Raw genomic sequence first — 57,671 nt, forward strand, 5'->3', positions numbered from 1 at the left:
GCGCATCGGGATCATCATCAAAATACCCAGCAAGCCGCCCAGGATACCGACCAGCATGACGCGCGAAATTTCCAGGTCAAAGCCGAGGATCAGGATGGCGGGCATGGTCACGCCCAGACCGAAGGCCAGCGACTCGCCAGCCGAACCGGCCGTCTGCGTGATGCTGTTTTCAAGGATCGACGAATCCTTGCCGCCCACTTTCTTGGCCAGTCCAAACAGGGTGATGGCAATCACGGCAACCGGGATCGATGCGCTGACGGTCAGGCCTACCTTCAGTACCAGGTAAAGCGAAGAAGCGCCGAAGACCATTCCCAGGATGACACCCATGACCAAGGCGCGGAAAGTCATTTCCGGCAGCTGCGCCTCAGCCGGGATATATGGCTTCACCACACTCGGTGTTGCATCTTTTGCCATGGATATTCCTTATGTATTAATAAATCAAAACAGCCCGGATTGGTGTCCGGGCTATTTTCTTGAAGCCGAGACTATCGCACAGGAGCGTTTCGATGAAAAGGTTTTTTGCGCCGCAGCCGCCCCTGGCAGCCCATAGGAAGCCAGTTAACAGCCCTGATCCATAGCGCTGACAAGCTAGCAACTAGCTGGGAACGCTCACGGCATTGGTCTATAATCGCTGCCATCGTGCGCTGCACGCCACCGTGAGAAATGTCTTGACTGCTTCCCGATCCGGATTCCCCTGGCCTTCGCGCCGCGCCCTTGTGCGCAGCGCCATCCTGGCCATTTGCGCCGCGCTGGCCGCCGGCGCCCTGCTGGCCGGCTATCTGTTCCTGTATGTGAAACCGCGCCTGCCTGCGCTCGACGTGATCACCGATTACCAGCCGAAGATACCGCTGCGCGTGTACACGGCCGACCATGTACTGATCGGCGAATTCGGCGAGGAACACCGCGACTTCGTGCCGATTGCGCAAGTGCCCGAGATGATGAAAAAAGCGCTGCTGGCCATCGAGGACAGCCGCTTCTATGAACACAATGGCATCGACTTCGTGCGCGCGGCCGGCGCCGTCATGTCCAACCTGCGCCACGGTTTTGGCCATGGCGGCGGTTCGACCATCACCATGCAGGTGGCGCGCAATTTCTTCCTGACGCGCGACAAGGTCGCCTCGCGCAAGCTCAATGAAATCATGCTGGCCCTGAAGATCGAGGCTGCGCTGTCGAAAGACCAGATCCTTGAGCTGTACATGAACCAGATGTACCTGGGACAGCGCTCGTTCGGCTTCGCCAGCGCGGCGCAGACGTATTTTGGCAAGCCCTTGAACAGCCTGTCGATCGCGGAAATGGCCATGCTGGCCGGCCTGCCGCAAAACCCGGCGCGCCATAATCCGATCAGCAATCCCAAAAAAGCACATGCGCGCCAGCGGCTGGTGTTGAAACGCATGCGCGAACTCGATTACATCACCGAAGGCCAGTATCAGCAGGCGCTGGCGCAGCCACTGCGCATCAACAGCCGTGGCAGCCAGGGTTTCGACACGCATGCCGAATACGTGGCCGAACTGGCGCGTCAGTCCGTGTACGCAAAATACAAGGAAGACAGCTACACCAAGGGCATCAGCGTCTACACGACGATTTTGAAGGCTGACCAGGATGCCGCCTATGAATCGACGCGCCGCAACGTGATCGCCTACGACCAGCGCCACGGCTACCGTGGACCGGAAACCTTCATCGATCTGCCGGCCGACCAGGAAACCCGCGACGACGCCATCGACGCGGCGCTGCAGCGGCGTCCCGACAGCGACGGCCTGATCGCCGCTGTCGTCACCGACGTCGCCAGCGGCAAGGTGGTGGCCGACACCGGCGATGGCGATCCCAAGACCATCACCGGCGACGGCTTGCGCTTCGCTGCAGCCGCCCTCTCCTCCAAGGCAGGCAGCGGCATCAAGCTGCGTCCGGGCGCGGTGATCCGCCTGTCGAAAGACAGCAAGGACAACTGGGCCATCACGCAAGTGCCGCTGGTGGCCGCCGCCTTCGTCTCGCTCGACGCCGAAACAGGCGCCTACCATGCGATGGTCGGCGGCTTCGATTACAACCTGCAAAAGTTCAACCACGTGACGCAAGCCTGGCGCCAGCCCGGTTCGGCCATGAAGCCCTTCGTGTATTCGGCAGCGCTGGAAAAAGGCTTTTCGCCAGCCACCCTGATCAACGACGTGCCCTTGACCATGCAAGCCGGCGGCAAGGTCTGGGCGCCGCAGAATGACGACTTCAAGTTCGACGGCCCGATCACCATGCGCTACGCGCTGGCGCAGTCGAAGAACGTGGCCTCGGTGCGTATTTTGCGCGCGCTGGGCGTGCCCTATGTGCACGAGTTCATCGAAAAATTCGGCTTCGACCCGGCCCGCCAGCCGAACAACCTGACCATGGCGCTCGGTACCGGCTCCGTCACGCCAGTGCAGATGGCGGGCGCCTACGCGCTGTTTGCCAACGGCGGCCACCAGGTCGAACCATATCTGATCGACCGCATCGTCGACGCCAAGGGCGCCGTCCTGCTGCAGACCAAGCCGCCAGCGCCGAACGACGATAAAACCCTGGCCCTGGATCCACGCAATGCCTACGTGATGGACAGCATGCTGCGCGAAGTAACGCGCACGGGTACAGGTTCCATCGTCACCAAGAAACTGGGGCGCAACGATATCGCCGGCAAGACCGGTACCACCAGCGACGCCGTCGATGGCTGGTTCGCCGGCTACAGCGGCGGCATCGTGGCGGTGGCGTGGATGGGCTACGATGATCCGAAATCGCTCGGTGGACGCGAATTCGGCGCCACCCTGGCCCTGCCCATCTGGCTCGACTACATGCATACGGCCCTGGCCACGCGCCCCGAGCAGACGCGCGCCGTGCCGGCTGGCCTCAGCCTGGTCGATGGCGAATGGCTGTACGACGAGTTCATCGACATGGGCGCCGTCAAGACACTGGACATGGATACCGAAACGCCAACCGACCCGGCCGCCGTGCCGGACACGGCGCCGCCGCCTGAAACCCCGCAGACGAATTAAGCGGGATAGATAAAAAAACACCGGCGCTTTGCCGGTGTTTGTTTTTGGTTTTTCGGTTTATCAGGCTGTCACGCCGAGATACCCTCTCACCGTCCGCACCACGCTGTCGGCGAAATCATCCACATTCACCTTGGCCGCGCGGTACTTCCAGCGCTTCACGTACCAGTCCTGGAACAGGGCCAGGCAATGCGATGACAGCAGGGTCGGATCGCCCAGCGGACGCGGCTCAATCTCGGCGATGGTGGCCGCGATCAGGGTTTGTACATACAGTTCCGAATTCTTCGCCATGCTGCGCTGCTCCACCTGCAGCACGCGCGAATCCATGTAGACGAAATAAAACCAGGGCTGCAAGACTTCGGACAGGTAGATCGACGAACGTATCATCGCTTCAAGCCGGTCCAGCGGCGACTTCACGTCGACAAACATCTGCGGCAAGGCTTGCGTAGCGTGGCGCACCACGTCCTCGATCATTTCTGCCAGCTGGTCCTTGCTGGCAATGTAGCCATACAAGCCGCCCATCGACAGCCCCGTTTCGCGGCACAGGTCGCGCAAGCTCATGGCGCGGAAACCCACGTCATTGGCCAGGCGGAAGGTGGCGCCAAAGATGCGCTCCAGGTTTTCCAGCGCCGGCTTGCGGCGCTTGACGCCGATGCGGCCCGCGTGGCGGTCGAGGATGTATTCCCAGATGTTTTCGCCATTTAAAGGCGACATCTGCTGAAACTGTTCAAAGTTGAAATGGGTCGACAAGGGCAATCCTGGAAACGGGGTGATGGCGGCAGCGTAATACCGATTCGGCATAAACAATTCAGTATAAATACTGGCCACGCGCAAGCGGAGTGCCGCCTGATTTCGCGGCTGATTATAGCTCAGGAAAACAACATTTTGACTTTTTAACCACGCAATTTCATGCAAGTAATGCTACATTTAAAAAACCGAGCGCTCGCTATTTTAAATATTTGATATCACCAAACGCATCATCCGAATGCGGCGTGACTGTCAACGGCCCCGGTATTTGCTGCAGCTTCGACATTTCCACTATTTCACAATAACGGAGACAAAATGAAGAACCGCTTCTGGCTAGCCCTTTCCTCCCTGTTCCTCTCTTTCACCATCGGCCTGCTGCCGTCCACGGCCTCGGCCGCTGGCTACACGCAGACCAAATATCCCATCGTGCTGGTGCACGGCCTGTTCGGTTTCGACAAGCTAGGCCCGGTCGAATACTTTTACGGCATCCCCGACGCCCTGCGCAGCGGCGGTGCGCAAGTCTATGTGACCACCATTTCGGCCGCCAACAGCACCGAGGTGCGCGGCGAACAATTGCTGACGCAAGTGCGCCAGATCCTGGCCGCCACGGGCGCCGCCAAGGTCAACCTGATCGGCCATAGCCACGGCGGCCCCACGGCGCGCTACGTGGCTTCCGTGCGGCCCGACCTGGTCGCGTCCGTCACCACCGTGGCCGGCGTCAACAAGGGTTCGAAAGTGGCCGACATCCTTACCGGCGCACCGAATACCAGCGCCGCGATCGGCGACGCGCTGGCTAGCCTGATCGGCATCCTGTCCGGTAACAAGGGCTTGCCGCAAAACGCGGGCGCTTCGCTGACATCGCTGTCGACAGCCGGCTCGCTGGCCTTCAACAGCCGCCATCCACAAGGCGTGCCCACCACGGCCTGCGGCGAAGGCGCTTACCAGGAACGGGGCGTGTATTACTTTTCCTGGAGCGGCGCGCAGCCCTACACCAATGTGCTCGACATCGCCGACCCTGCCCTTGCCACCATCAGCCTGGCTTTCGGCGGCGCCAAGAATGATGGCCTGGTCAGCAGCTGCTCCAGCCACCTGGGCAAGGTGATACGCGACGACTATGCCATGAACCACCTCGATGAAGTCAACCAGCTGGTCGGCATCGTCAACCTGTTCGAAACCAACCCCGTCACCGTGTTCCGCCAACACGCCAACCGCCTGCAAGGCATCGGCTTGTAAGGAGACGGCCATGCGCACACAACGCGTCGGGATAGGCGCGCTGGTCCTGGTACTCGCAGGCCTGGCTTATTTTCAGCTGCAGCAGGAAGCACCACCCTCGCCGCCGGTGGAAAAGGCGGAACCCGATCTGTTCGCGTTTGTGCGCTCGATGGAAGGCACGCGGCCCGATGGTAATCTCACGGTGGCCGCCGGCGAGCAGCTGGTGGTCGACGCGGAGCTGGGCCATCTGTTTGATTACTACCTGGCCGGCCTCGGTGAAAAGCCGCTGGCCGCCATCCGCGCCCAGATAGAACTGGAACTCGATAAGCGCCTGGCGCCCGCTCCGGCGCGCGAGGCGAAACGCCTGCTGGGCGCCTACCTGGCCTACAAGCAGGCGCTGGTCGGTGTCGAGCAGACGTTGCCGAAATCGCATGACATGGCGCAGGCAGCCAGTGCGCGTTTGCTCGCCATGCGCCAGCTGCGCGCCACTTACTTTACGCCGCAGGAAAGCGCCGGCCTGTTCGGCGCCAGCGACGCCTATGACGATGACGCCGTGGCACGCATGGCTATTTTGGGCGACACGCGTTTGAGCGAAGCCCGGCAGCGCGAACAGCTGGCCGCGCTCGACGCCCGCATGCCGGCGGGCGTGAAGGCGGAACGCGATGCGCCGTTAAAGGTCGCCAGGCTGGAAGAATCGGTGCAGGCGCTGCGCGCCCAGGGCGCTGGCGACAATGAAGTCTACCGCCTGCGCGCCAGTACTTTCACGCCGGAAGCGGCGGCCCGCCTGGCGGACCTGGACCGCGAAGAATCGCAATGGCAGCAGCGCATCGTGCTGTACCAGGCGGAAAAAACCCGGCTGGGCCAGGATGCTGACGCGCTGCAAAGACTGCGCGAGACCAGCTTTACCCAAGATGAGCAGCGCAGGCTGGGAGCGTATGAATAATTACACTGGCAACGCCGGCTCCGGTGCTGCCCGGTTCGCGCCGAACACCATCCAGCTGGCCAGCGCCATGGCCCAGGCGCTCAAGCCGCCATACAGCATGACCCAGCCAAAACCATGCACCAGCGCGGCCCTGGCCATCTCGGCCGATACCCCTGACCCTGCACTGGCCTGCCCTGCCGACAAGCTCTCGGCCAAGTGGCGCAACACCGTGTTATCTGCCAGCGCAGGATGCTGCGCGCGCAGCGAAGACAGGATGCCCTGCAACAGAATAAAACCCATCAATGCGATATTGAGCGACAGGCTGATCATGCGGGCACTGATATCGATGCTCGATGCCATGCCGGCGCGCTCGGATGGCACCGCGCCCGTGGTGGTGTTGGTAACGGGCGTGTTGGTCAGGCCCAGCCCAATGCCGGCCAGCAGGCAGCCCGGCAGCATCGTCAGCCAGCTGGCCTGTTCGGCGCCGCTGCCCCAGTACATCAGCAAAAAGCCCAGGCCTATCGTGAACAGGCCGGCCGGGATCACCGTGCCGGGACGGTAGCGCAAGGCCAGGCGTTCGCCCAGCGGTGGCACCAGCAGCGTCGGCAGGGTGTAAGCCAGCAGCGCTGTACCGGTGTCCACGCTGGCGTAGCCAAGTCCATTGCTGAAGTAGAGCGGCAGATAAATCATGAACGGCCAGAAGCTGAAATTCATGCCCGCGGAACCGAGCAAGGCGCCAGAAAAGCGGCGGATGCGGAACACCGCAACATCCATCATCGGTTCGGTGCTGTGCCGCTGCACCAGCACGAAGACCATGAAACTGAGCATTGCCACGACCAGGCTTGCGATCACCATGAAGTCGCCAAAACCCGTGGCTGCACTCTGGGTAATGCCCCAGGCCAGGCCAAACACAGCCAGCGACAGGGAGGCAATGCCCGCCACATCGAGCTTGCGCTGCTGCGGATCGCGCGATTCGGCCACACCGGCCGTCACCAGCGCCAGCGACAGCACGGCCAGTGGCGCGTGAACCAGGAAGACCCACTGCCAGCTGGACAGGGCCACGATAGCCGCACCGATGATGGGGCCAAACCCCAGGCCGATGCCGAACACGATGCCCCAGGCACTGAAGGCCTTGCCGCGCGCAGCGCCCGACGGAAAATGCTGCGACAGCACCGCCACCTGACAGATCAGCATGGCGCCGCCAGCCATGCCTTGCAAGAACCGGCCGACGATCAGCAGGCTGGCATTGACCGCCAGTCCGCAAACCACCGAAGTGATGCCGAACAGTGCCAGGCTGAAGAGAAAAACGCGCTTGCGTCCGTAACTGTCGGCTAGCGTGCCGGCGGCCATCAGCACGCTGGTGCAGGCGATGGTGTAGGCATTCATGATCCATTGCAGATCCTTGAAGCTGGCATGCAGGATGGCTTCAAGCGTGGGCAGGATAACGGGCACGCTTGAAATTTCCAGACCAAACATGAGCGAGGCCAGGCAGACGGCGGCCAGGGTAAAAAAGTTCTTCCGTGAAGTGGAGCGGGGAATATGCGGCATCAAGACTGACCTGTGAGTGTTAGTAGCCGGCCATTGTGCGAGCAGCCTGGCAATAACAAAAATGATTTAATTTTGTATAATTCATTCATTTTCATCATGAATGGCGCCATGGACTTCGATCCTGTCTTGTTACGTGCCTTTGTTGCCGTCAAAGAAACGGGCGGATTTACGCGCGCTGCAGAAAGGCTGCACCTGAGCCAGTCCGCTGTCAGCCACCAGATACGCCGCCTGGAAGAACTGGCCGGCACGGCGCTGCTGGTGCGCACCACGCGCAGCTTGCGGCTGACCGAGGATGGCGAGCAATTCCTGCGCCATGCCGAACAGGTTTTGCAGGCGCACGAAGCGCTGGCCCGGCGCTTCCAGCGCGCGAACATCGCCGGCGCCGTGCGCTTCGGCGTGCCTGAGAATTTCATGGATGAACGCTTGCCTCCCCTGCTGACCCGCTTTGCGCAGCTGTTTCCCGCGGTGCGGCTTGATGTCACGGTTGGCACCTATCTTGAGCTGCGCACGCAGGTCGATGCCGGCGCGCTCGATATGGCGGTGCTCATGTCCCTGCCGACAGGCCCGGAGCGGGACCAATATGAAGGCACGGTACTGCGTCGCACGCGCTTTGTCTGGGCCGCCGCGCCCACGTTTCAATTTGCCGGCCACGGCCCGCTGCCGATGGCCTTCGCACCGTCACCCTGTTTGCACCGGCAAGTCGGGGTTGCGGCCCTGGAGGAAGCCGGCGTGGCATGGCGCATGGCCTTTACCTCACCGAGCCAGCAAGGCTTGCGGGCCGCGGTGCTGGCGGGCTTCGCCATGACGGCGCTGCCGCAAGGCGACCTGGAAGCAAACATGGTCGTCATCGATGGCCAGCACGGCTTGCCGCCTCTGCCCGCAGCCGCCTTTAGTCTGATCTGCAGCAGCAAGGGCCAGGCGCCAGCGACCATGGCGCTTGCGCAGTTGCTGGCCGAGATGCCGACCGTACTTTAAAAACTTTACGATTGACTTATCATTCAAGGAAGACTGCATGTCCGATTCATTTTCCAGCGCCATTAACCCAGCCACCATACACCTGCGTGGCATCGACCGCGACGCCATCCGCGCAATACAAGCGCGCTATAGAAACGATGTTGACGATGCACTAAAAGCAGGTCGGGATGTCGACAAGCTGACGCAGAAGCAGCACGAACAGATTCTGACCCACATCGCCACGCTCGGCGAGGCTGATGCCACCGCCTTTAAAAGCATCTATATTGAAGAGGCACTGGCCTTCAAGCCCGGCCCGACGCCGACGCAAATAGCAGCACAACAGGCCGCCGAAGCGCTGCGCAAAAAGACCGACGCGCGTGTCAAGCGGGGCATCGTAGTCGTGCTTGTATGGATCGCCATCGCCGCCTATTGGCTATCGCGCTGACAACGGCGCACATCACTGCCCGCGCAACTGCTCCAGCAGCGCCTGCGCTTCGAGCATATCCGCGCTGGCCTGCCCTTGCGTGAAAGCGCCGTGGATACCAGCCAGCAGCGCCTGCGCCTGGCAAGCTTCACCCTGGCTGTCCATCAGGCGCGCCAGGCTGGTGGCGCAGCGCAGTTGCCAGCCCAGCGCGCCCTGCTCGCGCGCCAGCTGCAAAGCCTCTTCCAGTTGCGCCCGCACGCGGGCCAAGCCGCCGCTATCGCCGTGCTGCAGCGCCAGCCAGTCCCGGTGCGCGGCGCGGCGCAGCACTTCGGGCGCGCTCCATGGCGCCTGGCCATTGCGCGCGCGCCGCAATGCAGATGCATCGACGGGCGCGTCGTGCAAGGTCACCATGACGTCGACCTGCAGCGGCCAGCCCATGGGCGCCGGCCAGGCAAAGGTGACAGGCTCGCGCACGCTGTCGAGCAAGCGCTGATAATTCTCGCCCCAGTTGCTCCAGTACAGCAAGCCATACCGGGCGCCGTGCTCGCGCAGCAGATAGACCCAGGCCCGCGCCAGCACATGCTGTCCACACCACAGGGCAACCGGAATGGCGCCGAAGGCCAGCGCAAGGCAGAGCGACACGCCGTTGTGGTCGAGGCCCACCATCACCGCTTCGCGCGCGACCGTCAATGCCTCGTCGGTCTGGCCCATCAGCCACAGCGAGCGGCACAGATTACCACGCATGCACACCTGGTAATCGGCCAGCAGCGCACTGTTGAAACCCGTATGGCCAGCGCCGTGCGGATGCGCGAGCACGGCGCGCGCCAGGTCCGCCGATGCCGCGTGGCGGCCCAGCATATGCTCGCTGGCCGAAGCCATGCGCGCGTGGATCAGCAGCATGGCCGGATCGCCTTTGGCATCGCACAGGGCGCCAAACTGGTCGGCAAAGGCGGCGGCGCCAAAGAAATCGGCCAGCGCCATGCTGACGATCCACATGCCGCACACCGCCTCGGCGCGCCGCTGCGCGCTGGTGATGCGCATGGCCAGCACATAGGCACGCTGGAAGGCGATCACCACTTCCTCGGTCACGCCTGTCGTATGCATCAGCAAATGGGCCAGGGTGGTACGCAGCTGCACTTCGCTGCCCACATCGTCGATGCCGTTCCATTCCATGTATTGCAAGGCCAGCTGCACCCGGCTGCGGTATTCATCCATCAGCGACAGCTGGTAAAACAGCGTTTGTGCGGCAATTGTCAGGCGTATGCCCAGCAGCACGTCGCCATCGTCGCCAAACGCCCAGTCGATGGCCGAACGCAAATCGTCGACATGGCAGCAATAGCGCGTGCTCCAGGTATCGGCCGCCATGGTTTCCCAGTCGTCGGCGATGGTGTCGGCCAGGCCTGCGCAATGGCGCGCATAGCGCAGCGACACCTCTCCCCATGCGCTGCTGTCGGCCAGGCGCTGCGCCGCATAGGCGCGCGTGGTATCGAGCAAACGGTAATGCGCCTGCCGGCAGCAAAATTCGATGCTCAGCAGTGACTTGGCGGCCAGGTCCGCCACCGTATCAAACACGTCGCGCCCCACCACGGCGGCCGCCGATTCGAGCCGGAAGCGGCTCTTGAAGACGCTCAGCGCCAGTAGCACGCTGCGCTCTTCCTCGTCCAGCAAGCCATAGCTCCAGTCCAGCGTGGCGCGCAAGGTCTGGTGGCGCAGCGGCGAATTGCGCGGACCGCGCGTGAGCAGGCGCAGGCGGTCGTGCAACTGGCGCTGCAATTCATGCAGGCCGAAGTGGCCCACCCGCCCGGCCGCCAGTTCCAGCGCCAGCGGGATGCCATCGAGGCGGCGGCAGATGTCGGTGACCACGGCCACGTCGGCATCGGCCAGTATGAAGCCGTCCACCGCGGCGGCGCAGCGTTCGCAGAACAGCTGCACGGCGGCGAAGTGACGGGCCGCCAGCGCGTCGGGCAAGACGCCGGCCGGCGGCAGTTCCAGCGCGGGCAAGCGCTGCAAATGCTCGCTGGAGATGCGCAGCGGCTCGCGGCTGGTGGCCAGCAGGTGCAGCAGCGGCGCGCCTTTCAGGAGCGCATCGGCCAGCGCGGCGGCGGCGGCAATCACATGTTCGCAGTTATCGAGCACGATCAGCATGTGGCGGTGCTGCAGGTAGGCCAGCAACGCAGGCATCGGCTCGTGGGCCGGCACGGCCACGCCTAGCGCCGTAGCCAGCGCCAGCGGCACCAGCTGGCTCTCGGCCAGCGGCGCCAGATCGACAAAGCAGACGCCATCGGTGTAGCGGCGCAGCACCCGCGCGGCCAGGGCGATGGCCACCGTGGTCTTGCCGATACCGCCCGGACCGACGATGCACATCAGGCGCAATTGCAGCAGGTTGGCAGCCATCGCCTGCACGGTCTCGCCGCGTCCCACCATGCGGGTCAGGACGACAGGCAGGTTGTGCTGCGGTTCAACTTGCACGCCAGGTGCGGCTTCCACCGGCCCGGCCAGCGACAGCGGCGCCAGGAAACCGTAGCCGCGGCCGGGAATGGTGGTGATGTAGCGCTGCCCGTCGCGGCCATCGCCGAGTACCTTGCGCAAGGCCGCCAGGTGCACCCGCAAGGTGGCGTCGTCGACCACGGCGTTGGGCCATACGGTGGCCAGCAACTCCTGTTTATCGACAATCTCGCCCGCCCGCTCCAGCAAGGCCAGCAGCAAATCCATGGCCCGGCTGCCCAGGCGCAGCGCACGTTCGCCGTCGAACAGCATGCGCTCGAGCGGCAATAGGCGAAACGGGCCGAAGACATAAGCCGGGACGGTGCTGTTCATAGTTCTTGCACGGAAAAAAGGTGATTAAAGCAAGGGTGAGTAAAGCGAGCGGGATGCAGGCGAAATACAAGCGAGCGGGACTATATAGTACCGACATTCTACCGAGCATCCGCCCTGGCCTACATGGCGCCATGTAAGAAGTCCTGTTACATGCGCTGTCGTATGGCCCTTACATCGCATACGCCAGCGCAGGCCGCCCCTCGGCCAGCAAGGCGGCGACGGCGGCGGGCGGCGCTGGCCGGTGCAGGTAAAACCCCTGCACCTGCTGGCAGCCAAGACGGCGCAGATGCGCGAGCTGCTCGCCGCTCTCCACCCCTTCCGCCACTACTTGCAAGCCCAGCCCACGCGCCAGTGCAATGGTAGAGGCGACGATCATCGCATCGTTGCGGTCGATGGCAATATCGCGGATGAAGGAACGGTCGATCTTGAGCGTGTGTATCGGTAGCATCTTGATATGACTGAGGCCCGAATAGCCGGTGCCATAGTCATCGAGCGAAATGGTCAGGCCCAGTGCACGCAGGCGGCGCAGCACATTCTTGGCCTGCGAGATATCGTCGATAAAGCAGCTTTCCGTCACCTCCAGCTCCAGCAAATCGGGCGTGATGGCATGGCGCTCCAGTGCGCGCGTCACCGTTTCGGGCAGCAGCGGGTCGCGCAGCTGCTTGGCCGAGATGTTGATCGCAACGGGCGAGAGCGGCAAACCGGCCGACCGCCATTGCGCCAGCTGGCGGCAGACGGCGTTGATGCTCCAGTTCCCCAGCGCCACGATGGCCTCGCTCTCCTCGGCCAGGCCGATGAATTCATTCGGGAAGATCAGTCCATGATGCGGATGATCCCAGCGCAGCAGCGCTTCCAGGCCGACGATGCGCAGTTGCGCCGTGTCGAACTTGCCCTGGTAATGGAAGCAGAATTCATCGTCGCGCATGGCGGTGGCAAAACGCCCCTGCAGTTCCAGGCTGCGCGCCGATGACAGGTTCAAGGCCATGTCGTGGAAGCGGAAGCCATCGCGCCCGCCCGTCTTGGCGGCCGACAAGGCACTGTCTGCGCTCGACAGCAAGGCGTCGACACTCTGGCCGTCGCGCGGATACAGGGCGATGCCGATGCTGGCCGTGGCGGCGATCTCGTGTCCGGCGATCGAAGTGAAAGGCTGGCGCAATGCCGCCAGCACGGCCGAAGCGATGGCCGCCACACGCTCTTCTGACGCCACTTCGCTCAGCAGCACGACGAATTCATCGCCACCCAGGCGCGCCAGCACATCGTATTCACGCAGCACCTGCTGCAAGCGCTGCGCCACCGCATGCAGCAGCGCGTCGCCCGCCAGATAACCAAGTCGCTCGTTGACCTGCTTGAAGCGGTCGATATCGAGATACAACAGCGCATAGTGGTTGCGGCTGCGCCGTGCATGCAGCAGCTTGCCGCCAGCGCTTTCATAAAAGCGGCGGCGGCTGGCCACGCCCGTCAGTGCATCGTGCGCAGCCAACTGGTCGGCACGGCTTTTTTCCTGCGCCAGTTGCAGGCTCAGGGTAATTTGCTCGCCTTCCGACTGGCGGCGCTGCCACTGCAGACGCCGCCGCGCTGCCAGCAGGATGGCGCCCCCCAGCGCCAGCAGGGCCAGCGACAGCAAGCCCGCCTGCGTCAGATGCCGGCGCCGCATGCCGGCCAGGGTCGCCAGCACCAGCGCCTGGTCCTGGCTGACGCGCACCAGCAAGCCGTGGTGGGCCACCAGCCGCTGTTCCAGCAGCGGCGCCATGGCGTGCGGAGCGCTGCTTTTCGGCACCATGGTCGGCACGCCATTTTCCATCGCCGCCAGCAGCTCGCCCTGGCGGTTCATGATTTCAATCCGGCCGCGCGCCTTGCGGCTGATGTCACGATACGGGCGCAGGAAGAAAGACAGGTCGGGCGGCAACTCGGGTGCGGCCTCGAGCGCATCGTCCAGGTGGGCGCCCAGGATGGTGGCTACATCATGATTCTCGATGCGGGCCCGGTCCAGCGCCTGCTGCGTCTCGTCGTCGAGACGGATCGCCGTATAAATCCAGATGGACAGCAGCAGGCAAATAGCCAGGATGGCGCACAGCACGCTCCAGGCCCGGCTGCCGCGCCAGGCGGCACCCAGCCATGCCAGCGCCAGGGTCAGGCGAGGTGGACGCAAAGGCCCGTGCACAGTTGCGCGCAACACCACTCAGGCCACTAAGCAGGCAGGCGCAGCATGGCCGGCGCAGCCGATGCCGATGCCGATGCCGCAGCGCGCGGCAACGTGGCCGGCGCCTGGCGCAAACGGAATACGCTGACGATCTGCAGCAGGTTGACCGCTTCGCCTTCCAGCGACTGCGAAGCGGCCGCCGCTTCTTCCACCAGCGCCGCGTTCTGCTGCGTCACCTGGTCCATCTGCACCACTGCCTGGCTGATCTGGGCGATCCCCGTGCTTTGTTCGGCGCTGGCGGCCGTGATGTCGGCCACCATATCGCTGACGCGGCTCACGGCCTGCACCACTTCCTGCATGGTGGCGCCGGCTTGCGCCACCAGCGCCGCCCCCGCATCGACCTGCTGCGTCGAACTGGCGATCAGGGCGCGGATATCGCGCGCCGCCGATGCCGAGCGCTGGGCCAGGTTGCGCACTTCCGTGGCCACCACGGCAAAGCCGCGTCCCTGCTCGCCCGCGCGCGCCGCTTCCACGGCTGCATTCAAGGCCAGGATATTGGTCTGGAATGCCAGCATGTCGATCACGCCGATGATGTCGGCGATTTGCGCCGACGAGCTGCTGATCGCTTCCATCGTATGGATCACCTGCCCCACCGCCTGGCCACCCCTGGCGGCGATCTTGGCAGCATTGACGGCCAGCGCGCTGGCCTGGCGCGCATTGTCGACGTTTTGCTGCACCGTGGAGCTCAGTTCTTCCATCGCCGACGCCGTCTGTTCCAGCGAGCTGGCCTGTTCTTCCGTGCGGGCAGACAAATCGACATTGCCCACCGCAATCTGGCTCGATGCGGTGGCGATGGTATCGGTGCCCGAACGCACCTGCTGCACGATGTCGAGCAGATTGCCATTCATGATGGAAAGCGCGTCGAGCAGCTTGCCCGTCTCGTCATGGCGATGCTGGCCGAACGTGGACGTCAGGTCGCCAGCGGCCACGGTCTGCGCCACGCCCAGCGCGTATTGCAGCGGCCCGACGATGCTGCGCGTGACCAGCCAGGCGGTAATGATGGAAAAAGCGATCGCCAGCGCGCTCAGCGCCAGCATCATGTTGCGCGCCTCGATATATTCGTCGCGCACTTCGGCGCCCGCCACTTCCATGCGTTCATGCTGATGCGCGATCAGCGCTTCCAGTGCCGCCATATAGCGCAGCTGGTCGTCGCGCACCTCGCCCAGCAGCATGCTGGTGGCCTCGTCGCGCGCGCCCTCGTCCAGCAAGGCCAGCACCTTGTCGCGGCCCGCATTGAAGACGGCGCGCGCCTGCGTCACCGCCAACAGGGACGCACGGCCTTTTTCCGACAGGATGATGCGGTCAAGCTGGGCCAGGCGCTGTTCCGTGTCGGCGCCCGCCTTGGCGATCGACTCACGCTCGCGCGCCAGATGCTGCGGCTCCGTCATCAGCAGCAGGTTGCGCGAGGAACGGGCTATCACGTTGACATTCTTGATGATGTCATTGGCCAGCACGGTCTTGGGGTATTTGTCTTCGACGACATCGCGCATGCGCGTATCGAGGCCGGACAGGCGCAGCATGCCCAGCGCAGCAGTTGCCAACAGCAAGGCGGTCAAAAAAGCAAACGACCAACGCAAGCGCGTTCCAATATTCATATCTGCTAACTTCATTCGCATCCTTCAATGTAGTGCATCGATCATGTGCGCCAGGCCGTCATACGGAAGCTGACGGCAATGGCTGCCGCCGCCTGCAACCATGGAAGGCCGGGCGCGACAGGCAAACAGGATCAGCCGGGATGCGGCAAAAAGCAGCAAGGCGGGGGCGTGGGAACGGCGCAGCATCACACCCGTTCCCAACGCATACGTGCTACAAGAACAAGTGTGAGTTATCTGTCAGGCAATGTCTCGTTAAGATTTGCAAAGTTTTGCTTAGGCGGCAAACCAGCCATTTTTATAACAATGACTTTTTAAACAATAAAATACCTCGAAACTGGCATATCCACATAAAAGGCTTTGCATCCGCGCCATGCAAAACGGCCGCACAAGGCGGCCGCTACGGCACCAAATCATACTTTTTTTACATTTTTAAAATACTTCCCACTCATCTTCCGCTGGCGCGCTCTTGCGCGGCGTGGGCACGGCGCGCAGCACCGGACGGGCCTTGACAGGCGGCGCGGCGCGCACCACGGGCATAGCCGGCGCACGCTTGACGGGCGCCGGTGCTGGCGCGGACGCCGGGAGCGTCCCGTCGAGCTTAAAGACACTGACCACGCCAGCCAGCTGGCCGGCCTGTTCCTGCAGCGATTCGGCCGCCGCAGCCGATTCTTCCACCAGTGCCGCGTTCTGCTGCGTCACCTGATCCATCTGGCTGATCGCCTGGTTGATCTGGTCGATGCCCGAGCTTTGCTCCTGCGTGGCCAGGGTGATCTCGGCCATGATATCGGTCACGCGCTGCACGCTGGTCACGATATCGGCCATGGTGCCGCCCGCTTCGGCCACCAGCTTGCTGCCCTCGCCCACCGCCTCGACCGAGTCGCCGATCAGGGTCTTGATTTCCCTGGCGGCGGCCGCAGACCTTTGAGCCAGGTTGCGCACCTCGCCTGCCACCACCGCAAAACCGCGGCCCTGCTCACCGGCGCGCGCCGCTTCCACGGCTGCGTTCAGGGCCAGGATATTGGTCTGGAAAGCGATGCCGTCGATCACGCTGATGATGTCGACGATCTTGCGCGAGGAATCGTTGATGGCGTTCATCGTCTGCACCACCTTGCCCACCACGTCGCCACCCTTGACGGCCACGCTGGATGCGCTGCGCGCCAGTTGATTGGCTTGCCGTGCATTGTCGGCGTTCTGACGCACGGTAGAGGTCAGCTCTTCCATGGACGACGCTGTCTCTTCCAGCGAACTGGCTTGTTCTTCCGTGCGCGAAGACAAGTCAAGATTACCGCTGGCGATCTGCGACGACGCCGTGGCGATGGTGTCCGTGCCGCTGCGCACCTGGCCGACAATCTGCACCAGGCTGCCATTCATGTCTTTCAGCGCCTGCAGCAATTGTCCCGTTTCTTCTGTTGTCGTCACCTCGATGCGGCTGGTCAGGTCGCCGGCAGCCACCGTCTGCGCCACTTGTACGGCGGCATTGATCGGACGCGTGATGTTGCCGCTGATATAAGCGGCGCAAGCGATACCGAGTGCGGCCGCCAGCAGCGCCAGGCTCAGCATCATGGTTTCCGAACGGGTGACGGTGGCCGCACCGTCAGTCACGCTGGTGTCGGCGACGCCCTTATTGAGCTTGATGATCTCGTTCAAGGTGGCTTCGGCCTTGTCGAAAGGGCCGCGCGAGGCCAGGTATTGTTTGTAGAAATCGACAAACAGCGCTTTCTGCTGCGATTCATCGTGCTGGTTTGCCAGCGCGTTCAAGGTGGCGCCCACCTTGTCGTCATCGCTTTTCCAGGTGGCCCACTCGCCCTGAAAACGTTTCCACAGCAGCACTTCTTCATCCGTTTGCGGCAAGGCCTCGTACAGCTTGCGGCCCTGTTCGATATCCGCCCAGGCGCGTTCGCGCAGGCGCAGCGCCTGGCTGAACTGGTCTTGGGACTGGTAATTATTTTCATAGATGGCCGCCGTCAGGGTCGCCGCCGCCACTGCCGTCTGGCCTTCGTTGATCATCAACAAGCCCTGGATGGATGGCAGGCGTACCACGCCGATTTCATTGACGGCATTGCCCACCTTGGCGATACCCGTATAGCCACTGGCGGCCACTACCAGCAAGGCGAGCATCATGACGGCGACCAGAGTCGCCAGCTTCCATTTGATCAGTAAGTTCTTAAACATGGCGATCTCCTTTATGTATTCATTACAACAATGGGCAATCTGGCTGCTGGCCGGCTGATACGGACCAGTGGATGCTTGAGATAAAGAAGGCGGCAGGGTTGGGGCATAGACTTCGTTACAATTGGCTAGATTTGCTGCTTGCCAGCATAGAGGAAAAAAAACGTTTTGACTGATACATGACTGATACAAAACAAGATTTTTTTCATGCTACGGCGTTTGCCACAAAAATAGGGTCGACAAGGCGTCCATGGAAGCCCCGCTCTATTGGCTGAAGAGTTGATCGTCGTATAAGATGGTCAGCGAGCAAACAATGAAGACCTTGAAAAACTATGGCTTACCCTATCGAACACAAACTGGTGATCGGTGTCGCTTCCAGCGCGCTGTTTGACTTGTCCGAATCGCACCAGATCTACCTCGACAGCGGCCCCGAGGAGTACCGCAAGTACCAGGAAGCGCATATCGACAAGATCTTGCCGCGTGGCGTGGCTTTCCCCTTCATCCGCCGCTTTTTGAACATCAACAAGCACTATGCACGCCAGTCGCCGGTGGAAGTGGTGCTGTTTTCGCGCAATTCGCCGGAGACAGGCTTGCGCGTCATGCACTCCATCGCCCATTACGGACTCGACATTTCACGCGCTGCCTTCATGACGGGCAAGCCACCCTACCCGTATTTGCCAGCTTTTAATGCTTCGCTATTTCTCAGCGCGAACGAAGACGATGTGCGCAGTGCACTGGCCAGCAACTCCCCGGCCGGCCTGGTGCTGCCATCACGCACGGAAGACGATGAAAGCGATGAAGAATTGCGCATTGCCTTCGACTTTGACGGCGTGATCGCCGACGATGAAGCCGAGGCCGTGTTCAAACGCAATAATGACTTGAATGAATTCCACGCCCATGAAACCTTGCACATGGGCATACCGCACCAGCCCGGACCGCTGGCCGGCCTGTTCCAGAAACTGGCCACCATGCAGCGGCTGGAAGAAAAAGCGCAGCGGCGCGATCCCGACTACAAGAAGATCTTGCGCATCGCCATCATCACGGCGCGCAATGCGCCTTCGCACGAAAGGGTGGTAACGACCTTGAAAAGCTGGGGCGTGGCGGCGGACGAGACGTTTTTCCTGGGCGGCATGGACAAGTCGCGCGTGCTCGAAGTGTTCAGGCCGCACATTTTCTTTGACGACCAGCTCAGCCACTTGAAATCGGCGAGCGGCAACATTCCCATGGTGCATGTGCCGTTTGGCGTGGCCAATGTGCTGCGTCCATAAAAAAGGCCATGTAAGAACATGGCCTGAAAAAAAGCCCGCGCACCGAAGGGGGGACGGTACGCAGGCCGATCAGCTCAAGAACAGCTTATTGCACCAGCACCGCATTCATCGACGTGGCGTTAACCGTTGGGCCGAAACCGTTGAGGATGTGGGTGATTTCGCCCACGCCACCGAGCGAGACAGTGGTCATATTGTGCAGCATCGCGCCATTCAGGCCCGATGCCGGCACTTCAAACGCATTGTGCAGCTTGATGCTTGGGTTGACATTGAAGTAGCAATACACGCCCACGCCCCACGCTTCGTGGCTGCTCACATGATCGGCCACCTTGTACGAGGCATAGCCGTTTTTGTTGCCATCCATCCACTGGGCTTGCGTCGGCACGTCATACGGCGCTTCGCTCTGGTAGAAATACACCTTGCCGCGCTCACCATTCCACAGGGTCTGGTACTTCTGGTAATGCTCGACAGCCAGGCCATAGATAAGGACATCGCTGCCGTTGACGATCAGGCCATAGTCGGCCGGGTTGATGGTCCAGCCATGCGTGACTGCACCTTCTATGCCATGGTCGGCGCGCCAGATCCACAGATTGTCGCCGATCACGTCGTGGCTATTGATGCGCACGCTGATGGTGGCCTTGCCCTGTGAGGCGCCGCCGACGCGGGCGAAGACGTCAAATAATACCGTAGGATTGGCGATGTGGCGGGTATTGCTGCCGACCGGACCGACATCGAGCAGCACCGGCGAATTGGTGACGCCTGCATCGAACAGCACGCCGGCGATCGATACCCCATCAACATCAGCCACCGTCATGGCAGCCTTGCCCGTGGTCGGGATGATGGTGGCCAGGCCCAGGCCCAGCACCACGGTGTTGGGATTGTTGACGCGCACGGTGTCGGTCAGGTTATAAACGCCTGGCGTCAGCAGCAAATGCTTGCCCTGGGCCAGCGCCGCATTGATGGTGGCGGCCGTATCGACGTTGGCTTTGGCGATATGGAACTGGCTGATCGGCAAGGATACGCCAGGGCCGGCGCCATTGGTCCAGGTAATGCCCTGGCTATTGCTGCGCAATCCAGGCACGAAGACGCTGTAGTTACCGGCCGCATCGACGGTCAGGAATGGTTTTTCACGCACTTTCGGCGTTTGCGCAATCGTCGTGTTCGGCGGATTGGGGAAGCTGGCAACCGGTGAATTCACGTTGCCGACAAATACCATATTCCACACGGCACTGGCCCAGTGATTCCATTGCGAGTTGCGCGCCAGCCATTGCTGCTGGCTTTGCGAATTGACTTCGCCATCGACCAGGGTATCGGACATGAAGCCACCGCTGGACCAGCCGCCATTGTCGGCCAGCGCCAGGTTGCCCCGGACGTGCATGCGCCGCATCGGCGCCGCTTGCGACACGGCCCACATGCTGGTGCCGCCGCTAGGCGTGAGCGAAATGTTTTCTACCGAACGCCAGAAGTTTTGCGTGGCGTTACCGTTAAACCAGGATGCATCGACCTGGATGGTGCCATTGATGTGCGTGTCGTCCGGGCGCGGACCCAGGCCAGCCACGTGCGTGTAAAAGCCCACGTTGACGTAGGTGGATGGGTAATTGCCCGGTTTAAACAGCAAGGCATAGCGATTATTGCCAAACTGGTTGGTACGCTGCTGGCTATAGACCTGGTCCACTTGCGCCTGGATCGTCGCGGCGCTCATGCTGGGGTCGAAGATCTTCACATTCGGACCGAAGTCCGGCGCCGTGCCGCCGCCCGCCGCCGGCGTCAGCTGCCATTGCTGCCCTGCACTGCCATTGCTGGTAAAGATTTGCACCGGCGTACCATTGGCCGTGCCCGCATTGCTGACATGCAGCGCCTTGCCACTGTTTTGATTAATCAAGGTATAGGTGCCGCTGGCATTGGCGTTGATTTGCCATTGCTGTGCGCCCGTGCCATTGCTGGCATAGATGCCGACCGGGCTGGTGTCGGGCGTGGCCGCGCCCAGCACGTCGAGCGCCTTGCCGCCGTTCTGGTTCAGCAAGGTATACGTGCCATTGGCGTTGCTGATGATTTGCCACTTTTGCGCGGCCGAGCCATTGGCCGTGGAAATTTCCGTGATCGCGCCGTCGTTTGAAGCACCATTGGCTGGCTGCAGCGCCTTGCCGCTATTCGGATTGACCAGGGTGTAGACGGTGCCCGGCGTGATGGCCGCCAGCGCTACGTCGCCCGAGTTCGCCTCGCTCTGGGCCAGCAGCTTGCTGCTTTGGCCCCCTTCTCCCTGGCCGCCGCACGCGGCCAGCATTCCACCCAGCGCCCAGAACGCCAGGAACTTGCTGATAGTCGTTTTCAAAAGTGTCTCCTCATCGAATGAAGTGGAAAAAAACTTGTTGCCATCCTCCCTGTCAGGCCAGGAGGTGAGTTACCGCCACGGAAGCGAATGGTCGTCCCGTGAAGATTCTGTGCAGTGAAAACGACAGTCCGGCAAGGCCGGAACATGATCAGATCGCGATGAAATAACAGGCAGATCGATCAGTGGAAGCGCTTCCATACTCATGCCAAAAAAATTCCAACGCGTGGAATAGTGGCTAGGGTCTATGACCTGGCTGGTTGCGGCCCAGGCGCGCAAGGCGCGGTCTCCGGGAGTGATTATTTTTATGCTATGAAGCAACTTTACGCCACGAATTTGCGCTTGTCTAGTGAAAAAAGCATTTTTTAAAAAGCAATAGTGATACGAGGGAAACGCGACTCCAGACAAACGCGGCATGGCTTGCCAGGTACTATAATGATGAATGTCGCTGCGCCGCAGAACTGGGCTGGCGCCACCTTCCTACCATTACTCTGTCATCGCCTGCATGTCATTTGACTTAAAACTCTCGTTTCCCAAAGCCGGCAACCGTTTTGCCTTGCCGGCTCTCTATGGTTCATCCGACGCCTGGGCGCTGGCCAACGCCGCGCTGGAACTCAAATCGCAGGGCCGCATGCTGGCCGTGGTGGTGGCGCAAGCCAGCGACGGCCAGCGGCTGCTCGATGAAATACCGTGGTTTGGCGGCAAGGAACTGCGCTGCCATTTGCTACCCGACTGGGAAACCCTGCCTTACGACGCCTTCTCGCCGCACCAGGACCTGGTCTCCGAACGCCTGGCCACTTTGCACGAAATACAGAACCGCCAGTGCGATGTGCTGATCGTGCCGGCCACCACGGCGCTGGTGCGCCTGGCGCCGCCCTCGTTTCTGGCCGCCTACACCTTCTTCTTCAAGAAGGGCGAGACGCTGGACGAAGCGCGCCTGAAGTCGCAGCTGACCCTGGCCGGCTACAGCCATGTATCGCAAGTGATGTCGCCCGGCGAATACTCGGTGCGCGGCGGCTTGCTCGACCTGTTCCCCATGGGCTCAGCCCTGCCCTACCGGCTCGACCTGTTCGGCGACACGATAGAAAGCATCCGCACGTTCGACGCCGACACGCAGCGCTCGCTGTATCCTGTGCATGAAGTACGCTTGCTGCCGGGGCGCGAATTTCCCATGGACGACGCGGCCCGCACCACCTTCCGCAGCCGCTGGCGCGAACAGTTCGAAGGCGATCCATCGCGCTCGGTAGTCTACAAGGACATCAGCAGCGGCATCGCCTCGGCCGGCATCGAATATTACCTGCCGCTGTTTTTCGAAGAAACAGCCACCCTGTACGACTACTTGCCGCCAGACGCCGCGCTGGCCCTGGTGGGCGACATCGACGCTGCCATTGGCCGCTTCTGGACCGATACGCAATCGCGCTACCGCTTCCTGAAAGCCGACCGCGAACGGCCCATCCTGGCGCCCGAAGCGCTGTTCCTCAGCGACGAGCAATTCTTCAGCCTGGCCAAGCCCTATCCGCGCCTGGCGATTGCCAAATCCAACGATGCGCTGGCCTCGGAACTGTCGGCGCCTATCCCCAACGTGGCCGTCAACCGCCGCGCCGACGATCCGCTGGCCAACCTGCGCAGCTATCTGCTGCAACCGGGCCGCCGCGTGATGATCTGCGCCGAATCGAACGGCCGCCGCGAAACCCTGCAGCAGTATTTTGCCGAATACGATTTACAGCTGGCGCCAGTCGAAGGCCATGACGGCTTTTTGCAGTCAGATGCCAAACTGGTGCTGGGTGTGGCGCCACTGCATACCGGCTTCGAGCTGTACACGGCCGATGGCAATCTGAGCTTCATCACAGAAACGGAGCTGTATGCCGGTTCGGGCCGCCGCGCAGGCACCAAAAAACAGGAAGGCGTGACGCAGGTCGAATCGATGGTGCGCGACCTGTCGGAGCTGAAAATCGGCGACCCGGTGGTGCATATCAACCACGGCATCGGGCGCTACATGGGCCTGACCAGCATGGACCTGGGCGAAGGCGAGACCGAATTCCTGCACCTGGAATACGCCAAGGACACCAAGCTGTATGTGCCCGTCTCGCAGTTGCACGTCATTTCGCGTTATTCGGGTGCCTCGCCGGAAGACGCGCCGCTGCATTCGCTGGGTTCGGGCCAGTGGGAAAAAGCCAAGAAAAAGGCTGCCGACCAGGTGCGCGACACGGCCGCAGAACTGCTCAATCTGTATGCGCGCCGCGCGCTGCGCCAGGGCCATTCCTTCGAATATTCCTCACACGATTACGAGCGTTTCGCCGACAGTTTCGGTTTCGATGAAACGCCGGACCAGGCCGAAGCCATCCGCAACGTGATCAAGGACATGACATCCGGTAAACCGATGGACCGCCTGGTGTGCGGCGACGTCGGTTTCGGCAAGACCGAAGTCGCCTTGCGTGCCGCCTTCATCGCCGTCATGGGCGGCAAGCAGGTGGCGATCCTGGCGCCCACCACCCTGCTGGCCGAACAGCATGCGCAAACCTTCGCCGACCGTTTCGCCGACTGGCCGGTGCGTATCGCCGAGCTGTCGCGTTTTCGCAGCGGCAAGGAAATCACGCAGGCATTCAAGGGCATGGCCGACGGCACCCTGGACATCATCATCGGCACCCACAAGCTGCTGTCCGACGACGTGAAATTCACCCGCCTGGGCCTGGTCATCATCGACGAAGAACACCGCTTTGGCGTGCGGCAGAAAGAAGCGCTGAAGGCGCTGCGCGCCGAAGTCGATGTACTGACCCTGACCGCCACGCCGATTCCCCGTACCCTGGGCATGGCGCTGGAAGGCTTGCGCGACTTTTCCATCATCGCCACGGCGCCGCAAAAGCGCCTGGCCATCAAGACGTTTGTCCGCAGCGAAGGCGAAGCCATCATCCGCGAAGCCTGTTTGCGCGAACTGAAACGGGGCGGCCAGATCTACTTCCTGCACAATGAAGTGGAAACCATCCAGAACCGTTTGGCCATGCTGACGGAACTGCTGCCCGAGGCGCGCATCGCCGTGGCGCACGGCCAGATGCACGAGCGCGACCTGGAAAAAGTCATGCGCGACTTCGTGGCGCAGCGCTTTAACATTTTGCTGTGCACCACCATCATCGAGACCGGTATCGACGTGCCGACGGCGAACACCATCATCATGCACCGCGCCGACAAGTTCGGCCTGGCGCAGCTGCACCAGCTGCGCGGCCGCGTAGGCCGCTCGCACCACCAGGCTTATGCCTATCTGCTGGTGCATGACGTGCAGGGCTTGACCAAACTGGCGCAGCGCCGCCTGGACGCGATCCAGCAGATGGAAGAACTGGGCAGCGGCTTTTACCTGGCCATGCATGACCTGGAAATCCGCGGCGCCGGCGAAGTGCTGGGCGAGAGCCAGTCGGGCGAGATGACGGAAATCGGCTTCCAGCTGTATTCGGACATGCTCAACGAAGCGGTGCGCTCGCTGAAAGCAGGCAAGGAACCGGACCTGGCGGCGCCGCTGGCGTCCACCACCGAGATCAACCTGCACGTGCCTGCCCTGCTGCCGGCCGACTTCTGCGGCGACGTGCACGAGCGCCTGTCGATCTATAAACGCCTGGCCAATTGCGCCACGCAAGACAAGATCGACGATATCCAGGAAGAGCTGATCGACCGCTTCGGCAAGCTGCCCGACGCCGTCAAGGCACTGATCGAAACGCACCGCCTGCGCATCGCGGCAAAGACGGTGGGTATCGTCAAGATAGACGTGCATGGCGAAGCAGCCACCCTGCAATTCATGCCCAAGCCGCCCATCGACCCGATGCGCATCATCGAATTGATCCAGAAAAACCGCCATATCAAGCTGCATGGACAGGACAAGCTGAAGATCAGCGCAGCCATGCCGGACCTGGCCGCGCGCGTCACGCAGATCAAGACCACCATCAAGCAATTGACCGTGTAAACTACCGGGATTATCTACGCCAGGCTGACTAATGACCAATACTTCCATCACCATGAATCTGATCTTGCAGGGTACGGACGGCGATAGCGCCCGCCTCGACCGCATCGCCGCGCTGGCCGCACCTACGCACATCACGCGCCTTGGCCCGAACGCCGTGCGCTGCGAAGAGATTGCCTACTCGCCTGCGCTGCGCCCCACCATCGAAGTGGCCGCGCAGGCGGCGCAGCTGGACGCCACCTATATGATGGGCTTGCGCGAGCTGGCCGAATTCAAGCTGGTGGCGATGGATATGGATTCGACCCTGATCACCATCGAATGCATCGATGAAATCGCCGACATGCAAGGCTTGAAGCCACAGGTGGCGGCGATTACGGAAGCGGCCATGCGCGGCGAACTCGATTTTTCCGCTAGTTTGAAGCAGCGCGTGGCCCTGCTCGAAGGCCTGGACGCCTCTGCCCTGCAGCGCGTCTACGACGAACGCTTGCAACTGTCGCCGGGCGCCGAAAAAATGCTGGCGGCGGTGCAAGCGGCAGGCCTGAAAACCCTGCTGGTCTCGGGCGGCTTCACCTTCTTCACGGACCGCCTGAAACAGCGTTTGGGCCTGGACTACACCCACGCCAACACCTTGGAAATCATCGATGGCAAGCTGACCGGCAAGGTCCTGGGCGGCATCGTCGACGCCGAGGAGAAGCAGCGCACGGTGGAGCGCGTGTGCGAAGAACTGGGCATCTCGCCATCGCAAGCCATCGTCATGGGCGACGGCGCCAACGACTTGAAAATGATGGGCATCGCCGGTCTTTCAGTTGCCTTCCGCGCCAAGCCCGTAGTGCGCTCGCAAGCCGACGTGGCCCTCAATTTCGTCGGCCTGGATGGCATCCTCACTATCTTAAAATAACAACACCCAATAAAACCGTAGCGAGCGGAAGGGAGAGGTGGCTAAGAAGCGCAACCGTACGAAGGTACGGTGAGCATCGCAGGCCGCCTATACCGACGCGTAGTAGGTTTTGTTAGGTGTTTCTCTACAGCTGCCATAGCACTAATGGCAGCAAGCCCCACCAGGCCAGCACCAGCAGCCATTGCAAGGCCGCCAGCAAGGCGATCCAGTCGAATTTTTCCAGCCCGTGCGCCTGTAGGCGGCCGCGCCAGCAGCGGGCCAGGCCGAAGGCCATGGCCAGCGGCAGCGCGCCCGTGACGATCGCCAGCAGCACGCTGGCCATCGTCACGTCACCGAGGCGCAAAAACGACTGGAATACGAAGAACGGCACCGGCAGCAGCAGCGCCACAACGGACAGCAACGGTGCAAACAGCTGGTCGCTGCGTTTCAGCTTGCGCCGCACTGCCCGCCACAGACCCACCAGCAGCACGTACAGCAAACCGGCCAGACCCAGCGCCACACTGCCCCACAAAACCAGCATACGCAGCATCGACGCCCTTTCATATGTGTGCAAGCCATCGCTGAACATATAGCGGCCATCGGCTTGCATCAGCACATGCGATGGTGCGCTGCGGTCGCTGGCGCGGAACAGCAAGCCGCCCAGCGGTTCCAGCTCCTTCGGCTGGCCCTGGAACGGAATCAGGTAGAGGTCATCGCCATCCCATTTCAGGCGCACGAAGCCGAATACCGTATCGACCCAGGCCATGCTGCTCATGGCGCCTGGCGACGGCAGGTACACACCTTCCCAGTTTTCCACCGTGGCGGCAGGCTTGCCAGATGCTGCGGGCGGGCGCAGCGGCAGCTCCAGGTCGCGCATCAAGAGCCGGTTGAAACGTTCGTAATCGGCCGTTTCGCTATCGGTATTGAAGGCCACAAAGAAGGCGCTCTTCTGCTCGGGATACACGCACAGCATGGCGCGGAAACCCACCGTCGTGCCGGGGTGGCAAGCGCCCAGCACATTGTGGCGGTCGCGCGTGGCCAGCGCCAGGCCGTGGCCCGCTTCCAGCCCGGCCAGCGCCGCCTGCGTTCCCACAGGATTGGACAGCGCCGCCATCAGCGGCGCAGCGATAAAAGAGCTACCTTGCAGCTGTCCGTCGCCCATCAGGAATTGCGCCAGCTTGCCCATGTCCCCCGCCGTGGTGGTGAACTGGCCAGCCGGCCGCAGATACATGGGTACGGCCGTTTGCGTGACACCGCGCTCAAAGTGGCCCATCGCCAGGCGCGGGTCGGCCTGCGGCCCCGTTTGCGTGACGAAGGCAAAAGTACTGTCCTTCATGCCCAGTGGCTGCAGCACCTGCGTGTCCAAGTAATGCTCGTAAGGTTGGCCCGTGACTTTTTCAATCACCATGCCCAGCAAGCCATAACCCATATTCGAATATGCATAACGGCTGCCCGGCCGCGCATGCACGCGCAGCAGGTTGCCGCCATGGCCAAAAGCGTCGGCCAGCGGGGTATCGGGCAAGGGCCTGGTACTGAACGCTTGCCAGAAGCGCAGGTCATCGAGGCCTGCCGTGTGCGCCAGCAGATGGCGGATGCGCACCGGGTCGCTGGCTTGCCACGGGTTTTTCAGCGCCAGCTTGGGCAGTATCTGGTCCAGCGGCGTATCGAGCGTGAGCTTGCCTTCACTGACCAGGTGCAGCACGCCCAGCGCCAGCACCACCTTGGCGACCGAACCCACTTGTACTTTGGTGTCAGCCTGCATGGGCAAGCCGCTGGCCGCATTTTTCAGGCCGGCGGCGCCCGTGACGATTTTGCCATCCGGCTGCAGCTCGGTCCAGACGGCGCCCGTCAAGCCTTCTTCCTGCAAGCCTGCCTTGATATCGCCGGCCAGGCTGGAATTCGCTTCCTGGGCATATGCCGCGGGCATGGCCAATGCGCATAACAGGCTTGCGGCGTGCAGTAGGCGGCGAAAGCGCCGTTGCAACGGAGTTGGATGTTGTTCAGTTTTCAGCACTGCCACCTCTTTCATCCGTGACTGGCTCCGCAACCTTGCATAGCTTGCTACAATTAAAACCCTAGCAAGCAAGGAGCGACCATGTCACAACAAATTATTTTGGAAAACAACGTCAACCAGGCCAAGACCCTGGCCTGGTGGTTATACCTGATCCATGGCGCCAGCTTCGTGTTTTCGCTGGGCGCTTTTTCCTTCATCCCGCTCATCATCAATTACGTGAAACGGGGCGAGACGGCAGGCACCTTCGTGTACAGCCATCACAGCTGGCAAATCCGTTCCTTCTGGTGGTATGTCGCCTGGGTCGTGCTGGGCGCCATCCTGTGGATGACGCTGATCGGCATCCCGGCCGCCATCGTCGTCTGGGGTATCGCCTGGTTATGGAAAGCCTACCGCCTGCTACGCGGCTTCATCGACCTGAATAACAATAACGCGATGCCGCTGTAGTTCAAACTCATGCCAGTGCGGCGAACGCCTGTTGTATATCGGCGATCAGGTCTTGCGGGTCTTCCAGGCCCACGTTCAGCCGCACCAACTGCCCCTCTTGCCCCCAGCCCTTGCGCATGGAGGCAACGGGGTATGGCATCACCAGGCTATTGGCCCCGCCCCAGCTGTAGCCGATCTTGAACAGTTTCAAGGCGTCGACAAATCGATCGGTCTGCTGCTGCGTATAGCGGGCATCGAACAGCACCGAAAACAATCCCCCTGCCCCCGTAAAATCACGCTGCCAGATGGCATGGCCGGGGCAATCTTCCAGCGCTGGATGCAGCACCGTGGCGATTTCAGGCCTAGCCTTCAACCACTGCGCAAGCGTGCGCGCACCCGCATCGTGGGCGTCGAAACGCAGCTTCAGGGTCGGCAAGCCGCGCAGCACCAGATAAGCATCATCGGCCCCCACGCCCAGCCCCAGGCGCATATGCGCCAGCGCCAGCTTTTCGTACAAGGCACGCTCGCGCGTGATCACGGCACCCATCAGCACATCGGAACCACCCGACTGGTATTTGGTCAGCGCTTGCATGATGATGTCCACGCCCAGCTCGAAGCCGCGCAGCGCCAGTCCCGCCGACCAGGTATTGTCGAGCGCCACCAGCACGCCGCGCGCATGGGCGGCTGCGCAAATGGCCGGCAAGTCCGGCACTTCCATCGTCACGGAACCTGGCGCTTCGGTCCAGATCAATTTTGTATTCGGCTGTATCAGGGCGGCAATGCCGGCGCCGATCAGCGGATCGTAATAGCGGGCCGTGATGCCGAAATCGTGCGCCAGCCAGCGCCCCAGCTCGCGGTTCGGGTTATACACGTTCTCCGGCAACAGCACGTCATCGCCGCTTTTTAACAGGGCAAAGTCAGCCATGGCGATCGCCGCCAGGCCCGATGGCGCCAGCAGGCAGTGATTGCCGCCCTCGATCTCGGCCAGCCGCGCTTCCAAGGTAAAAGTGGTTGGCGTGCCATGCAAGCCATAGGTGTAGGCATTCTTGTCTTTCCACTCCCCCGAGCGCATGGCCGCCACGTTCTTGAACAGGACGGTGGACGCGTGATGGATCGCGTTGGGAAAAGCGGCAAAGCCTGGCGGCGCCTGGTAATCGCTGTGGATCAGCGCCGTCTGCGGAGATTTGTTCTGGGTCATGGCATCGTCGCAAAATAAAAAAGGCGGACCGCATATGCGAGTCCGCCTTGATTGTAAGGGCTTTGGCCCTTTGATGCCGTACGACTGTTACACGCGCTTACATGCGCTTATTCAGCCGCGCCCCACAAGTCATGCGCATCCGCCGACGTGATTTTTACGTCAACAAATTGGCCGACAGCCAGCTTGCGGTGCGGTTCGTATGGCGGCTTGACGTACACCACGCCGTCGATTTCCGGCGCATCGGCAGCCGAGCGGCCCACGCCGCCGGTGCGGGTGATTTCATCTATCAGCACGCGCACGGTCTTGCCGACCTTGGCTTGCAGGCGTTTTTTCGAGATTTCTTCCTGCAGCAGCATCACGCGGCCACGGCGCTCTTCGCGCACTTCTTCCGGCACCGGATTGGCGATCTCGTTGGCGGTCGCGCCTTCGACTGGCGAATAGGCGAAGCAGCCCAGGCGGTCGATCTGCGCTTCCTTCAGGAAGTCCAGCAGGTACTCGAATTCCGCTTCCGTCTCGCCAGGGAAACCGGCGATAAAGGTCGAACGAATGGTCAGGTCCGGGTTGATCGCGCGCCAGGCCTGGATGCGGTCCAGGTTCTTCTCGCCGCTGGCCGGGCGCTTCATGCGCTTGAGCACATCCGGGTGGGCATGCTGCATCGGGATGTCGAGGTAAGGCAGGATATGGCCGCCGCTCATCATCGGGATGATCTGGTCCACATGCGGGTATGGATAAACGTAATGCAGACGCACCCAGGCGCCGTAAGACTTGGCCAGTTCGCCCAGCGCTTCGGTCAGCTGCGTCATATGGGTTTTGACGGGACGGCCATTCCAGAAACCTGAACGGAATTTCACGTCCACGCCATAGGCCGAGGTGTCTTGCGAAATCACCAGCAATTCCTTGACGCCCGACTTGAACAGGTTTTCCGCTTCCATCATCAATTCGGCGATAGGACGCGATACCAGGTCGCCGCGCATCGACGGGATAATGCAGAAGCTGCAGCGGTGGTTGCAGCCTTCCGAAATTTTCAGGTAGGCGTAGTGCTTCGGCGTCAGCTTGATGCCTTGTGGCGGCAGCAGGTCGAGGAAAGGCGCATGCGGTTTCGGCAAGTGCGTGTGGACGGAATCCATCACTTCAGCCAGTGCGTGCGGACCGGTCACGGCCAGCACTTTCGGGTGCACCTTCATGATGATGTCATCGCCGGCGGCATCCTTCTTGGCGCCCAGGCAGCCCGTCACGATGACTTTGCCGTTTTCGGCCAGCGCTTCGCCGATAGCGTCCAGCGACTCTTGCACGGCAGCGTCGATGAAGCCGCAGGTATTGACGATGACCAGGTCGGCGCCATCATACGATTTCGCCGTTTCATAGCCTTCGGCGCGCAGTTGCGTCAGGATTTGCTCGGAATCGACCAGCGCTTTCGGGCAGCCGAGGGAGACAAAGCCTACTTTTGGTGCGGCGCCGGCAATGGCGGCGCCAGGCTCGGATTTGACGACAGGAATACGGGAGATCGAATGCATGATAGATTGCCAGGAAAATTTTGACCAATCGAACATTGTACATTATTCTGCGCGCATGATCCGTGCTACGATCCTGATAAGTAAACTGAAAGTAAGCTAAAGGCCTGATCTGTCGCATTCCAGGCCGATTTGAGCGCAAAAATGATAGCAATGACCACCACAGGAGAACCGACTACGTGGCAACACTGAAAGACGTCGCAGTGCTCGCCGGCGTAGGCATGTCGACCGCCTCGCGCGCCATTTCCGGCGCTGGCCCCGTATCGCCCGACGCCCTGGCCCGCGTGCAGGCGGCCATCAAGCAACTGAACTTCCGCCCCTCGTCCATCGGACGTTCCTTGTCGGCCAAGTCACTGGGCATGATAGGCATCTTTGCGCCCTCCTTCTTTGGCGCCTATTACGGCACCATCCTGAAACAGACCGATATTGAGTTGCGCGCGTTGCGCCGCCACGTGGTGGTGGCCACCGGCTGCGGCGACGGCACGCCGCGCGATGAAGCGATCGAAGCGGTCAAGTTTTTGATCGGGCGCGATTGCGATGGCATCGTCGTGCTGGGCCACGACTTGCACGACGAAGACCTGGTGCAGCTGCAGCGCATGCACCCGAAGATGGCCTTCCTGAACCGGCGCCATGCGGAGTTGGCGCAAGCGTCCTTCTGCCCCGACCATTATCACGGCGGCACCTTGGCTGCGCGCACCCTGCTTGAAGCAGACCACCGCGAACTGGCCGTGGTTTCGGGGCCGCCCGACACCATCGACAATGAAAGCCGCTTGCAGGGTTTTTTTGATGAACTGGAACGCCATGGCATCGCCAGGCAGGACGTGCCTTTGATCAGCTCAGACTTTTCGCGCGAAGGCGGTTACGCGTCCACGCAGGCGCTGCTCGATGGCGGCAAGCCATTTACGGGCCTGTTCTGCGCCAACGACGAGATGGCCGTCGGCGCCATGTCCTGTTTGCACCGGGCCGGCATCCGCGTGCCCGATGACGTCTCGGTGGTCGGCTACGACGATGACTATTCGGCCGCCTTCACGGCGCCTGGACTGACTTCTGTGCATATTCCCATCCGGGAATTGACGCAGAACGCCGTGCGCTGGCTGCTCAACCAGTGCTACGGCACCAGCTATGCCATCGAACGCGACTTCCCCGTCACCATCACGCTACGGGAATCCGTAGCAAAACGGCGACAGGAAAACTGACGAATTACAATCGCAATTCGCTCGCGCCGTCAAACAGCGAGGCCTGCGCCGTGCGGATAGCGAAGGTGGTGTGGCCGGCGTCGATCACATCCTGTTCCTGCGCCACGCTGGCGATCTGGTTGCCGTTAAAGTCCAGCCATACTACCTTGTGATTGCCCATCGCCTCGACCAGTGAAATGCCAGCTTTATATGGCAAGCCCTGTCCGACAGTGATGTCTTCGGGCCGCACGCCCAGCACACAGGATTGCCCTTCCGTCGGCGCCTGCTTGAAGGCATAGGCGCTGACGTCCAGGATCACGCTGCCGCTGCGGAAGGCAATGCCGCCCGCCTCGTGGTGCAAGGTGCCGCGGAACAGATTCATGCCCGGCGAGCCGAGGAAGGTGGCCACAAATAAATTAGCCGGTTCACGGTAGATGGCGGCCGGCGTGTCGAACTGCTGGTTCACCCCACCCTTCATCACGGCCATGCGCTGCGCCAGGGTCATCGCTTCGACCTGGTCATGCGTGACATAGATCATGGTCGCACCCAGTTGCTGGTGCAGCTGTTTGAGTTCGCGGCGCAGTTCCGTGCGCAGCTTGGCGTCCAGGTTCGACAGTGGTTCATCGAACAGGAACACGTCGGCCTGGCGCACGATGGCGCGGCCGATCGCCACGCGCTGCCGCTGGCCGCCCGACAGCTCGGCCGGTTTGCGCTTCAACAGCGGCTGCAGCTGCAGCATGTCGGCCGCGCGCGCCACGCGGCGCTCGATCTCGGCCTTCGGCGTGCCACTGATGCGCAGGCCGAAGGACATATTGCGCTCCACATTCATGGTCGGATACAGCGCATAGGACTGGAACACCATGGCGATGCGCCTGTCCTTGGGATCGGCCCAGGTCATGTCGTGGCCGCTGATTTCGATGCTGCCGCCACTGACGTCGATCAAACCGGCGATGGTGTGCAGCAGGGTCGACTTGCCGCAGCCCGAAGGCCCCAGCAAGACCACGAATTCACCGGCCTGTACATCGAGATTCAAGGAATCGATGATGGTATTGCCGCCCAGCTGGATCTGAAGATTACGTATCGCTACATTAGACATGATTACCCTTGTTAGCCCTTGACTGCGCCGGAGGCGATACCGCGCACAAACCAGCGGCCGGAAATAAAATACAGACCCAGCGGCACCATCGAGGTCAGGATGGTGGCCGCCATGTTCACGTTGTACAGGCGTTCGCCCGTAGTCGTATTGATGATGTTATTGAGCTGCACCGTCATCGGCAAATGGTCGGAGCCGGCAAACACCAGGCCAAACAGGAAGTCGTTCCAGATGCCCGTGACCTGCATGATGGCTGCCACCACGATGATGGGGGTGGACATCGGCAGCATCAATTGCAGGAAGATGCGCCAGAAGCCGCCGCCATCGATGCGCGCCGCCTTGAACAGTTCCTGCGGCAGGGCCGCGTAGTAATTACGGAACAGCAGGGTCATCACGGGCATGCCGAAGATGGTGTGGATCAGGATAATGCCTGGCAAGGAGCTGAACAGATGCGCCATCGCCAGCAGGCGCACCAGCGGATACACCATCACCTGCACCGGCACGAAGGCGCCCATCATCAGCACGGCGAACAGCAGGTTGGCGCCGCGCGGCCGCCAGAACGACAGCGCATAGCCATTCACGGCGCCCACCGCGATCGACAGTATGGTGCTGGGCACCACGATGTAGACCGAATTCCAGAAGCCGCCACGGATACCGTTGCATTCGAGTCCGGTGCAGGCCGATTGCCAGGCCATGCTCCATGGTTCCAGCGTGGCATGCACGGGCAATGCGAACAAGGTGCCCAGGCGGATTTCTTCCATCGGCTTGACGGAGGTGATCAGCATCACGTACAGCGGCAGCAGGAAAAACAGCGCTGCGCACAGTAGAAAAGCATAGATACCCAGGCGCGCTGGCGTCAGGCGCGAGCGGCGGCGGAGCGCCGGATTGATCACAGCGGCAGTCATCGCGCCACCTTGCCCTTGCTGGCGCGGTTGCGCACAAAATAGATGGGAACGACGATCGCCAGCACCGTGGTCAGCAAGACCACCGACGCGGCCGAGGCCAGGCCGATATTGGCCCGTCCGAACAGATAGTCCATGATGAACTTGGCCGGCACTTCGCTGGCAGTACCCGGACCGCCCTGCGTCATGGCGACCACCGCGTCATACACCTTGACGACCATCACGAACAGCAGCACGAAGGCAGTCGAGATCGACGGCCCCAGCATCGGCAGCACGATGCTGACATACACGCGCCAGCGCGGGATGCCGTCGATGCGCGCTGCCTTCCACATTTCTTCGTCGATGCCACGCAAGCCAGACAACATCAGCGCCATCACCAGGCCCGAAGCTTGCCACACGGTGGCGATCACCACCGTGTAGATGGCCATGTCCTGGTCGATGATCCAGTCGAAGCGCGCATGCTCGAAACCGAGCTTGTGCAGCACTTCCTGGATGCCCAGTTCAGGATTGAGCATCCATTGCCAGACCAGGCCAGTGGCCACGAAGGACATCGCATACGGATACAAAAAGATGGTACGCAGCACGCCTTCTGCCGCCACCTTCTGGTCGATGAAAACGGCCAGAAGGAAGCCCAGCACCAGGCAGGCGGCGATGAACAGCACGCCGTAGATCAGCAGATTATGCAGCGACAGCAGCCAGCGCTCATTATTAAACAGGCGGACATACTGCGCGGCACCGACAAAGTCGTCGGCCGGAAAAGTGCGCGAACTGCTGACCGACACGCGCAGGGTCCACAGCATCGTTCCCACATAGGCGAACAATACCGTGAGCGCCATCGGCAGCAGCGCGATATTGGCGGCCAGCGAAAAGCGTCGCCGCTTCGCCGGCTTGTTGACATGACTCATACCGTCTCCCGTGAATTGCAGCGCTTACTCTTTCAAGGCGCTGGCGAATGCCTTTTGCGCATCTTCGGCGGACTGGTTCTTGTTCCAGTAATTGGTCAGCACGTCCTGCAAGGCGCCGTTCGTGTCGGGCGAGGTCAGCATCTCCGAGTTCGGCAGCTGGCGCGACTTGTCCTTCATGATGGCGATACCCTGTTTGGCGCAGATGTCGAGCGAGCTGTCGTCAACGTCGCCACGGATAGGGATCGATCCCTTGCGTGCGCTGAAGGCCACTTGCGCTGCGGGCGAAGTCATGGTGGTGGCCAGCAGTTTCTGCGCCTTGATCACATCCGCATTCGACGATTTCGGGAATACGAAGGCGTCGCCTGCCACGATGTAGGGCGACTTCGGTCCGAAGCCGGGGAAGCAGCCAAATTCCTTGCCGGCCGTCTGTTTCGCAGCCGAGAATTCACCCTTGGCCCAGTCGCCCATGATTTGCACGCCAGCCTTGCCGGTAATGACCATGGCGGTGGCGTCATTCCAGTTGCGGCCCGGCGCGCCCGGATCGATGAAACCGCGCAGTTTCTTGAAGGCGACCAGCACCTGCTTGAAGGCGTCGGACTTGACGGCGTTCTGGTCGCGGTCGCGGTAGACTTTCAGGTACAGGTCGGGGCCGCCCACCATGGCGAAGATGGCGTCGAAAGTGATTTTTTCCTGCCATACCTGGCCGCCAAAGGCCAGCGGCACCACGCCGGCCGCCTTCAGCTTGGCCAGGTCGGCCAGGAATTCATCCCAGGTCTTTGGCTCGTCGGCGATGCCGGCTTTCTTGAAGGCGGCCTTCGAGTAGAAGAACCAGGCGGGCATGTGGATGTTCACAGGCGCCGCGTAGAAATGGCCCTTGATCTTGATGGCGTTGACGATCGATGGCGGCATGATCTGGTCCCAGTTGCCCTTGATCGCCACGTCATCGATATTGTTGAGCAAACCCTGGTCAACGATATCGCGGAACTGCTGCGAGGTGTTGAACTGCGCCGCCACGGGTGCATTGCCGCCCACGATGCGGTTGATGGTGGTGGCCCGCGACTGGTCGGCGCCGGCGATGGCCTGGTCTATCCACTGGCCGCCCGCCTTGTTATAGGCATCGGCAAACTGGCGGATGGCCGCCGATTCACCACCGGAGGTCCACCAGTGGATCACGGTGGCCTTCAAAGGTGCGGGATTTTGCGCCAGGGCCGGCGCCATGACAGCGGCTTGGGCCGCCAGGGCCAGCGCGATTGCGCCGGCAGTTTTATTGGTTTTATTCATGTTGTCTCCTGTGAGCGTCCAGCGCTCTTTTATGGGAATGAATCGGCTATGCCTATACCTAAAACTTTACCAGATGAAACGTCCTTCAAACATCAACGATACTCACACTCCTCAAGGCTGTGCATTACGACGGGCCAGGAAATCACGCACCAGAAAGGCGCTCTGCTTCCAGGTACGCTTTTGCGTCGCATAATCCACATGAATAATGCCGAAGCGGCGCTCATAACCAAAAGCCCATTCGAAGTTATCCAGCAGCGACCAGATGAAATAGCCACGGATATCCACGCCCGCCTTGACCGCTGCATCAACGGCTGCCAGATGGCGGTTCAAAAAGGAGATGCGGCGCGGATCCGCCACCTTGCCATCGACCACTACATCGTCCGACGCCGTGCCGTTTTCCGTGATGTATACCGGTGGCAGGTTGGCGTATTCGTGATGGAAACCCACCAGCAAGTCGTACAGGCCTTGCGGATACACTTCCCAGCCCATCTGTGTGCGCTCCACGCCTTCCAGATCCACTTCCAGATAACCATGGCCGCCATCGCTGACCACATTCGTGCGGAAATAGTAGTTGATGCCGAGGAAGTCCATCGGCGCGCCGATGATGTCCATGTCGCCTTCCAGAATCAGTGGCTTGGCGCCCGGCCACAAGCTCCACAACGCTTCCGGATAACTTTTCTTGAACAGCGGATCGAAGATCCAGTTGTTGTGCTGCAGCTCGAACAGTTCGGCCGCGCGTTTGTCGGCGGCGCTGCTGCCGGTCGTCGTGCCACGGCCCACATTGGCCACCAGGCCCACTTGCGCGCCCGGATCGTTGCGGCGCAGATGCACCAGCGCCAGGCCGTGGCCCAGCAGCAGATGATGCATCGCTTGCGTGGCATAGCGCACGTCTGCCCTGCCCGGTGCATGGTGGCCACCGCCGTAACCGTGGAAGGCCGAGCACCATGGTTCGTTCAGGGTGGCCCAGGCATCGACCAGGCCGGACAGTTCGCGGCTCATCAGGTCAGCGTAGTCGGCAAAGCGATAAGCCGTCTCGCGGTTGAGCCAGCCGCCACGGTCTTCCAGGTGTTGCGGCAAGTCCCAGTGGTACAGGGTGACAAAGGTTTTCAAGCCTTTTTGCTTGAGGCGCTGCAGCAGGTTCTTGTAGAAGGCAATGCCCACCGCGTTTGGCTGGCCGTGTTCATCCATCACGCGGGGCCAGGCGATCGACAAGCGGTAGCCGTCGACATTCAGGGCGGCGATGGTTTCCACATCCTCTTCCCAGCGGTGATAGTGGTCGCAGGCAAACTCGCCCGTGTCGCCAGCCAGCACCTTGCCTGGCGTGGCGGAGAAGGTATCCCAGATCGATGGCAAGCGGCCATCTTCATGCACCGCGCCTTCGATCTGGTAGGCGGCAGTGGCCACGCCTAGCAGAAAATCTTTCTTCCACAACACCGAGTCGGTCGGTGGCGAAAATTCCGTTTCCAGTGCAGCCGATACGGGCGGGATAACTGATACAGCAGCTTGATTCACACAATCTCCTTCACGCATTTTTTATTTCTGATGGGAGTGGAAGCGCTTCCACAAGGTGTAGTAATACTACCAGTGAAGAATTTTCAATGTCAACGCAATTTTTTGTGAATATTGATAAGGGATGGACTGCAAAGCCGCTTGCGCTGCGGTGCAGCAATAAAAACGGCACAGGGGAAAGCTCCGCTGTGCCGTGCTATGGGGCCGCTTGCAAGCCCCGTATTTGCTGGTGATTACTTCTTGTCCGCCGGCGGTACAGGCGGCACGAACGGGAAGGTGCCGAACAGATTCTTGCTCTGGCTTTGCATTTGTTCTTGCATCTGCACAAACAGGCTTTTGCTCTGGTCGATGTAGTTATTCATCATGCCCTGCATCATCGGACCTTGCACGTTCATGAATTGTGTCCACATTTCAGGGCTGAATGGCTTGCCGTCGAAGCTGCCGGCCGAGGTGCCCGTGAATTTATGCTGGATATCAGTGAAGGCCTGCACGTTCTTTTCCAGGTAGGAGCCCATCATGCCCTGCATGGCGTGGCCATAGTAGCGGATGATTTGCGACAGCACGCCGCTGGAGAACATCGGCACGCCGCTGGCCTCTTCTTCCAAAATGATTTGCAGCAAAATGCTGCGCGTCAGGTCTTCGCTGGACTTGGCGTCGACGACCGTGAATTCTTCATTGTCCAGCACCAGCTGCTTGACGTCCGTCAAGGTGATGTAGGAACTGGTTTGGGTGTCGTACAAACGGCGGTTAGGGTATTTTTTAATCAGGCGGTCTATACTTTTTTTAGCACTACTCATCACAAAGTCCCACTTATTGCGCCGCAACGCATACTGAGTTAATCCGAAAAAAAAGCGAACGTGGGGTCCGCTTTCGCACCTGCCTACTTTTTGCATTATAGAGTGGAAAACGACCACTTTGCACATTCGTGGCAAAGATTCCCACATTTATTGCAACGCAACTAGAAGTAGATTCCTGACAAGACCAGAGTTTACCCTGATCTTGCCTTCCAGCACACTTACAACACCTAACAAAACCGTAGCGAGCGGAAGTAAGCTGTGGCTGAGAAGCGCAGCTGTGCGCACGCACGGGGACGCCGAGTCAGTGAGCATCGCAGGCCGCAAATCACGACGCGCAGTAGGTTTTGTCAGGTGTCCTTAGTCAGCCCTGACTTTAACATACCGGCCGGGTGCCGCTTCGATCGCCTTGTAGCGCTTGCCGCCGGGTTTGGCTGGCGCCTTTACCTCTGCACCGCCATGTTCGGCCAGGAAGGCGGCCCATTCGGGCCACCAGCTGCCCGCATGTTCGGTTGCGCCGTCCAACCACTGTTCGGCGCTCAAAGGCTTGGCTTTCGCGGTACGTGGCTGGTCGTTGCTCCAGTAGCTGCGCTTTTTCTTCGATGCCGGATTGATCACGCCGGCGATATGGCCAGAGGCGCCGAGGATAAACCGGTTGGCCTTGGGCTTCTTCGGATTGAGCAGCGCCGTCGACGCATAGGCTGAACCCCAGGGCACGATATGGTCTTCGCGCGAGCCGTAAATAAAGGCTGGCGCATCGATGCTGCTCAAGTCGATTTTCTCGCCAGCCACCGTCAGCTTGCCCGGCACTTTCAGGCTATTTTCCAGATAGGTATGGCGTAAATACCAGCAAAACATCGGCCCAGGCAAGCTGGTGCCATCGGCATTCCAGTACAGCAAATCGAAGGCCACCGGCTCCTTGCCCTTCAGGTAATTCGACTGCACGTAATTCCACACCAGGTCGTTCGGCCGCAGGCTGGAAAAAGTGCTGCCCAGGTCGCGGCCCGACATCAGCCCGCCCTTGGCCAGGGCTTGCTCGCGCAGCGCCACTTGCGGTTCATCGACGAAGACTTCGAGCGCACCCGTGTCGCAGAAATCAAGGAAGGTGGTCAGCAGGGTCAGGCTGGATGCGGGATTCTGTCCGCGCGCCTTCAGCACGGCCAGCGCGGTCGAGACGATAGTGCCGCCCACGCAAAAGCCGAACAGGTTCAATTTTTCCTGGCCAGATATTTCCTGCGTGACGCTGATCGCCTCGATCACGCCCTGCTCCACATAATCATCCCAGGTGACGTGCTGCATGCTCATGTCCGGATTGCGCCACGAGATCAGGAACACGCTATTGCCCTGCTCCACCGCATAGCGCACCAGCGAATTTTCAGGCTGCAAGTCGAGGATATAGAATTTATTGATGCACGGCGGCACCATCAGCAGCGGCCGCGCATGCACGGTGGCCGTGCTGGGCGTGTACTGGATCAGCTGGAACAATTCGTTTTCAAACACCACCGTGCCCGGCGTGGTGGCCACGTTGCGGCCCACTTCGAAGGCCGACTCGTCGGACTGCGAAATGCGGCCCTTCTGCATGTCGGCCAGCATATTCGTCAAGCCCTTGGCCAGGCTTTCGCCCTTGGTTTCGATCAGGGTTTGCTGGGCGTCGGGATTGGTTGCGAGGAAATTGGCAGGCGACATGGCATCGACAATTTGCTGTACCGCAAAACGGATTTTCTGTTTCTGGTGCGGCGATGCTTCAACCGCCTCGGCCATCGAGGCCAGGAATTCGGCGTTCAGCAAATAGGCTGCCGCATTGAAAGCCGACAAGGGGCTGGCATGCCAGGCTGGCGCGGCAAAGCGGCGATCCTTCAGTTCAGGCGTCTTGCCGCCCATGAAGTCGCCCCACAAGCCCGTCAGCTTGGCCATGTAGTCATTTTTTAACTGTTCGATCACTTCCGGCTTGATGCTGGCGCCGGCGTCTTGCAAAATGCCGGCAATCGGATTGGCCGCCGGCTGGGGTACCATGTTGAACCAGGTCTTCCACTGGTTCGGATCGCTGATCTGCGCCATCCACTCCTGGGCCATGACTTGGGGATCGGGCATATTCATTGTGTAAATCCATTCCATTAAAGAATTAAGATGTCGTCTCTCTCTACTGTATTCAGCCTTGCCTGGCCTGGCCAAAACCTATGATGCTGATCGTTGCTATTGCATGGATTTACGTGGTGGGCCTGATGGCCCTGACCGAACCGTCCTTTGTTGCCGGACTGATGACGTTTATCCTCTACTGTCTTATTCCTTTGTCTATCCTATTCTATCTGACAGGCTCAAAAAGACGCAAACGCCGAGCCGAACGCAAAGCTGCCGTCTTGAGTTCCAGCGACGATAAAGCAAAAACGGCAGACACATAAGCGTCTGCCGTTAAATTACTTGCGCCAGATCAAACTGGCCTGTCGTCCGGTGACGCCATCGCGCCGGTAGGAATAAAACTGCGCCGCGTCGCTGACAGTACAGTACTCACCACCTGACACCCGGGTCACGCCATCGCGCCGCAACATGATGCGCGCCAGCGTATAGATGTCGGCCAGGTATTTGCCCGGCTTGCCGGCGATGGCGGCAAAGGCGTCCGACAGCGCCTGCCTTTCCTCATCATCGCGCGCGCCATCGCGGAACGCCTGCAGCACATCAGCGCCCACTTCAAATGCGCCAGGCCCGATGGCCGGTCCCAGCCATGCCAGGATTTCCGTGGCGCCGCGCGCGCGCATGTCTTGCACCGTATGCTGCAAGACACCGTTGGCCAGGCCCCGCCATCCCGCATGCGCCGCCCCCACTACCAGGCCGTCATGCGAACAGAACAGCACAGGCAGGCAATCGGCCGTCATCACCGTGCACACCACGCCAGACTCTGTTGCCACGCTGGCGTCTGCGTCCGGCACACAGCCGGCCAAGGCGGCTGCATCGGCCACGGCCACGCCATGCACTTGCGACAGCCAGGCTGGTTCCGACGGCAATATGGCCGCCAGGCGCGCGCGGTTTTGCGCCACGCAGGCAGGATCGTCGCCCACGTGCAAGCCCAGGTTCAAGCCACCGCCACCGCGTGCGTCACCGTAAAGCCCCAGGCTGACGCCGCCAGCGCGCACGGTAGACAGCGCGCCCACGTTCGCGGGCAAGCCAGGCCAGTCGGGCGCAATGTGAGATAAGGCGACGGCGGCGCTCATCAGACCAGTTCCGGCTCGGGAATGCCGGCCTTGGCAATCAGTTCGGCAAAGTCATCGGCCAGCGGCACCAGCCATTCGCAATCCTCGCGCGTGCCCGGATGCACCAGGCCCAGCCGGCGCGCCTGCAGCGCCTGGCGCGGGAAGACGGACACCAGGTGCGGCTTGCCATACACGTAGTCACCGACCAGCGCAAACCCCAGGTGCTGCATGTGCACGCGGATCTGATGGGTACGGCCTGTTTCCAGACGGCATTGCATCAGGCTCACGGGACGACGGTCGAGTTCGCCGCTGCCGATCAATTCATAATGCGTGATGGCTGGCTTGGCCGTGAAGTTTTCCGACACGGCCATTTTCACGCGGTCGCGCGGGTGGCGCGCGATGGAGGCGTCAATGGTGCCCGCCACTTTCGGCGTGCCCCACACCAGCGCGAAATACTCGCGCTTGACGGTACGCGCCTGTAGCTGGCGCACCAGGTCGGTTTGCGAGGCCAGCGTCTTGCCGACCACCATCAGGCCGCTGGTGTCCTTGTCCAGGCGGTGCACGATACCGGCGCGCGGCACGCCGGCCAGTTGCGGGCAGTGATGCAGCAGCCCGTTGAGCAAGGTGCCCGACCAGTTGCCGGGACCCGGATGGACCACCAGTCCGGCCGGTTTATTGATCACGATGATATGCTCATCTTCGTGCACGATGTTCAATTCCATCGCTTCCGGTTTAAAAGCCTCGTCTTCCGGCGCACTTTGCGGCAGAATGACGATCTTTTCATCGCCATAGGCGGTCATATTGCGTTTCGCAACTTTACCGTCCACGGTGACGAAACCGGCTTCCAGCCACAATTGCAAACGGCTGCGCGAGTACTGCGGCACCAGCTTGGAAATGACCTTGTCGAGGCGATGTCCACAGGCGTCCGGGGTCAGCTCCAGATGAATCGGCGCCAGGTCATCGAACAGCTCGTCGCCGTCAAATGCCTCGTCGGCAGCATGTGCATCTGTGTGCACATCGACGTCGTTGAGGTCGGAGTCAGATAGGGGGGCAGCCAAATTCGGCTTAGAAGTTAATATCACAGCATTCCCATCGGCTATAATCAGCCTATTGTAAAATCTTGGTTAAAACCTTCTTGCAAAACGTCATGCAAAAAAAATTATCGTTGGTAGTCGCTTCAGTCGTTCTGCTCGGCATGTCCGCTTGCAGCTTGTTGCCAGAAAAAGTGGATGAGACCAAAAATTGGTCCGTTACGAAATTATACTCGGAGGCCCGTGAAGAAATGAGCGGGCAGCACTATGAGACTGCCATTGGCCTGTTTCAGAAGCTGGAGGCTAACTATCCTTTCGGCAACTATGCCTTGCAGGCACAGATGGAGATCGCTTACGCGTATTATAAGTCGGGAGACCAGGCTCAGGCACTGGCAGCTGTCGAACGCTTCATCAAGTTGCATCCGAACCACGCCAACGTGGACTATATGTACTACCTGCGAGGCCTGATCAGCTTTAACGACCAGATCGGCTTCCTGAACTTCCTGTACGAGCAAGACCCGACCGAACGCGATCCGAAAGCCACGCGCGAAGCGTTTGCCGCGTTCAAGCAACTGGTCGACAAGTTCCCGAACAGCAAGTACACTCCCGACGCCCTGGCGCGCATGCACTATCTGGTCGACGCGATGGCGAAATATGAAGTCCATGTGGCGCGCTATTACTACCGCCGCGGCGCCTACCTGGCTGCGGCTAACCGCGCACAAGGCACTGTCAGCGATTTCAGCGCCTCGCCAGCGATCGAAGAAGCGCTGTTCATCATGTACCGCTCGTACGACAAGCTGGGCATGACCGACCTGCGTGACGACACCCTGCGCGTGCTGACCAAGAACTACCCGCAAACTGCCTTCCTCAGCCCGGAAGGGGTGAACAAGGAACGTCGCTGGTGGAAGTTCTGGCAATAATCAGGCAGGAAAATGAAAAAACCGGAGCTTGCTCCGGTTTTTTACTTATTTGATCACTTATTCAGCCACTTTGCGCCGGAACACCCAGCTGCTGTCATTCGACGCTTCCGGCACGTAAGTGTATCCATCGACATCGAACTGTTTCAATTGCTCGGGGTCGCGGATGGCGTTGACGGTGGCGTAGCGGGCCAGCATGCCGCGCGCGCGCTTGGCGTAGAACGAAATGATCTTGTACTTGCCATTCTTCCAGTCTTCGAACACGGGCGAGATGACGGGCATATCGAGCTGGCGCGGCTTGACGGATTTGAAATATTCTTCCGAAGCCAGGTTGACCAGCACCTTGGCGCCCTGCTCTTGCGCCGTGCGGTTCAGGGCATTGGTGATGGTGTCGCCCCAGAACGCGTACAGATCCTTGCCGCGCACGGTGGACAGACGGGTGCCCATTTCCAGCCGGTGCGGATGGATCAGGTCCAGCGGGCGCAGCAAACCGTACAGGCCCGACAGGATGCGCACGCGCGATTGCGCGTAATCAAGCTGACCAGGCTGCAGGGTGCGCGCTTCGAAACCGGCGTACACGTCACCGTTGAAAGCCATGATGGCCTGGCGCGCATCGGATGGCTGTGGCGTCCAGGACGCGTAGCGGGCCACGTTGAGGGCAGACAAGGCATCGGAAATGCCCATCAGGCTGCCGACCTCGGCTGGTGAAAACTGGCGCATGCGTTCAATCAGCTGGGCGGAATGGTCGAGAAAATCGGGGGTGCTGTGCAACTGGGTTGTTGGCGGCGTCTCCAGGTCGAGACTCTTGGCGGGCGAAAGCACGATCAACATAAATTATCACTACAGAATAGAATAGGCTACATGATACCTGCTCCACAAAAACTCGTCCTCGACACCAACGTCTGCCTCGACCTGTTCGTCTTCAACGACCCGCGCTGGGCCGACTTGCTGGCCGCCATGGAAAGCGGCACCGTGCAAGCCATCACGCGCGAAGATTGCCGCGCCGAATATCTGGTGGTGCTGCACTACAAACACTTGCCGCTCGATGAAGCGAGCCGTGCCGTGGCTGCGACCCGCTTTGACGCCCTGATCACGGTGGTGGCGCCTGCCGAGTCTGGCGTCCGCCTGCCCGTCTGCACCGACAAGGATGACCAGAAATTTTTGGAACTGGCGCGCGACGCCAGCGCCGACATCCTGATCACCAAAGATAAAGCCCTGCTGAAGCTGGCCCGCAGGACGGCCAAGGCCGGCATGTTCCAGATCATGGTGCCAGAGAAATGGAGACCAGCCGCGCCACCCGAAACAGTTGCGGCTGCGCTAGAATAAAGCCACCACTGACACCATCGCCTGATTGCCCATGAATAACACGCCTTACTCCAGCCAGACCCCTGCCCTGCAAACCCGTTTGCCTGCCGTGGGCACCACGGTGTTTACACGCATGTCGGCCCTGGCGGCCCAGCACGGCGCTGTCAACCTGGGCCAGGGTTTTCCTGATTTCGGCTGCGCGCCGGCCCTGATCGAAAGAGTCAGCGAGGCCATGCATGCTGGCCACAACCAGTATCCTTTGATGACCGGTGCGGCGCCCCTGCGCGAGGCCATCGCGGCCAAGATCGCCAGCCTGTACGGCCATCGATATGACGCCGCCACGGAAATCACCGTCACGGCAGGCGCCACCCAGGCGCTGACCACGGCAATTCTATGCTGCGTGCACCCTGGCGATGAAGTGATCGTCATCGAACCGGCTTACGACAGCTATTTGCCGGCCATCGCGCTGGCCGGTGGTGTGCCCGTGCTGGTGGCGATGGAAGTTCATGAACACGGCTACAGCGTGCCGTGGGCCAAGCTGGCCACCGCCGTCACACCAAAGACGCGTTTGATCATCATCAATACGCCACACAATCCGACCGGTACCATCTTGCGTCCGTCCGACGTGGCAGCGCTGGCCGACATCGTGCGCGGCACGCAGATATTGATCCTGTCGGACGAAGTCTATGAACACATGGTCTACGACGGCCAGCAACACGTTTCGCTGAGCCGCCATCCGGAACTGGCGGCGCGCAGCTTTATCGTTTCCAGCTTCGGCAAGACGTATCACGTGACGGGCTGGAAAATCGGCTATGTAGCGGCGCCAGCGAGCTTGTCGGCCGAGTTCCGCAAGGTGCATCAGTACAATGTTTTTACGGTCAACACGCCGATGCAGCACGGCGTAGCGGCGTATATGGCCGATCCGCAGCCGTATCTGGACTTGCCCGCCTTTTACCAGCGCAAGCGCGACCTGTTCCGCGATGGCCTGGCGGGCAGCCGGTTTACCCTGCTGCCGGCCGATGGCACGTATTTCCAGTGCGTGCGCTATGAGGCCATTTCGCAGCAGAGCGAGGCGCAGTTCGCCGAATGGCTGACCAGCGAAATCAAGGTGGCCGCCATCCCCGTATCGGCATTTTATGCGCAAGGCAAGGAGTCGGGCATCGTGCGCTTCTGCTTTGCCAAACAGGATGACACCCTGCGCCTGGCGCTGGCACGCCTGGCAGCAATATAAAAGCTTTCCGCCAGCGGCCAAGGCTGCAGGCAGGGGAGCAGAACGGAGACTAGCATGGTTCAGCGTCGCATCGGCTTGGCCGACCTGGTTCCTGGCGAACCCCTGCCCTGGGATTTGTACCTGGCCGATCACAGCGCAGGTCCGCAATTGCGCAAGGGGCAGACTATCAGCGATGGCGCGCAACTGGCGCGTTTGCTGCAGATGGGCTTGTACACCGGCTCGCCAGAACAACCATCTGTATTACACCTGCTCAATGAAAGCGCGCAACGCCTGGACCGGCTTCTGCTGGACTTGCGCAAGGAAGGCAACGCCGAGCGCGACGTGCGCGGGATTGCCCGCGAACTGCTGCGCGCCCTGGCGCTCGACGCCGATATCGCCCTGGCCAGTATCTTGCTGAACCAGATCGCCGGCCGCTATGCCGTGCGCCACTGCATCGAAACGGCGCTGCTGGCCATGCTGGTGGGCCAGGCCATGGGCAAGCCAGACGATGAATTGCTGCGCATCGGCGCCGCCGCGCTGACCATGAACGTGGGCATGCTGTACCACCATGACAGTTTCCAGGATAAGCGCGGCCCTTTGACCGATGAAGAAATGCGCATCGTGCGCCTGCATCCGGTAGAAAGTGCGGAACTGCTGCGCTGCGCCGGGGTCGAAGATGAAGAATGGCTCAGTTGCGTGCTGTTGCACCATGAAAACGAGGACGGCAGCGGCTATCCCGAGGGACGCAGCGGCGATGAAATCCTGCAAAACGCTAAGCTGATCGGCCTGGCCGACCGCTATTGCGCGCGCGTCTCGGCCCGCAATTACCGGCGCTCCATCCTGCCGGACCAGGCGCTGCAGCAGATCTTCCTCGACCAGGACCTGGCCATCGACCCGCTGCTGGCCGAGCAATTCGTGGCGATCCTCGGTAAATACCCGCCGGGTACCCTGGTACGCCTGCGCAATGGGGAACTGGGGGTGGTCACGCAAAGGGGCGCCGCCTATGTGCACCCGCTCAGCAATCCGCAAGGCGCACCGCTACCGGCCGCCGAACTGCCTTCGACCTTGCCGCGCAATACCGGCGACAGCCAGTACGCCATCATCGCCTGCTTGCACGAAGACGATGCGCATATGCACTTCAGCATGCGGCATGTGTGGGGGGACGAGGCGCGCCTGTAGCCGCCGTCCGGCGCCTGTACGCAGGACGGCCGCTGGCGTGGCTCAGCGTATCGAATCAGGGCCGCTTCAACTGGCCTATCACGCTCGCCACCTTGGTGGTGATCATATCAACCGCTGGGCCATTGGCGCCATGCGGTAAGATGATATCGGCATTGCGTTTGGTTGGCTCAATGAATTGCTTGTGCATCGGGCGTACTGTTTCCAGATACTGCTCGATGACACTTTCCACCGAGCGGCCGCGTTCGGTAATATCCCTTTGCATGCGGCGAATAAAGCGCACGTCGGAGGCGGTGTCGACAAAGATCTTCAGCGACATCATGTTGCGCAAGTCTTCGTCATACAAGGCAAACAGGCCTTCAATCACGATCACCGGGGCTGGTTTGACTGGAATGGTCCTGCTGGAGCGATTGTGGAGGGTGAAGTCGTACTCCGGCATCTCGATCGCCTCGCCATTGCGCAAGGCCTGCACATGCTGTACCAGCAATGGCCACTCGAACGCTTGCGGATGGTCGTAATTCTGCTCGCGACGCACTTCAGGGCTGAGATGGGTTTGATCGCAGTAGTAATCGTCCTGCATCACGACCGAGACCATATCAGCACCAAACGATGCCAGCACTTGCTGGGATACTGTAGACTTGCCACTGCCGCTACCGCCAGCGACACCAATAATAAACGGTTGGAAAGAAATCTTATTCATGCCGAATGATACCGGAACCGCGAGCGAACTGACAGAGGCAGACTGATGGTTTCAGCGTGGCGTCACGCGCGCAGGCGACAACGGCCGCCTGGAACGCGCCTTTCCCGAAACGCTGGGCAACGAAGAGAGCCCGCCATCATGCACGCTGTTGCCTGCCTGTATCTGGCGCCCCAACGCGGACGGCCTTGCCATCCGCAGTCAACTCTGGCAACGGTGTTGCCTGCTCAACAGGCCTGTCCCTAAAGGCTCTGATTCCCGGGCAAGCTCTTGCTATGCTGATCGGAAAAATGCAGCAAGGCGTCTCCCGCGATACGGTAACGCACCCATTCATCTTGCGCGGTAGCGCCGATACTGCGATAAAACTGGATCGCTGGTTCGTTCCAGTCGAGCACGCTCCACTCAAAACGGCCGCAACCAGTATCGCGCGCCAGGCAGGCCAGATGACCGAGCATGAATTTCCCTGCACCGGCGCCGCGATGTTCGGGCGATATATACAAATCTTCCAGATACAGTCCCTTGCGGCCCAGCCAGGTGGAATAGCTCAAGAAATACACCGCATAGCCGACTGCTTTGTCACCGATGCTGCAAATAAGCGCACGGGCAGTGGCATGGTCGGCAAACAGGCTGTCTTCGATATCGGCCAAAGTCGCCACGACTTCGTGTTCAGCCTTCTCGAAAATTGCCAGTTCTGTGATGAAACCAAGGATAAGCGCTGCGTCCGCTCGTACCGCATCGCGGATTTGAATAGTCACGATAAAACTCCTGATGATTAATTGTCTACACGCCATGTGTAGCGCGAGGAGAACCATCATAAAGGCAGACGAGTACTGCATCCAGTGCATTTATTTCACGATATAATGCACACCATGCATCCTGACCTGCGCCGCCTTGATCTGAACCTCTTGCCTGTCTTTGACGCGCTTTACCGGCTGCGCTCGGTCACTGCCGCGTCCCATGAACTGTCCATGAGCGCGTCAGCCTTCAGTCACGCACTTGCCCGCTTGCGTGTTTCACTGAACGATGAATTATTCGTGCGCCAGGGCCAGCGCATGCAAGCGACCGTGCGTGCGGAACAGCTGGCAGCGCCAGTGGCCGGCGCCTTGAAAGTGCTGCAAGACAGCATCAGCGCAAACCACGGCTTTGCGCCTGCATCGAGCCACCGCACTTTCGTTTTCTCCGCTACCGATTACACCATCGTTGCAGTGCTGCCTAAACTCATTGCACGCTTGCAAAACATAGCGCCACATGTGCATGTCCGGGTGGTCTATTCGAATAGAAAAGTATCAATCGAGGAACTGGCGGCCGGCCGCATCGACTTTGCACTAGGATACAGCGAGGAACGCGACGCCTTGCCTGACGGCGTGGAGGATTTCGACTGGTTCACAGATGACTATGTGGTCATCGCCAGCCGGCATCATCCGCGCATACGCGGACAGCTCACACTGGAAAACTATCTGCAGGAACGCCATGCCGTCGTCACGCCATGGAATGAAACGCACGGCGCCATCGATCATGTACTCGATGGGCTGTCGCTCAAGCGCGAGGTCAGCGTGCACCTGCCGACCGTGCTGGCCGCCCCTTTCATCATTGCAGAAAGCGAGCTGATTTTAACCATGCCGCGCCGGGCTGCCGAAATACTCAGCGCGGCGGCCCCTTTCAGCATCTACAAGGCGCCGTTTGCCATCCCACACTACGCTGTCAAAGTGTATTGCCACAAAAACTATCTGCGCACCGATGCGCATGCATGGATGCGCCAGGAACTGCTGGCGATCTTGCAGCCGGAAACCATGTAAGCCCTGTACCAGTTTCCCGGTGGCGATCATCACATGGCAACAGCCGCACGGCGGTTGCTAAGATTTCTCTTTGGCATGATTGATCGAGTATTTCGGTATCTCCACCGTCAAGTCTTCGCCACCGACGCGCGCCTGGCAAGACAGGCGCGATTGGGGCTGCAAGCCCCATGCCTGGTCAAGCATATCCTCTTCGTAATCGCCGAAGGGACTCAAGGACGCGTAGCCCTCGCGCACGACCACGTGGCAGGTGGAGCACGCGCCGACTTGTCCGCAGGCGTGCTCGATGTCTATATGATGCAAGAGCAAGGCATCGCAGATACTGGTGTTTTCGGGCACATCGAGCACGGCGCCGGTGGGAGCCAGCTCAGGATGGGGCACTACTGTGATTTTTGGCATACGGGAATCTCCTTGAATGCTGCCACTGTGGAGCTTCCCGTACTGAGAAGGTCAAGCTATTTATATCTTCAGGAGCCATATCGGTTTCAGGGCGCAGGCCAGCGGCGCCAGCGCACGTTCAAATTCCTGTACCAGAGGAGCGCTGGCAATCCAGCCGCTGCGCATCGTGTCCGCCATGGCGGCGATGGCTTCTTCAGAAATGCTGGGTTGGGAAAAAATCGGAGCTGACATAGATAATCCTTCCTGGTGATTAGTACCGTCTATTGATCATCCCCGCCATAGCATAGCGTCACCATTTTCATTTTTCCGATTTCAGGTAAGCCCGTAATCCATGCGTCAGGACAAAAGGAAATACGCTCGCATGGTCTTCATCTTCGAATACGCGCAAGCGCGTTTTCAGGTTCGGGAACTTGTGCGATGTCAGTTTTCCGTCAAACTCGCGCAAGTCCGCCACCATGTCGGCGTCTTCCTCCGAGCGCGAGCGTTTTTTTCCTGGCGCCAGCTTTTCCAGGCCGCCGATGCCAAAAAATACCGACGCAGGAAGATCCTTGTGACTGGCGGCATACGCCTGCTCACGGTCAAACATCACGCCGGCGTCATACCACAGCGACGGGCTGCCCAGGATGTAGTGCTCGAAGGTCCGCGGCTCGGTCAGCAGGAATTGCAAGCCCAGCAGACTGCCGTAGGAATGGCCTATGAAAACCTTGCGCTGCATGTTCACGCGATAACGCTGGGCGATGAATGGAAACACTTCTCCCGAGATGAACTGGGCATAGGCCTTGGCCTCGCCAAACGCGGGTTGCCGTCCCGGCATATCAGAGCGGTAATCATGCTTGCGCGGAATGGTTGGCGTGTAATCGCGGCGGCGGCTGTACACCCCACTGTCGCCATTGGCGTACGACAGGCCGACCACCACCACCTCTTCCATCCCCGCATGCTTGCTCAGGCGCTGAGTAATATTGCGTACGACGGGAAACGCATAATTGGCGTCAACCACGAACAATACCGGATAACGCTTATTTCCCTCACGATAGGAATCGGGCAAGGCCACATATACCTGGTAATCCCGCTTCAAGGCTTGCGCATGGATATCGCGCACTTCCGTATTATCAAGAACATAGGCAGACGGTGCGCCGGCCGTGCTAGCGGCATGGGCACTACTTAAAAGACAACTTAACGCAAGCAGCACGCCCAGCAATGTCGATGCCAGGACTTTCAGAGCAAAGAAATTCAAACAAGCCTCGTCCATGAATATCTCGATGGCAAGCAATCGCCATCATTGAGCGGCGCGTCAACGTGCCGTGGCTCGATTTTCAAGCACGGCCTCCAACGCTGCCCTCACTCGATATGCCCGGCGCAGCATCCATGCGCACGGCATGCCATAGAGCAGAAACAACAGCAGCGGACTGAACTGGCCCACGCGATGGACACCCAGCTTGCCAGCAAGAACGCAACGACCAACTGAAAGATCCAATCGCCGCGTGATGGCGACACCACCTCGCCGGAAGTGTGGTTGACCCAACCTCGCAAGGTCGCCCAGTCCCCTTCCCGCTCAAGGATGGCGGTCACTTCCATGCCAGCCTCGATAGCAGGCCAGCCCGGAAGCGTGAGCGAGTAATGCCGGCTGCTGGCCGTGGCGAAACCAAACTCGGTACACTTCCCGTGCCGGTTTTTATGGCGCTCGATAGGGAAAACCCGTTCAATTTTTACAGTCGTTGGGTACAACGCACGCCTCGGTTAATTCAAGAATGTGATGATAGGCAGATTGTTACCTGGTCGTCGGCGCTGTCAGTTGCACCAGCTTGCGCTCAACAAACGCCTGCAATTGTGGCGACAGGGTTTGCAAGCCCTTGGCACGCTCGTACGCCTGGCGCGCCTGGTCTGGATGGTTGTCTGCCTGCAAGGCAATCCCCAGACCCATCCACCAGACGCTGTTGTCGGGCGCACCCTGCAGGGCCAGCTCGTATTGTTCGGCGGCATCGTGGTAGCGCTGTTGACGCTGCAGCACGCCGGCCAAAAAGGCGCGGTATTCGCCATTATCGGCTGCGTACGGCAGGCTGCGCATCAGGGTGTCGAGCGCGGCGCTTGCGTTTTTATCGAGTTGCAGCCTGGCCAGCATCATCGCTTGCGCCGGCTGTTTCGGGTCCAGGCCCAGGCTCAGCTGCAATTGGCGCACGGCATCGTCCGGGCGCTGCGCTTCCAGCAGCAAACGGATCAGGGTTTCGCGCGCGCCCTGGTGGCGCGGGTCCAGCTGCAGGGTGTGCTGCAAACCGGCCATGGCTTCGGCCACCCTGCCATCCTGAAGATAGCCCAGTGCGCGGCGGTACTCGTTTTCCACGCGCTGCTGCGGCGTGACTTGCTTACCTTCGATGATTTTTTCGCTGATGGCGGCAGGCACTGCTACTTTAATCAAGGGCGCCACGGCACTCTTCGCGGGTTTGGCCGTGATGCGGCGCAGCTCTTCCGGGCGATCCTTGACGGGCGCCGGTTCGGGCACTGCCACTGGCGCCACCGGTTCAGGAACCGTAACTGGTGTAGGTACTACTGCGACAACTGGCGCAGGGGCTGGGGCTGGAGCAGGCGCCGCCAAGCTGGCCACATTGACCAGCATCGGCGGCACAGACGGACGCTTCAGGTAGACCCAGCCCAGGGCGATGGCGACGGCCGTCAAGCCAGCGGCGCCGCCAAACACCAGCGCGCGCGGCAAGCCATGCTCGCGTTCAGGAACGGAACGGATGCCCCCGGCGTCGCCACGCCCGTCGGGAGTACCGCGGGCGTCGAGGTCTTGCAGCATTTTGTTAATCAAGCTCATTTGTCATATTCATTTCAATAGTATCCAGATCACGGCGGCGCCCACGGCCAGCACGGCAGCGCCAGCCAGCCCTGGCCACCAGCGCCGGCTGACTGCCACCGTGTCGCTGGCAGCGAGCGCCACATGGCGGCGGCTCACTTGCTGCTTCCCTTCGCCATACGCTAGCATCAAGGCCTTGTGCGCCATGATGTTGACTAGCCGCGGGATGCCGCCGCTGGCTGCATACAGGCGGGCCACGCCGCCCCGGCTGAACAGTCGGGCGCCCGCGAAGCCGGCCACGCGCAGCCGGTGCGCCACGTAAAAATCCAGGTCGTCGCGCGACAGCGGCCCCAGGTGATAGTGAAAAGTGATGCGCTGCGCCAGCTGGCGGATTTCAGGCAAGGCCAGCTTGACGTCCAGTTCGGGCTGGCCAAACAGCACGATTTGCAGCAGCTTGCGTTTTTCCGTTTCCAGGTTGGTCAGCAAACGCAGCGCTTCCAGGCTGTCGACGGGAATCGCTTGCGCTTCATCCAGGCACAGCAGCACGCGCTTACCCTGTGCCGCCAGGTTCAGCAGGCGCAGGTTGATGCCTTTCAGTAGCTGATGCTGGTCTGCATCTTTTTCCAGCAACACGTCGAGATCGTCGGCCAGCGCCAGGATCAGCGAACGCGGCGGCAGGTTCGGATTGGGAATATAGGCCGTGACAAAATCATCGCCCAAGGATTGCATGAACTTGCGGCACAGGAAAGTTTTCCCAGTCCCCACCTCGCCCGTGATCTTGATGAAGCCTTCGCCATTGCGCGCCGCCACCAGCAAGGTGTTCAAGGCCTTTTGCGATTGCGGGCCATTGAAAAAGAAACTGGTATCGGGCGTGAGGCCAAACGGCGGCTCGCGCAAGCCGAAATGGGCCTGGTACATTTAGCGCCGCTCCGATGGGCGGCGCGGATCGAGCGCCTCGATGCGCTTGCCCGAATCGATCAAGTCTTCGTTCCAGCTATTGGCGCCATCGACGATGGTCGGCTTGATCAGCACCACCAGTTCACGTTTCTGTATCACTTGCCCCGTGTTGCGGAACAATGCGCCCAGCACGGGAATGTCGCCGGCGCCCGGCACTTGCGAGCGGTCTGAAGTGGTTGCCTGGCGCATCAGGCCGCCGATGGCGACGATGCGGCCATCCTGGCTGCGCACCATGCTATCCATTTCCGAAGTGCTCGAGGCGGCCAGCGGCAGCTTGAGCGAACCGGCGCTGCCCAGGTCCACTTCCTTGTTGACGGTGCTGACCTGGCTGACGGACGGGTGCACGTGCAGGATGATATTGCCGTCGGCATCGATCTGCGGCGTCACATCCAGCACCACGCCGGAAAAGAAAGGCTGCAAGGTGACGTTGGGGCTGGTGGTGGCGCCGCTGGCCGTGGTATTGGTGGTGGTCGAGACACCCGTTACATAAAACTCGTCGGTGCCGATCTTCAGCACGGCTTTCTGGTTGTTCATGGTGGCGATACGCGGGCTCGACAGCACATGCACGGAACCTTGCGATTCCAGGAAGGAAATCATGGCGGCAAAATTGGCCGTCTGGAAAGCCAGGCCGAACATGGAGCCGGCCGAGGTGGCCGCCGAGCTCAGGCCAAAACCGCTGCTGGCCGTCAAGCCGCTGCCATTGGCCATATTCGGCGGCTGGCCGCCGTTGAATGGCAAGGGCGCCAGATTGGCACCCGGCTGGATGAAGCCGGTCGAGATGCGGTTGGTATGGCCGCTCTTGATCGATGCAAACGAGGCCCAGTTGATGCCGGTCTGGGTATTGTCATTGAGTTCCACTTCCAGGATCTTCGCTTCCAGGATCACCTGGCGGTCGACCGACAATTGGGTCGCCTTCAGGTACAGGTCTACATTGCGCAGCTCGTCGGGCATGGCGCGGATCACGATCACGCCCGATTGCGGGCTCAGCACCACCTGGCGCCCGCCTTCCGTGCTGCCCACGATGGCTTCAAGCGAGGCTTTCAGCTCGGGCCAGAAATCAGCTGTCGAGGTGGTGGTCAAGTTGCTGCTGTCTTGCCCCGGCCCCTGGCCCGGAACACCACTTTGCTGGTTCTGCCCGTTAGTCGGCAACGGGTTCTGGCCGTTGCCATTGCTGCCCGAGCTGGTCGGGCCTACCGAGGCCACCGAAGTGGACGATACGCGCAGGTTGGAACTGCCCTTGCGCGACCCCGTCAGGTAATTAACGTGGAACAAGCGCGTCTGCATGGTCAGGGGCTTGATAAAGATTTGCGTGCCTTCGACCTTGTAGTCGTAGCCATACAGTTCGCGCACGGCGTCGAGCGCCTGGAACAGGGTCACGTCCTTGAGGTTGGCGGAAATCGTGCCGCCGATATCGGGATGGACCAGCATGTTGTAGCGCGTGCCAGCCACGATGGACGTGAAGAACTGGCGTGCCGGCACATTGTTGAAGGCTACGTTGAAACGTTCATCGAGCGCCTCGCGCGCCTTCGGCAATTGCTGGGCCAGGGTGGCGACGGGCGGCAGCAGCGCCGCTTCGACCGCATCCGACTGGGCGGCAGGAGAAGTCGTCGCCGCAGCGCCCTTCACGGCATCGGTGATGGCGTTGTAGGTATCGCGCTTGACGGGGGCGACATTGCAGGCCGCCAGGCCCATGCTGACGCCGATCACGGCCGCCACCTTGCTGATCTTGAACATGCTTGCCTTGTATGTAATATGCATCGCCACTTCTTTTACTCCTGCTTGCGGCCCACGCTTGCGCCGGGCTTGTTTTCATTCCTGGGGGCTGGATAAAGCTTGAAGGTTTCCAGCGTTTTTCCGCGCCGCAGCACTACCGCCGTGTCCTGAATCTCCACCACCACGGCGCTACCCACTTTCGATCCCTGGCGCACGATCTGGCCATCGATCACGGCCAAACGCCGTCCACCCGGCTTGTCCGATATCAGCACCGATTGCAATTGCGGCCGGGCCGGTTTGGGCGGCGCCGCCTCGCTGACGGCCGGCGCCCACAGGGCTGCCGGCGGGCGTGTGGGATCATCGATCGCCTGAGCGTAAGCAGCCTGCACGCAGCACCAGGCCAGGCCAGCACACAAAACGGAACGCAGCATCATAAGGCCATCCATTTATCATCCATGCTCAGGGTATACACCGTCAGGGTCAGGGTAGCGGCAGGATAGCTGCTGGCGTCCAGATGCGCCTTGCCCCAGAACACCTGGGTCGGCATGGTTTGCAGCGCCTGCATATAGTTGACCATCTCGCCATAACTACCTTGCACCACCACTTCCACGCCATGCCGGTGCAAGACTGCCGTAGCGACAGCGGGTGCACCTGCAGCAGGCGTTGCAGCAGCCACCGGCGGCGGCTGCCCGATCGTGTCGCTAGGCAAGGTCGTCAGCGACACCAGACGCAATTGCGCATGCTGACGCAGCAGGCTTTCCAGCAAGGTAAGCATGCGTTCCGGCGCCACCAGACCGTGCTGCATCTGCCGCAAATTGCGCGTCAGGTCCGACGTTTCCTTGAGCAGTGCTTCCAGCCGGGTCCGTGCCAGCTGGTCCGGGTCCACGCTATGGGCAGTCAAGGTGAGCGCGATTTCCTGGTTCGTCGTGCCGATCAGGGTTTGCGTTTGTGCAATACTGGCGCCCAGTCTGGCGTAGCTGGCCAGCAAGGGCGTGAGCAGCCAGAAATAAAACAGGAAAATCAGCACGGCAACGGCGGCCAGGAAGACCATGGAGCGCTCGCGCAGGCTGAGGGCGTCGAAAGTGGCCGCCCATTTTTTCAGTTTTGCCAGCATCAGTGCTGCCCTCCCGCTTGCGGTGCTGGCGCTGATGCAGCAGCCTCGGCTGCTGTACGCGTCGATTGCAGGCTGAACACCACATAAGGCGCTGCTTTGACGCTCTTGCCATCGGCAGGCGGCGCATTTACTGCTGCATCGGGCGGCCCGATATCGAGGCTGGCAAAGGTTTTCCCCTTGAACACGTCTTGCTGGCCCACGCGATTGATATAGGCTGGCAGCAGCGAGGCATGCAGGGCGCGTCCTTCCAGGCCGATTTCATTACCGGCGCCGCTGATACTCACACGCGTCAGCCAGACGCCTTCCACCCTGGCCTGCGCCAGCGCGCGGAAGTAGCCGGCATAGCCCTGTGTATTGCCCAGTTCACCACGTCCCAGGATGCCGGTCGCATCCTGCACCAGTTTCTGCTGCGCCTCGGCAGCGGCCAGTTGCTGTGCCACCGCAGGATCCTTATGGCGTGGCGGAAAATCTTGCAGGGCCTTGTCACGCCGCGCTTCGCTCTGCGCCAGCTCAGCCTTGATGGCGCTTTCCTGCTGTTCCAGTGCGGCTACCTTGCGCTGTCCATACAGGC

49 protein-coding genes (2 of these 49 cut by a window edge) are annotated in these 57,671 nt (G+C 60.9%); 16 read left to right on the plus strand and 33 right to left on the minus strand.

Features of this window, described 5'->3' with window-relative positions; translation table 11 throughout:
• Nucleotides 1-414, minus strand: partial view of an OPT family oligopeptide transporter gene (locus HDE75_RS11980; protein ID WP_183677443.1) — the 5' portion only. It extends 1,854 nt beyond the left edge of the window; 414 of the gene's 2,268 nt are visible here — the first part of the coding sequence; it begins with the start codon at nucleotides 412-414; its stop codon lies beyond the left edge, outside the window.
• Between the two features lie 254 nt (nucleotides 415-668).
• Here HDE75_RS11980 and HDE75_RS11985 point away from each other — a divergent pair, with 254 nt between their 5' ends.
• On the plus strand, nucleotides 669-3,005 hold the full coding sequence (locus HDE75_RS11985; RefSeq protein WP_183677442.1) for a penicillin-binding protein 1A: 2,337 nt from the start codon (nucleotides 669-671) through the stop codon (nucleotides 3,003-3,005).
• A gap of 60 nt (nucleotides 3,006-3,065) precedes the next feature.
• Here the strand turns inward: HDE75_RS11985 and HDE75_RS11990 are convergent, their stop codons facing one another.
• On the minus strand, nucleotides 3,066-3,803 hold the full coding sequence (locus tag HDE75_RS11990; RefSeq protein ID WP_260173978.1) for a TetR/AcrR family transcriptional regulator: 738 nt from the start codon (nucleotides 3,801-3,803) through the stop codon (nucleotides 3,066-3,068).
• 261 nt (nucleotides 3,804-4,064) lie between these two features.
• Between HDE75_RS11990 and HDE75_RS11995 the strand changes: the two genes are divergently transcribed.
• Together HDE75_RS11995 and HDE75_RS12000 are read left to right on the plus strand one after the other, a co-directional pair.
• Nucleotides 4,065-4,982 carry a lipase family alpha/beta hydrolase gene (locus tag HDE75_RS11995; protein WP_183677441.1) on the plus strand — a complete coding sequence of 306 codons (918 nt, stop codon included), beginning with the start codon at nucleotides 4,065-4,067 and terminating at the stop codon, nucleotides 4,980-4,982.
• A gap of 10 nt (nucleotides 4,983-4,992) precedes the next feature.
• Nucleotides 4,993-5,904: a lipase secretion chaperone gene (locus HDE75_RS12000; RefSeq protein WP_183677440.1), complete on the plus strand. Its 912-nt coding sequence runs from the start codon at nucleotides 4,993-4,995 to the stop codon at nucleotides 5,902-5,904.
• Here the strand turns inward: HDE75_RS12000 and HDE75_RS12005 are convergent, their stop codons facing one another.
• On the minus strand, nucleotides 5,905-7,431 hold the full coding sequence (locus HDE75_RS12005; RefSeq protein WP_221291852.1) for an MFS transporter: 1,527 nt from the start codon (nucleotides 7,429-7,431) through the stop codon (nucleotides 5,905-5,907).
• 108 nt (nucleotides 7,432-7,539) lie between these two features.
• On the opposite strand from HDE75_RS12005, the gene HDE75_RS12010 reads away from it, so the two are divergent.
• Both HDE75_RS12010 and HDE75_RS12015 read left to right on the plus strand, forming a co-directional pair.
• Nucleotides 7,540-8,406, plus strand: a complete 867-nt coding sequence (locus HDE75_RS12010) for a LysR substrate-binding domain-containing protein (RefSeq protein ID WP_183677439.1) — start codon at nucleotides 7,540-7,542, stop codon at nucleotides 8,404-8,406.
• Between the two features lie 37 nt (nucleotides 8,407-8,443).
• Entirely contained in the window at nucleotides 8,444-8,830 is a 387-nt protein-coding gene (locus HDE75_RS12015; RefSeq protein WP_183677438.1) for a hypothetical protein, read from the plus strand.
• Nucleotides 8,831-8,842: 12 nt separating this feature from the next.
• Here HDE75_RS12015 and HDE75_RS12020 read toward each other — a convergent pair whose 3' ends face one another.
• From HDE75_RS12020 to HDE75_RS12040, 5 genes are all read right to left on the minus strand, one after another.
• Nucleotides 8,843-11,626, minus strand: coding sequence for an ATP-binding protein (locus tag HDE75_RS12020; protein ID WP_183677437.1), 2,784 nt, complete (start codon nucleotides 11,624-11,626; stop codon nucleotides 8,843-8,845).
• A 169-nt stretch (nucleotides 11,627-11,795) separates the two neighbouring features.
• Complete coding sequence (locus HDE75_RS12025) at nucleotides 11,796-13,775, minus strand: putative bifunctional diguanylate cyclase/phosphodiesterase (protein WP_260173979.1); 1,980 nt, start codon at nucleotides 13,773-13,775, stop codon at nucleotides 11,796-11,798.
• A gap of 38 nt (nucleotides 13,776-13,813) precedes the next feature.
• The gene (locus HDE75_RS26950) at nucleotides 13,814-15,436 is read right to left on the minus strand and encodes a methyl-accepting chemotaxis protein (protein ID WP_183677436.1); all 1,623 of its coding nucleotides are present in this window, start codon (nucleotides 15,434-15,436) and stop codon (nucleotides 13,814-13,816) included.
• A gap of 9 nt (nucleotides 15,437-15,445) precedes the next feature.
• On the minus strand, nucleotides 15,446-15,607 hold the full coding sequence (locus HDE75_RS12035) for a hypothetical protein (RefSeq protein WP_183677435.1): 162 nt from the start codon (nucleotides 15,605-15,607) through the stop codon (nucleotides 15,446-15,448).
• Between the two features lie 243 nt (nucleotides 15,608-15,850).
• The gene (locus tag HDE75_RS12040) at nucleotides 15,851-17,593 is read right to left on the minus strand and encodes a methyl-accepting chemotaxis protein (protein ID WP_183677434.1); all 1,743 of its coding nucleotides are present in this window, start codon (nucleotides 17,591-17,593) and stop codon (nucleotides 15,851-15,853) included.
• A gap of 329 nt (nucleotides 17,594-17,922) precedes the next feature.
• On the opposite strand from HDE75_RS12040, the gene HDE75_RS12045 reads away from it, so the two are divergent.
• A complete protein-coding gene (locus HDE75_RS12045; RefSeq protein WP_183677433.1) occupies nucleotides 17,923-18,858 on the plus strand; it encodes a 5'-nucleotidase in 936 nt (311 codons plus the stop codon).
• Between the two features lie 85 nt (nucleotides 18,859-18,943).
• Here the strand turns inward: HDE75_RS12045 and HDE75_RS12050 are convergent, their stop codons facing one another.
• Nucleotides 18,944-21,187, minus strand: a complete 2,244-nt coding sequence (locus tag HDE75_RS12050) for an RICIN domain-containing protein (protein ID WP_183677432.1) — start codon at nucleotides 21,185-21,187, stop codon at nucleotides 18,944-18,946.
• Nucleotides 21,188-21,689: 502 nt separating this feature from the next.
• Here HDE75_RS12050 and mfd point away from each other — a divergent pair.
• Both mfd and serB read left to right on the plus strand, forming a co-directional pair.
• Nucleotides 21,690-25,133, plus strand: coding sequence for a transcription-repair coupling factor (mfd, locus tag HDE75_RS12055; protein WP_183677431.1), 3,444 nt, complete (start codon nucleotides 21,690-21,692; stop codon nucleotides 25,131-25,133).
• Between the two features lie 52 nt (nucleotides 25,134-25,185).
• A complete protein-coding gene (serB, locus tag HDE75_RS12060) occupies nucleotides 25,186-26,028 on the plus strand; it encodes a phosphoserine phosphatase SerB (RefSeq protein ID WP_183678096.1) in 843 nt (280 codons plus the stop codon).
• A 124-nt stretch (nucleotides 26,029-26,152) separates the two neighbouring features.
• On the opposite strand, the gene HDE75_RS12065 is transcribed toward serB, so the two are convergent.
• Nucleotides 26,153-27,934 (minus strand): serine hydrolase domain-containing protein, encoded by a 1,782-nt coding sequence (locus tag HDE75_RS12065; protein ID WP_183677430.1) that lies wholly within the window; start codon nucleotides 27,932-27,934, stop codon nucleotides 26,153-26,155.
• 168 nt (nucleotides 27,935-28,102) lie between these two features.
• Between HDE75_RS12065 and HDE75_RS12070 the strand changes: the two genes are divergently transcribed.
• Nucleotides 28,103-28,465, plus strand: coding sequence for a DUF4870 family protein (locus HDE75_RS12070; protein ID WP_183677429.1), 363 nt, complete (start codon nucleotides 28,103-28,105; stop codon nucleotides 28,463-28,465).
• 7 nt (nucleotides 28,466-28,472) lie between these two features.
• On the opposite strand, the gene HDE75_RS12075 is transcribed toward HDE75_RS12070, so the two are convergent.
• On the minus strand, nucleotides 28,473-29,642 hold the full coding sequence (locus HDE75_RS12075) for a cystathionine beta-lyase (RefSeq protein WP_183677428.1): 1,170 nt from the start codon (nucleotides 29,640-29,642) through the stop codon (nucleotides 28,473-28,475).
• A gap of 107 nt (nucleotides 29,643-29,749) precedes the next feature.
• Nucleotides 29,750-31,156 (minus strand): 30S ribosomal protein S12 methylthiotransferase RimO, encoded by a 1,407-nt coding sequence (gene rimO, locus HDE75_RS12080; RefSeq protein ID WP_221291853.1) that lies wholly within the window; start codon nucleotides 31,154-31,156, stop codon nucleotides 29,750-29,752.
• A gap of 176 nt (nucleotides 31,157-31,332) precedes the next feature.
• Here rimO and HDE75_RS12085 point away from each other — a divergent pair, with 176 nt between their 5' ends.
• The gene (locus HDE75_RS12085) at nucleotides 31,333-32,349 is read left to right on the plus strand and encodes a LacI family DNA-binding transcriptional regulator (RefSeq protein ID WP_183677427.1); all 1,017 of its coding nucleotides are present in this window, start codon (nucleotides 31,333-31,335) and stop codon (nucleotides 32,347-32,349) included.
• Nucleotides 32,350-32,353: 4 nt separating this feature from the next.
• Here HDE75_RS12085 and HDE75_RS12090 read toward each other — a convergent pair whose 3' ends face one another.
• From HDE75_RS12090 to phaC, 7 genes are all read right to left on the minus strand, one after another.
• On the minus strand, nucleotides 32,354-33,424 hold the full coding sequence (locus tag HDE75_RS12090; protein ID WP_183677426.1) for an ABC transporter ATP-binding protein: 1,071 nt from the start codon (nucleotides 33,422-33,424) through the stop codon (nucleotides 32,354-32,356).
• Nucleotides 33,425-33,435: 11 nt separating this feature from the next.
• Nucleotides 33,436-34,326: a carbohydrate ABC transporter permease gene (locus HDE75_RS12095; protein WP_183677425.1), complete on the minus strand. Its 891-nt coding sequence runs from the start codon at nucleotides 34,324-34,326 to the stop codon at nucleotides 33,436-33,438.
• Nucleotides 34,323-35,228: a carbohydrate ABC transporter permease gene (locus tag HDE75_RS12100; RefSeq protein WP_183677424.1), complete on the minus strand. Its 906-nt coding sequence runs from the start codon at nucleotides 35,226-35,228 to the stop codon at nucleotides 34,323-34,325. The genes HDE75_RS12095 and HDE75_RS12100 overlap by 4 nt, the downstream gene beginning before the upstream one ends.
• Before the next feature lie 24 nt (nucleotides 35,229-35,252).
• Entirely contained in the window at nucleotides 35,253-36,446 is a 1,194-nt protein-coding gene (locus tag HDE75_RS12105) for an ABC transporter substrate-binding protein (protein WP_183678092.1), read from the minus strand.
• 174 nt (nucleotides 36,447-36,620) lie between these two features.
• On the minus strand, nucleotides 36,621-38,021 hold the full coding sequence (locus HDE75_RS12110; protein WP_311735105.1) for a GH1 family beta-glucosidase: 1,401 nt from the start codon (nucleotides 38,019-38,021) through the stop codon (nucleotides 36,621-36,623).
• Nucleotides 38,022-38,251: 230 nt separating this feature from the next.
• Complete coding sequence (gene phaR / locus HDE75_RS12115) at nucleotides 38,252-38,815, minus strand: polyhydroxyalkanoate synthesis repressor PhaR (RefSeq protein ID WP_183677422.1); 564 nt, start codon at nucleotides 38,813-38,815, stop codon at nucleotides 38,252-38,254.
• A gap of 357 nt (nucleotides 38,816-39,172) precedes the next feature.
• Nucleotides 39,173-40,909 (minus strand): class I poly(R)-hydroxyalkanoic acid synthase, encoded by a 1,737-nt coding sequence (gene phaC / locus HDE75_RS12120; RefSeq protein ID WP_183677421.1) that lies wholly within the window; start codon nucleotides 40,907-40,909, stop codon nucleotides 39,173-39,175.
• 80 nt (nucleotides 40,910-40,989) lie between these two features.
• On the opposite strand from phaC, the gene HDE75_RS12125 reads away from it, so the two are divergent.
• Entirely contained in the window at nucleotides 40,990-41,211 is a 222-nt protein-coding gene (locus HDE75_RS12125; protein ID WP_311735106.1) for a hypothetical protein, read from the plus strand.
• 15 nt (nucleotides 41,212-41,226) lie between these two features.
• Here the strand turns inward: HDE75_RS12125 and pgeF are convergent, their stop codons facing one another.
• Both pgeF and HDE75_RS12135 read right to left on the minus strand, forming a co-directional pair.
• Nucleotides 41,227-42,018, minus strand: a complete 792-nt coding sequence (gene pgeF, locus HDE75_RS12130) for a peptidoglycan editing factor PgeF (RefSeq protein WP_183677420.1) — start codon at nucleotides 42,016-42,018, stop codon at nucleotides 41,227-41,229.
• A complete protein-coding gene (locus tag HDE75_RS12135) occupies nucleotides 42,018-43,013 on the minus strand; it encodes an RluA family pseudouridine synthase (RefSeq protein ID WP_300752960.1) in 996 nt (331 codons plus the stop codon). The genes pgeF and HDE75_RS12135 overlap by 1 nt, the downstream gene beginning before the upstream one ends.
• Nucleotides 43,014-43,144: 131 nt before the next feature.
• Between HDE75_RS12135 and HDE75_RS12140 the strand changes: the two genes are divergently transcribed.
• Complete coding sequence (locus HDE75_RS12140) at nucleotides 43,145-43,948, plus strand: outer membrane protein assembly factor BamD (protein WP_183677418.1); 804 nt, start codon at nucleotides 43,145-43,147, stop codon at nucleotides 43,946-43,948.
• Nucleotides 43,949-44,005: 57 nt separating this feature from the next.
• Here the strand turns inward: HDE75_RS12140 and yaaA are convergent, their stop codons facing one another.
• The gene (yaaA, locus tag HDE75_RS12145) at nucleotides 44,006-44,776 is read right to left on the minus strand and encodes a peroxide stress protein YaaA (protein ID WP_183677417.1); all 771 of its coding nucleotides are present in this window, start codon (nucleotides 44,774-44,776) and stop codon (nucleotides 44,006-44,008) included.
• Between the two features lie 30 nt (nucleotides 44,777-44,806).
• Between yaaA and HDE75_RS12150 the strand changes: the two genes are divergently transcribed.
• The 3 genes from HDE75_RS12150 to HDE75_RS12160 are packed head-to-tail and all read left to right on the plus strand — an operon-like array spanning nucleotide 44,807 to nucleotide 47,639.
• Nucleotides 44,807-45,271 (plus strand): putative toxin-antitoxin system toxin component, PIN family, encoded by a 465-nt coding sequence (locus tag HDE75_RS12150; RefSeq protein WP_183677416.1) that lies wholly within the window; start codon nucleotides 44,807-44,809, stop codon nucleotides 45,269-45,271.
• A 31-nt stretch (nucleotides 45,272-45,302) separates the two neighbouring features.
• Nucleotides 45,303-46,481, plus strand: a complete 1,179-nt coding sequence (locus HDE75_RS12155; protein WP_183677415.1) for a pyridoxal phosphate-dependent aminotransferase — start codon at nucleotides 45,303-45,305, stop codon at nucleotides 46,479-46,481.
• A gap of 54 nt (nucleotides 46,482-46,535) precedes the next feature.
• A complete protein-coding gene (locus HDE75_RS12160; RefSeq protein ID WP_183677414.1) occupies nucleotides 46,536-47,639 on the plus strand; it encodes an HD-GYP domain-containing protein in 1,104 nt (367 codons plus the stop codon).
• Nucleotides 47,640-47,694: 55 nt separating this feature from the next.
• Here the strand turns inward: HDE75_RS12160 and udk are convergent, their stop codons facing one another.
• Nucleotides 47,695-48,336 (minus strand): uridine kinase, encoded by a 642-nt coding sequence (gene udk / locus HDE75_RS12165; RefSeq protein ID WP_183677413.1) that lies wholly within the window; start codon nucleotides 48,334-48,336, stop codon nucleotides 47,695-47,697.
• A gap of 239 nt (nucleotides 48,337-48,575) precedes the next feature.
• Nucleotides 48,576-49,088 carry a GNAT family N-acetyltransferase gene (locus HDE75_RS12170; RefSeq protein WP_183677412.1) on the minus strand — a complete coding sequence of 171 codons (513 nt, stop codon included), beginning with the start codon at nucleotides 49,086-49,088 and terminating at the stop codon, nucleotides 48,576-48,578.
• Nucleotides 49,089-49,202: 114 nt separating this feature from the next.
• On the opposite strand from HDE75_RS12170, the gene HDE75_RS12175 reads away from it, so the two are divergent.
• The gene (locus HDE75_RS12175) at nucleotides 49,203-50,129 is read left to right on the plus strand and encodes a LysR family transcriptional regulator (protein ID WP_183677411.1); all 927 of its coding nucleotides are present in this window, start codon (nucleotides 49,203-49,205) and stop codon (nucleotides 50,127-50,129) included.
• 57 nt (nucleotides 50,130-50,186) lie between these two features.
• Here the strand turns inward: HDE75_RS12175 and fdx are convergent, their stop codons facing one another.
• From fdx to HDE75_RS12220, 9 genes are all read right to left on the minus strand, one after another.
• Nucleotides 50,187-50,525, minus strand: a complete 339-nt coding sequence (gene fdx / locus HDE75_RS12180) for an ISC system 2Fe-2S type ferredoxin (protein ID WP_183677410.1) — start codon at nucleotides 50,523-50,525, stop codon at nucleotides 50,187-50,189.
• Between the two features lie 60 nt (nucleotides 50,526-50,585).
• Nucleotides 50,586-50,756 (minus strand): DegT/DnrJ/EryC1/StrS aminotransferase family protein, encoded by a 171-nt coding sequence (locus tag HDE75_RS12185; protein WP_183677409.1) that lies wholly within the window; start codon nucleotides 50,754-50,756, stop codon nucleotides 50,586-50,588.
• A gap of 67 nt (nucleotides 50,757-50,823) precedes the next feature.
• A complete protein-coding gene (locus HDE75_RS12190) occupies nucleotides 50,824-51,774 on the minus strand; it encodes an alpha/beta hydrolase (RefSeq protein ID WP_183677408.1) in 951 nt (316 codons plus the stop codon).
• A gap of 519 nt (nucleotides 51,775-52,293) precedes the next feature.
• Complete coding sequence (locus tag HDE75_RS12195; protein ID WP_183677407.1) at nucleotides 52,294-53,337, minus strand: tetratricopeptide repeat protein; 1,044 nt, start codon at nucleotides 53,335-53,337, stop codon at nucleotides 52,294-52,296.
• Nucleotides 53,338-53,346: 9 nt separating this feature from the next.
• Nucleotides 53,347-54,234, minus strand: a complete 888-nt coding sequence (locus HDE75_RS12200) for an ExeA family protein (protein ID WP_183677406.1) — start codon at nucleotides 54,232-54,234, stop codon at nucleotides 53,347-53,349.
• Complete coding sequence (gene mshL / locus HDE75_RS12205; RefSeq protein ID WP_260173981.1) at nucleotides 54,235-56,031, minus strand: pilus (MSHA type) biogenesis protein MshL; 1,797 nt, start codon at nucleotides 56,029-56,031, stop codon at nucleotides 54,235-54,237.
• A gap of 11 nt (nucleotides 56,032-56,042) precedes the next feature.
• Nucleotides 56,043-56,420: an MSHA biogenesis protein MshK gene (locus tag HDE75_RS12210; protein WP_260173982.1), complete on the minus strand. Its 378-nt coding sequence runs from the start codon at nucleotides 56,418-56,420 to the stop codon at nucleotides 56,043-56,045.
• Nucleotides 56,417-57,100 carry a type II secretion system protein GspM gene (gspM, locus tag HDE75_RS12215; protein WP_183677405.1) on the minus strand — a complete coding sequence of 228 codons (684 nt, stop codon included), beginning with the start codon at nucleotides 57,098-57,100 and terminating at the stop codon, nucleotides 56,417-56,419. Before gspM ends, HDE75_RS12210 begins: the two co-directional genes overlap by 4 nt.
• Nucleotides 57,100-57,671 carry the 3' portion of a PilN domain-containing protein gene (locus HDE75_RS12220; RefSeq protein WP_183677404.1) on the minus strand. It continues 115 nt past the right edge of the window, so only the last 572 of its 687 coding nucleotides appear in the window; the start codon falls outside the window, past its right edge — the gene reads right to left on this strand; its stop codon occupies nucleotides 57,100-57,102. Before HDE75_RS12220 ends, gspM begins: the two co-directional genes overlap by 1 nt.

Source organism: Janthinobacterium silvisoli (assembly GCF_014200725.1).
GTDB lineage: Bacteria > Pseudomonadota > Gammaproteobacteria > Burkholderiales > Burkholderiaceae_D > Janthinobacterium.

Excerpts from the sequence above, each read along its gene's own strand:
- HDE75_RS11990 (WP_260173978.1), bottom strand. The coding sequence starts at position 3,803 with ATGCCGAATCGGTATTACGCTGCCGCCATCACCCCGTTTCCAGGATTG.
- HDE75_RS11995 (WP_183677441.1), top strand. The coding sequence starts at position 4,065 with ATGAAGAACCGCTTCTGGCTAGCCCTTTCCTCCCTGTTCCTCTCTTTC.
- HDE75_RS12000 (WP_183677440.1), top strand. The coding sequence starts at position 4,993 with ATGCGCACACAACGCGTCGGGATAGGCGCGCTGGTCCTGGTACTCGCA.
- HDE75_RS12005 (WP_221291852.1), bottom strand. The coding sequence starts at position 7,431 with ATGCCGCATATTCCCCGCTCCACTTCACGGAAGAACTTTTTTACCCTG.
- HDE75_RS12010 (WP_183677439.1), top strand. The coding sequence starts at position 7,540 with ATGGACTTCGATCCTGTCTTGTTACGTGCCTTTGTTGCCGTCAAAGAA.
- HDE75_RS12015 (WP_183677438.1), top strand. The coding sequence starts at position 8,444 with ATGTCCGATTCATTTTCCAGCGCCATTAACCCAGCCACCATACACCTG.
- HDE75_RS12020 (WP_183677437.1), bottom strand. The coding sequence starts at position 11,626 with ATGAACAGCACCGTCCCGGCTTATGTCTTCGGCCCGTTTCGCCTATTG.
- HDE75_RS26950 (WP_183677436.1), bottom strand. The coding sequence starts at position 15,436 with ATGAAGTTAGCAGATATGAATATTGGAACGCGCTTGCGTTGGTCGTTT.
- HDE75_RS12035 (WP_183677435.1), bottom strand. The coding sequence starts at position 15,607 with ATGCTGCGCCGTTCCCACGCCCCCGCCTTGCTGCTTTTTGCCGCATCC.
- HDE75_RS12040 (WP_183677434.1), bottom strand. The coding sequence starts at position 17,593 with ATGTTTAAGAACTTACTGATCAAATGGAAGCTGGCGACTCTGGTCGCC.
- HDE75_RS12045 (WP_183677433.1), top strand. The coding sequence starts at position 17,923 with ATGGCTTACCCTATCGAACACAAACTGGTGATCGGTGTCGCTTCCAGC.
- mfd (WP_183677431.1), top strand. The coding sequence starts at position 21,690 with ATGTCATTTGACTTAAAACTCTCGTTTCCCAAAGCCGGCAACCGTTTT.
- serB (WP_183678096.1), top strand. The coding sequence starts at position 25,186 with ATGAATCTGATCTTGCAGGGTACGGACGGCGATAGCGCCCGCCTCGAC.
- HDE75_RS12065 (WP_183677430.1), bottom strand. The coding sequence starts at position 27,934 with ATGCCCGCGGCATATGCCCAGGAAGCGAATTCCAGCCTGGCCGGCGAT.
- HDE75_RS12070 (WP_183677429.1), top strand. The coding sequence starts at position 28,103 with ATGTCACAACAAATTATTTTGGAAAACAACGTCAACCAGGCCAAGACC.
- HDE75_RS12075 (WP_183677428.1), bottom strand. The coding sequence starts at position 29,642 with ATGACCCAGAACAAATCTCCGCAGACGGCGCTGATCCACAGCGATTAC.
- rimO (WP_221291853.1), bottom strand. The coding sequence starts at position 31,156 with ATGCATTCGATCTCCCGTATTCCTGTCGTCAAATCCGAGCCTGGCGCC.
- HDE75_RS12090 (WP_183677426.1), bottom strand. The coding sequence starts at position 33,424 with ATGTCTAATGTAGCGATACGTAATCTTCAGATCCAGCTGGGCGGCAAT.
- HDE75_RS12095 (WP_183677425.1), bottom strand. The coding sequence starts at position 34,326 with ATGACTGCCGCTGTGATCAATCCGGCGCTCCGCCGCCGCTCGCGCCTG.
- HDE75_RS12100 (WP_183677424.1), bottom strand. The coding sequence starts at position 35,228 with ATGAGTCATGTCAACAAGCCGGCGAAGCGGCGACGCTTTTCGCTGGCC.
- HDE75_RS12105 (WP_183678092.1), bottom strand. The coding sequence starts at position 36,446 with ATGGCGCCGGCCCTGGCGCAAAATCCCGCACCTTTGAAGGCCACCGTG.
- phaR (WP_183677422.1), bottom strand. The coding sequence starts at position 38,815 with ATGAGTAGTGCTAAAAAAAGTATAGACCGCCTGATTAAAAAATACCCT.
- phaC (WP_183677421.1), bottom strand. The coding sequence starts at position 40,909 with ATGAATATGCCCGATCCCCAAGTCATGGCCCAGGAGTGGATGGCGCAG.
- HDE75_RS12125 (WP_311735106.1), top strand. The coding sequence starts at position 40,990 with ATGATGCTGATCGTTGCTATTGCATGGATTTACGTGGTGGGCCTGATG.
- pgeF (WP_183677420.1), bottom strand. The coding sequence starts at position 42,018 with ATGAGCGCCGCCGTCGCCTTATCTCACATTGCGCCCGACTGGCCTGGC.
- HDE75_RS12140 (WP_183677418.1), top strand. The coding sequence starts at position 43,145 with ATGCAAAAAAAATTATCGTTGGTAGTCGCTTCAGTCGTTCTGCTCGGC.
- yaaA (WP_183677417.1), bottom strand. The coding sequence starts at position 44,776 with ATGTTGATCGTGCTTTCGCCCGCCAAGAGTCTCGACCTGGAGACGCCG.
- HDE75_RS12150 (WP_183677416.1), top strand. The coding sequence starts at position 44,807 with ATGATACCTGCTCCACAAAAACTCGTCCTCGACACCAACGTCTGCCTC.
- HDE75_RS12155 (WP_183677415.1), top strand. The coding sequence starts at position 45,303 with ATGAATAACACGCCTTACTCCAGCCAGACCCCTGCCCTGCAAACCCGT.
- HDE75_RS12160 (WP_183677414.1), top strand. The coding sequence starts at position 46,536 with ATGGTTCAGCGTCGCATCGGCTTGGCCGACCTGGTTCCTGGCGAACCC.
- udk (WP_183677413.1), bottom strand. The coding sequence starts at position 48,336 with ATGAATAAGATTTCTTTCCAACCGTTTATTATTGGTGTCGCTGGCGGT.
- HDE75_RS12175 (WP_183677411.1), top strand. The coding sequence starts at position 49,203 with ATGCATCCTGACCTGCGCCGCCTTGATCTGAACCTCTTGCCTGTCTTT.
- fdx (WP_183677410.1), bottom strand. The coding sequence starts at position 50,525 with ATGCCAAAAATCACAGTAGTGCCCCATCCTGAGCTGGCTCCCACCGGC.
- HDE75_RS12185 (WP_183677409.1), bottom strand. The coding sequence starts at position 50,756 with ATGTCAGCTCCGATTTTTTCCCAACCCAGCATTTCTGAAGAAGCCATC.
- HDE75_RS12190 (WP_183677408.1), bottom strand. The coding sequence starts at position 51,774 with ATGGACGAGGCTTGTTTGAATTTCTTTGCTCTGAAAGTCCTGGCATCG.
- HDE75_RS12195 (WP_183677407.1), bottom strand. The coding sequence starts at position 53,337 with ATGAGCTTGATTAACAAAATGCTGCAAGACCTCGACGCCCGCGGTACT.
- HDE75_RS12200 (WP_183677406.1), bottom strand. The coding sequence starts at position 54,234 with ATGTACCAGGCCCATTTCGGCTTGCGCGAGCCGCCGTTTGGCCTCACG.
- mshL (WP_260173981.1), bottom strand. The coding sequence starts at position 56,031 with ATGCATATTACATACAAGGCAAGCATGTTCAAGATCAGCAAGGTGGCG.
- HDE75_RS12210 (WP_260173982.1), bottom strand. The coding sequence starts at position 56,420 with ATGATGCTGCGTTCCGTTTTGTGTGCTGGCCTGGCCTGGTGCTGCGTG.
- gspM (WP_183677405.1), bottom strand. The coding sequence starts at position 57,100 with ATGCTGGCAAAACTGAAAAAATGGGCGGCCACTTTCGACGCCCTCAGC.